Origin of the sequence: Tychonema sp. LEGE 07196, from assembly GCF_963890365.1 — a bacterium.
Classification (GTDB): domain Bacteria; phylum Cyanobacteriota; class Cyanobacteriia; order Cyanobacteriales; family Microcoleaceae; genus Microcoleus.
Window position 1 is genome coordinate 115,344 of sequence record NZ_CAWPRX010000168.1, and the last position, 56,503, is coordinate 171,846.

The following is a 56,503-nucleotide window of genomic DNA, read 5'->3' on the forward strand; positions in this document are numbered from 1 at the left end:
TGTCTCGATCGCTAAAAAAAGGCCCCTTTGTAGCAGATCACCTGCTCACAAAAATTGAAAAACTCAACGCCGAAGGCAAAAAACAAGTAATTAAAACTTGGTCGCGCTCTTCCACAATCCTGCCTCAAATGGTAGGTCACACGATCGCAGTTCATAACGGCAGACAGCACGTCCCAGTCTACCTCACCGACCAAATGGTAGGTCACAAACTCGGAGAATTCTCCCCGACTCGCACCTTTAGAGGTCACAGCGATAAAAAGGCAAAAAGATAGCCAAATTAGGTGACAGGTAATAGGTAACTGGAAAAAGTTTTTCCCAATTACCAATTACCTTTTTCCCAATTACCAATTACCAACTTACCCAAATCGAAATGGTTATAGATACCACATCCGAAATTAAGGCGATCGCCCGTTACATTCGGTCATCCCCCTTCAAAGTACGCCGAGTCCTCGACCAAATTCGCGGCAAAAGCTACCAAGAAGCCCTGATTTTACTCGAATTCATGCCCTACCGCGCCTGCGAACCGATCGTCAAAGTTTTGCGATCGGCAGTAGCCAACGCCGAACACAACGCAGGATTAGACAAAAGTAAGCTAGTAGTCTCTCAAGCTTACGCAGACCAAGGCCCAGTCCTCAAGCGCTTCAGACCCCGCGCTCAAGGTCGCGCCTACCAAATCCGCAAGCCAACTTGTCACATCACCGTAATAGTTGCTCCGATCCTAGAAGACTAAACCTAGGAAAAACGTAATAGGTAATAAACAGCTTAAAGTTGAAAAAAAAGGCGATCGCCAATTACCTTTTCCTCAAAGCACGGAAATCACGGAGTCGCAGACAGTTGTTTTTTACATCTTCCTTCTTCCGACTTCCCTCGAACTTATTCCCAGTTACCAATTACCTTTTTCCCAATTAACTAATCAAATATTATGGGCCAAAAAATACATCCAATTGGTTTTCGTCTCGGCATTACCCAAGAGCACCGCTCTCGCTGGTTTGCTGACCCGAAGAACTATCCAGAACTCTTGCAAGAAGACTACAAAATCCGCAAGTACGTCCGCAAAACCCTCAGCAATGCTGGCATTTCCTCAGTCAGAATTGAACGGAAAGCCGATCAAATCGACCTAGAAGTCTTCACCGCCAGACCGGGCGTTGTCGTAGGCCGCGGCGGAGCAGGTATCGAAACCTTGCGCGTCGGTTTGCAACAGCTAATCGGTAACAACCGCCAAATTCGCATCAACGTCGTCGAAGTTCAGCGCGTAGACGCCGATGCCACACTGATCGCAGAATACATTGCCCAGCAACTAGAACGGCGCGTATCCTTCCGCCGAGTAGTCCGCCAAGCAATCACCCGCGCCCAAAAAGTCGGCATCCAAGGCATCAAAATTCAAGTCAGCGGACGGCTAAACGGCGCAGAAATCGCCCGTACCGAATGGACGCGCGAAGGCCGAGTTCCCTTGCACACGCTGCGGGCCGACATCGACTACTCCTACTGCACCGCTCAAACCATCTACGGTATTCTGGGCATTAAAGTTTGGGTTTTCAAAGGCGAAATTATTCCCGGACAAGAACAAGAATCTGCACCAAACGCAGCCGTGCCCCGGACTAAACAAAAGCGCCGTCGCCAGAACTTTGAAGATCGATCGAACGAAGGCTAGCTAATTGTTAACTGTTAGTTGCAATGGTCAATTGTCATTTAAAACCAATTGCCAATTACCAATTGCCAATTACCAATTACCAAATACCAAAATCCCAACTCCCAAAGCCATGTTAAGCCCTAAAAGAACAAAATTCCGCAAACAACAGCGCGGGCGAATGAGCGGTCAATCCACCCGCGGCAACACAGTTAGCTTTGGCGACTTCGCGCTCCAAGCCGTCGAACCCGCCTGGATAACCTCCCGCCAAATCGAAGCCGGACGGCGCGCCATGACCCGCTATATCCGCCGGGGCGGTAAAATCTGGATTCGCATTTTTCCCGACAAACCAGTCACCCAGCGCGCAGCAGAAACCCGGATGGGTTCTGGTAAAGGCGCGCCGGAGTTTTGGGTAGCCGTCGTCAAACCAGGCCGGATCATGTTTGAAATTGGCGGTGTAGCCGAAGAAACAGCCCGCGAAGCAATGCGTTTGGCATCTTTCAAATTACCGATCAAAACCAAGTTCATCAGCCGCGAAGAAGGCCAGTCCTAGCGAAAATCGAAGGTAGAGTTAGGTCGGCATTGGTCTGAATTTTAAAGGGCGACAGCAATTTAAAATCGGCAATTCATAACTTTTCTTTCCTTCGACCTTCAGCATCTAGACAATTAAGTCTTCACTCTTTCGATCGCTCACGATAAAGCACAGAATTATGTCTTTGACCAAGATTAAAGAAGCTAGAGAATTAAGCGATGCAGCAGTAGCAGAGCAAATTTTAGCCGTCAAGCGCCAACTCATGGATCTGCGGCTCCAGCAAGCTACCGGCCGCCTGGAAAAGCCTCACCTGTTCAAGCACGCCAAACATCGGTTGGCTCAATTAATGACAGTTGAACGCGAGCGCCAAATCGCAGCCGACGCTCAAGCTAAAGCCGAAAAAGCCGCATCGAAAGCAGCCGACGCTCAAGCTAAAGCTGCAACCGCAGTCAGCCCCGAGTAAGCAGCAGCCGAAGCTCGCACAGTAGTTCAAAAAAACTCAATTGCACAATAAAGATAGATAGCTATGGCAGTTAAAGAACGAGTTGGCGTAGTAGTCAGCGACAAGATGGACAAAACCGTCGTAGTAGCGATCGAAAACCGCTCCTCCCACAGTAAGTACGGCAAAATCGTAGTCCGCACCAAGCGGTACAAAGCTCACGACGAAGAAAATCAGTGCAAACCAGGCGATCGCGTCCGCATCACTGAAACTCGCCCCTTGAGCAAAACCAAACGCTGGACGGTTGCTGAGATTTTCGGTGCAAAAAATGGCTAACAGTTAATTCTGGATTGCTCAAAAGCGCGAGCGGCGATCGAGCTCGATCGACCATCCATTAGCAATTCACAGTTAGCAGTTAGCAAGCATCAAACTACCTTTTCCCCAATCACCATGATTCAACCCCAGACATACCTCAATGTCGCCGACAATAGCGGAGCCCGCAAACTAATGTGCATCCGCGTATTGGGAGGCGGCAACCGTCGCTACGGCGGAGTCGGCGATGTCATCATTGCCGTAGTCAAAGACGCCATCCCCAATATGGCAGTCAAAAAATCCGATGTCGTCAGAGCCGTCATTGTCAGAACCCGCAAAGGCTTGCGTCGCGACAGCGGCATGAGCATTCGTTTTGACGACAACGCCGCCGTCATCATCAATCCAGAAGGCAACCCCAAAGGCACTCGCGTTTTCGGCCCCGTCGCCCGCGAATTGCGCGACAAAAACTTTACTAAAATCATTTCCTTAGCCCCGGAGGTACTTTAAAATGTACGGAAAAAAGGGTAAAGCAACTAGCGAACCGCAGCGCTACAGAATGCACGTCAAAGCAGGCGACACCGTGCAAATAATTACTGGCAAAGAAAAAGGAAAAGTCGGAGAAATCCTCAAGACATATCCCAAAGTCAGCAAAGTAATTGTTAAAGGCGTAAATATCCGAACCAAGCACGTCAAGCCCCAGCAAGAGGGAGAATCCGGGAAAATAGTCACCTTTGAGGCTCCCATTCACAGCTCAAATGTCATGCACTATTCCGAAAAAGAGAAAATCGCCAGCCGCGTCTGCTATACATTTAGTGAAGACGGCCGCAAACTGCGACAACTCAAAAAAACCGGAGAAATCCTCGATAATTAGTCATCAGTCCTTAGTCCTTAGTCCTTAGTCCTTAGTCCTTAAAAGACAACTGACAACTGACAACTAACAACTGACAAAGAACAATTCCCTGACCAAGCCCAGGGACAGTTAACGAAACACAAAAACTATGCCGGACAAACTCAAAGTTCTTTATCAAGGAAAAATCGTTCCCAAACTGATGGATCAGTTTAAATATACTAATATCCATCAGGTTCCCAAACTCGTCAAAGTCACCGTGAACCGCGGTTTGGGAGAAGCATCTCAAAATGCTAAGGCACTAGATTCATCCATCAACGAAATTGGCATTATCACCGGACAAAAACCAGTGGTGACGCGGGCGAAAAAAGCGATCGCAGGCTTCAAAATCCGCAAAGGAGTACCAGTCGGCGTGATGGTGACGCTACGCGCCGATCGGATGTATGATTTTCTCGATCGGCTGATCAACCTCGCACTACCCCGCATCCGCGACTTCCGCGGCATCAGCCCCAAAAGCTTCGATGGTCGCGGCAACTACAGCTTGGGTCTGAGAGAACAGCTCATCTTTCCAGAAATAGAATATGACAGCATCGATCAAATTCGAGGCATGGACATTTCAATTATCACCACAGCAAAAACCGACGAAGAAGGACGCGCTTTGCTTAAAGAAATGGGAATGCCGTTCCGGGACAACTAAGCACTAGAGTAAGAAGCAAAAGATGGCAGCTAACGATACCATAGCAGATATGTTGACGCGCATTCGCAATTCTTGCATGGCGCGCCACCAGACAACACAAATTCCAGCTACAAAAATGACCCGTAGCATCGCCCAAGTCCTCAAAAATGAAGGCTTTATCAGCGAATTTGAAGAAGCAGAACCAGAAGGGGTCAAGCGAACTATAGTGCTTTCTCTAAAGTACAAAGGTAAAACTCGCAAGCCCATTATCACCGCACTTAAGCGAGTCAGCAAACCAGGACTTCGCGTTTACTCGAACCGTAAAGAATTGCCCCGAGTATTAGGCGGAATTGGCATCGCCATTATCTCCACCTCCAGCGGCATTATGACCGATAGAGAAGCCCGACGCCAAGGTTTGGGCGGAGAAGTGCTTTGTTATGTTTGGTAGTCATTAGTCAGTCGATTTTAGATTTTAGATTTTAGATTTTAGATTGACGCTCCAGCGCAGTGAATCTGAGAGTTTCAACAAAAATCTAACATTTTGGGAGCATCAACTCAAAAGTATCGGGGCACAGTACCCGTTTCTTGCGGGTCATTAGTCGCCGATTATTGGCAACAAACTCCAGAATCGATCGCTCAAAGACTAATAACTAAAGACTAACAATCAAGCACTAATCACTAAAAACAAAGGACAAAAAATATGTCGCGAATTGGCAAGCGTCCGATTAGCATTCCCACTAAAGTCACCATCACCCTAGACGGCCAAAAAGTAGCCGTCAAAGGCCCAAAAGGTGAACTTTCCAGAGTGATACCAGCAGAAATCCTCATGGGACTCGAAGGCGAGACTTTACTCGTTACCCGCCGAGACGAATCTCGCGTCGCCAGACAACTGCACGGCTTGTGCCGCACCCTAGTCGCCAACATGGTCGAAGGTGTATCAGAAGGTTTTCAGCGCCGTCTGGAAATTGTCGGCACAGGTTATCGGGCACAGGTTCAAGGACGGAACCTGATTTTAAACGTCGGTTACAGCAAGCCAGTTGAAATGCCCCCTCCAGAAGGCATCACAATGGCAGTTGAAGGCAACACCAACGTCATTGTCTCCGGCATTGACAAAGAACTCGTAGGTAACACAGCAGCCCGCATCCGCGCTGTACGTCCGCCTGAAGTCTACAAAGGTAAAGGCATTCGCTACAGCGGCGAAGTCATCCGGCGCAAAGCTGGTAAAACAGGCAAAACAGGTAAGAAGTAAACATGAAGCTTACTCGCAAAGAATCAGTCCACCGCAGACACCGCCGCGTACGGCGCAAGGTGTTCGGCACCGCCGAGCGTCCCAGATTAGCGGTATTTCGATCGGACCAGCACATCTACGCCCAAGTAATCGACGACACCGCCCAGCACACTTTGGTAGCCGCGTCAACCCTAGATCCCGAATTGAAAACCGAACTCACTTCGGGAAACAACTGCAGCGCCAGCAGCAAAGTAGGTCAGTTGATTGCCAAACGCTGTTCCAGCGCCGGTATAGCCAAAGTTGTATTCGATCGCGGGGGCAACCTCTACCACGGTCGCGTTAAAGCCCTCGCAGAAGCAGCTCGCGAAGCCGGGTTAGACTTTTAGGAAGAAGGAAGAAGTCAAGCGTGAAGTCGGAAGAAGGAAGAAAGAAGCAATAAAATTCTTAATTCCTAATGGTTAATTCCTCATTGCAGACTACCAGTTACTAATCCTTAATTCCCCAAACAACAAAACTATGGCAGAACAAAAAGAACAGCGCACCAAGAAAAAAAGCAGCAGCAACAACAAAGGACGCGAAAAAGAATCCGAATGGCAAGAACGGGTTGTTCAGATTCGCCGCGTTACTAAAGTAGTCAAAGGCGGTAAAAAACTCAGCTTCCGCGCCATAGTCATTATCGGCAACGAACGCGGTCAAGTTGGAGTGGGAGTCGGCAAAGCTAGCGACGTAATCGGTGCCGTTAAAAAAGGTGTCGCTGACGGTAAAAAACACCTCATTGAAGTCCCCCTCACCAAAGCCAACTCCATCCCTCACCCCATCAACGGTGACGGCGGCGGAGCCAAAGTCATGATGCGTCCGGCCGCAGCCGGAACAGGCGTAATTGCAGGGGGAGCGGTGCGAACAGTTCTCGAACTAGCAGGAGTCCGCAACATCTTAGCCAAACAGCTAGGTTCCGGAAACCCGTTAAACAACGCCAGAGCAGCAGTCAACGCCCTCTCCACCCTCCGCACCTTGTCCGAAGTTGCTCAAGAACGCGGAATTCCAGTAGAAAACCTCTACGGTTAGGGCATAGGGAATGGCAAACTGTCAGTTTTGAGTGTTAAGTGCTGGCGTTGAGAATCAAAAAAATCTGCAACTCAAAACTCACGCACTCAAAACTACTGCGCGCCGGCTCTCTAAATACCAATTACCAATTACCAATTACTAAAACTATGAGATTGCAAGACGCCCGACCCAAAGCAGGCTCCCAAAAGCGCCCGCGACGCTTAGGCAGAGGTATTTCTGCCGGTCAAGGCGCGAGCTCCGGTAAAGGGATGCGCGGTCAAAAATCTAGAGCCGGTAGCGGCACTAGACCGGGTTTTGAAGGCGGCCAAAATCCTCTCTACCGCCGCCTGCCCAAGCTCAAAAGCTTCCCGATCGTGAACCGCAAAGAGTACACTACCATTAATGTAAGTAAATTAGCATCGCTGCCAGCAAACACAGAAGTTACTCTCACCTCTTTGCTCCAAGCAAAAATTGTCACCGCTGACAATGGCCCGCTGAAAATCTTAGGAGATGGCGAACTAAATGTGCCCCTGCAAGTGCGCGCCAAGGCTTTTACCGCAGGTGCTCGCACCAAAATTGAAGCCGCAGGCGGAAATTGCGAATTAATTGCCTGAAGATTTGAGGTTTGAGAAGAAGTCCAAATCTCAAATCCTCAAGCTTGCTATCAGAAAATGATTTAGTCGAAAATCCCAAATCTAAAATCCCAAATCGTAACTATGGACGTTAGTAGAGAGAAAGCGCCAACTGCACAAGAGACATTCATGCAGATGGCTCAAGCTGCTGGTTTGCGGGGCCGCATCCTCGTAACCCTTGGCTTATTGATTTTAGTGCGTCTGGGTGTCCACTTGCCAGTCCCCGGCATCGATCGAGCTGCCTTTGCCCAAAACGTCCAAAATAGCCCTTTAATTGGCTTTCTGGACTTGTTTTCAGGAGGCGGCCTGTCAGCTTTGGGGATTTTTGCGCTGGGGATTTTGCCCTACATCAATGCTTCAATTATCGTGCAACTTCTAACCGCGGCTCTGCCAAGTTTAGAAGATTTGCAGAAAAATGAAGGAGAAGCGGGGCGGCGCAAGATATCTCAAATTACTCGCTACGTTTCTTTGGGCTGGGCAATTCTGCAAAGCATTGGCATTGCGATTTGGGTCAGCCCTTTTGCTCAAGCTCCAGCGCCCTTATTCATAGCACAAACTGCTTTGGCTCTAACTGCAGGGTCGATGTTTGTCATGTGGATATCGGAATTGGTGACGGAACGAGGCATCGGGAACGGAGCGTCGTTGCTGATATTTATCAACATTGTGTCGGTTTTGCCGCGCTCTTTGGGACAAACTTTTGAGTTGGCCCAAAGTGGCGATAACGCGATTGTGGGTCGCGTAGTGGTTCTGCTGCTGGTATTTTTGGTGACTATTGTCGGGATTGTGTTTGTTCAGGAAGGTACTCGCCGTATTCCGATTATTTCTGCCCGCCGCCAAGTCGGACGCAAGGTTTATCGGGAGAGTCGCAGCTATCTGCCCCTGCGCTTGAATCAAGGCGGAGTGATGCCGATTATTTTTGCATCTTCGGTGTTGATTGTGCCTTCTTTCCTCGCTCAGTCTCTGAATAACCCATTTTTGGTTCAAGTTGCTAATGTTTTGAGTCCTAACGGGCCTGCGCCTTGGGCTTACGCACTGTTTTATCTGACTTTGATTCTGTTCTTCAGCTATTTCTACGCTTCGTTGATTGTCAACCCTGTAGATATGTCTCAGAACTTGAAGAAAATGGGCGCTAGTATTCCTGGCATTCGTCCCGGTCAGAAAACGAGCGATTATGTGGAGAAGGTTTTGAACCGTTTGACTTTCTTGGGCGCGATATTTCTCGGTCTGGTGGCTATTGTACCAACGGCTGTAGAAAGTGCGATCGGCGTGCAAACTTTTAGAGGTTTTGGTGCAACTTCCCTGCTAATTCTAGTGGGTGTCGCGATCGAAACTGCTAAGCAAATTCAAACTTACGTCATCTCCCAACGATATGAAGGAATGGTGAAGTAATCGCAATGCAACTGATTTTTATGGGGCCTCCAGGGGCAGGTAAGGGAACTCAGGCTCAAATATTAGCCGCTCTCTGGAAAATACCGCACATTTCTACTGGTGACATTCTGCGCGCCTGCGTGGTGGCGAAAACAGCCTTGGGCCTACAGGCGAAAGCCTACATGGATGCTGGTGAGTTGGTTCCCGACCAGTTATTGATGGATATCGTCCAAGAACGCATGAATCAACCAGATGCAAGTGCAGGCTGGATTCTCGACGGCTTTCCCCGCACTGTGGCACAGGCAGCGTTTTTTGACAAACTGCTCTGTGATGTAGGTGTAGAGGGAAGTACGTCTGGTAAGGACTGCGATATCAGAGCTGTCAATTTGGACGTACCTGATAATGTTTTGGTGACTCGCCTATTGTCACGCGGTCGCCAGGATGACAATGAGGAGACGATCCGCCGCCGGTTGCAAGTTTATCGCGAACAAACTGAGCCTTTGATTGAGTTTTACAGCGCTCGCGAACAGTTAGTTGCGGTTGATGGCGATCGCGATATGGGATTAGTCACTGCTGAACTGCAACAAGCCCTCTCTGGCGACTCTTGAACCCTCTCAATAGAGCTTGTTACTCACCAAATTTTGCTAAGATATGTTAACTAGGAGCTTTGTGTGCGATCGGGTTTTGTGAGGGTTGTTAGAAACAGGATTGAACTCGATTATACTTGCCACAACTTTACTCAAGTAAAGCTGAAGCAAGAAGTTAATTAGAGTCAAGCATTCGATCGAGTCGCCCGAATTATTGCCCCGTTCGCCTTAGACCCGCCCAAAACGGATACAAGCCACCGACAATCATCGTCGCAAACCCTGATTTTAGACCGCAGTTTCTGCTCATTTGATGCCTCTGTGGAGTCAATCTAAAATCTAAAACTTGTTCGCTTGCGAAGTCGAAGCATCTAAAATCTAAAATCGGCAGATTCTTAGTTGGTAAATAGGTTTTGAAGCCAATACCGGGATACTCCTAGTTAATCAAATGTAAAATTGAGGTAAATACCAAATTGTCTAAGCAAGATTTAATTGAAATGGAAGGGACAGTGACGGAATCTCTTCCCAATGCGATGTTTCGCGTTGACCTAGATAATGGGTTTAACGTGCTAGCTCACATTTCCGGCAAGATTCGTCGCAACTACATCAAGATTTTGCCCGGCGATCGCGTCAAGGTCGAATTAACTCCCTACGACTTGACCAAAGGCAGAATTACATATCGCCTTCGGAAAAAATAGGCTTAGATAAAACTTTCTAAAAACTAATTTTAAGTTTTATTAGAGAGAACTTGGTAAAAAGCTTCAAATTTATGCTATAATGCTACGTTTGTAGTGTTGGCGAGAAGGGCGTCAACAACCCACCAGCGTAGAGGGCTAAGTGACTGCTACGCGGTAAAAGTATCGATCGCCCAAATTTGGGTGCAAGCGAATTTGACCCCAACAAAGGGAGTGGGTGCAAGCGGGCTCCTTCAAGAAACAACCCGTACTTTATACAATTTAATCGAGGAGAGGCCTACACCTTGCCCAGCCTCTCCTCCCACCGCTCTACGGGCCAGCGTGGCTGAGTTCCGGTAGAGCGGGGTTCTCCAGGCAGGAAGAAAGATGAAAGTTCGAGCATCTGTCAAAAAGATTTGTGAAAAATGTCGCGTCATCCGCCGTCGCGGTCGAGTGATGGTGATATGCACTAACCCAAAACACAAACAGCGCCAAGGTTAGAAAACAGCAAGATTGGGCGCTGCACGCAAGTGCCGCCTCATTCAACATTGTAGCCAAACAGGAAAACTAGGGAGACAAAAGTGTGGCACGGATTGCCGGGGTAGACCTTCCACGCGATAAGCGCGTCGAAATAGGTCTGACATACATTTTCGGAATAGGCCTGTCGCGGGCCAAAAAAATAATCGCTGCAACAGGCGTAAATCCTGACACTCGCGTCAAGGATTTAACAGAGGCCGACGTGACACTTCTGCGGGCTCATGTAGAAAGCACCTACCAAATCGAAGGAGACCTCCGGCGCTGGGAGTCAATGAACATCAAGCGCCTGATGGATATCGGGACTTACCGGGGTAGGCGTCACCGTTTGGGTCTGCCTGTGCGGGGCCAACGAACCCGTACCAACGCCAGAACCCGTCGCGGCGTTCGCCGAACAGTGGCGGGCAAGAAAAAGGCACCTTCCAAGAAGTAACTTCTTTTTGGAAAAACTACGCTGGGGGCTGCTGGCTCCTAGCGCTTCGGGACATTAGTTGAGAGAAACGTTAAAGAGACTAATATGGCGCGACAACAAACAGGCAAGAAATCTGGTGCAAAAAAACAGAAACGGAATGTACCCAATGGGGTAGGCTACATCCAGTCTACCTTCAACAATACGATTGTGACTATTACCGACCTCAACGGGGAAGTAATATCCTGGGCATCGGCAGGTTCCAGCGGCTTTAAAGGAGCGAAAAAAGGGACTCCCTTTGCAGCTCAAACAGCAGCAGAAAGTGCAGCCCGCAGGGCCAACGACCAAGGAATGCGCCAAATAGAAGTAATGGTGAGCGGGCCCGGAGCAGGTCGAGAAACTGCTATTCGGGCTCTGCAAGGGGCGGGACTGGAAATTACCCTGATTAGAGATGTTACCCCGATTCCTCACAACGGCTGTCGCCCTCCCAAGCGGCGTAGAGTCTAAAACGATTTGAGATTTTAGATTTTAGATTTTGGATAATGGTTAACTGCTTAAAATCAAAAACTAATAATGGTTTCAACTGTTGCCCCGTCCGTCCAAAATCCGAAATCCGTTCAGGGGTATGCTCTGCAATCTAAAATCCAAAATCAAAAATCCAAAGTGGAAAAGGGAGGTCACTCCGTGGCGCAGTTTCAAATTGAATGTATAGAGTCTAACACTGACAAAGACCGCAGTCAGTACGGAAAATTTGTTCTAGAACCCCTAGATCGCGGTCAGGGAACAACGGTTGGGAATGCGCTTCGGCGAGTGCTGCTGTCAAATTTGGAAGGAACGGCAGTAACTTCAGTCCGCATCGCGGGTGTCAATCACGAGTTTGCCACGATCGAAGGGGTACGGGAGGATGTTCTGGAAATTCTCCTGAACATGAAAGAGGTGGTTCTTAAAACTCATTCCCAGCAGCCGCAAATCGGCAGGTTGCGGATTGAGGGGCCAGTCACAGTTACTGCCGATCGATTCGATTTACCTTCTGAGGTGGAATTGATCGATAAATCGCAGTACATTGCGACTCTCTCCCCCGGTTCAGTTCTGGAAATGGAATTCAGAATTGAAAAAGGCATCGGATATCGAGCAGTAGACCGCAGTCGCGATGATGGGTCGGCTTTGGATTTTCTCCAAATTGATGCCATCTTTATGCCGATTCGCAGAGTCAACTACAGCGTTGAAGATGCTCGGTTGGGTGGCACGGCCGAGAAAGACCGGCTGATTATGGAAATCTGGACTGATGGCAGCGTGACTCCTCAAGAAGCTCTGAGTCAATCTGCCCACATCCTGGTAGATTTGTTTGCCCCTCTCAAAGACATCACCCACGATTCTCTCAAACCAGAGTATCCAGGTGAGGCCGATCCTACGAGCCAAATCCCGATCGAAGAATTGCAGTTGTCAGTCCGGGCTTACAACTGTCTCAAGCGGGCTCAGATCAACTCAGTCGCAGACTTATTGGATTATAGCCAAGAAGACTTGCTAGAGATCAAGAACTTCGGGCAGAAGTCCGCAGAAGAAGTGATTGAAGCTTTACAAAAACGCTTGGGGATTACCCTGCCGCAGGAAAAATCAGCTAAAAGTTAATCAACGGGTAACGGGTAAAAAAGTGCCGAATTTTAAGTGGGTGAGTTCTTAAAAACCCAGAATTCACCCCCGGAGTTCGCAGACTATCTATCCCCGCGCCCAATTACCAATTACCAATTACCAATTACCATGCGCCACCGCTGTCGCGTCCCCCAACTAAACAAACCGGCTGACCAGCGCCGCGCCATGTTGCGCTCGCTGACCACCGAATTAATCCGTCACGGTAAAATCACTACCACTCTCGCCCGCGCCAAAGCGCTGCGCCCAGAAGCGGACAGAATGATTACCCTGGCAAAAGAAGGCTCCTTGGCCGCTCGCCGCCAAGCTATGGGCTATATCTACGACAAACAGTTAGTACACGCCTTGTTTGAGGCCGCCGCAGAACGGTACGGCTCGCGCAACGGGGGTTACACCCGCGTAGTGCGAACTGTCCCCCGTCAAGGAGACAATTCCGAAATGGCGATCGTTGAACTGGTTTAATGAAATTTTGGGTTGGAGATTTTTGATTTATGACTGACAATCCAAAATCCCCAATCGAAGATGCCCGATCGATACAGCGCGTTGCTTTAGTGATCCAATACATCGGCACTAACTTTCACGGCTGGCAGCGACAGCCGAACCAGCGTACAGTACAAGAAGAAATTGAAACAGCAATATCGACTGTCCTGCAACGTCCGGTAACGCTGCACGCTGCCGGGAGAACTGACGCAGGAGTTCATGCGGCTGCTCAAGTAGCCCATTTTGACGCCTGCGGCCCAATTCCGGCTCACCGCTGGGCAAGCGTTCTCAACTCTCGACTGGCAAAAGATATTTTAATTCGAGCTTCGGCAAAGGTGGAACCTACCTGGCACGCTCGGTTCTCAGCCAGTTGGCGGCGCTATCGCTACACCCTTTATACAGACCCGATTCCTAATTTGTTTGTGCGTCCTTATGCTTGGCACTGCTACCACGCGCCTGTGGACGAATCTTTGATTCAGGAAGCTTTGACACCGCTAATCGGGCGGCATCACTTGGCGGCTTTTCACCGCGCGGGGTCTGCCCGCCCCCATTCTTGGGTGGACGTACAAGCAGCAGAGTGTCATCGTTCTGGGCCTCTTATCTATATCGAGGTTCAAGCGAGCGGGTTTCTGTACGGGATGATGCGGCTGCTGGTGGGGTTGCTGGTGCAGGTGGGTCGCGGGGAAAGGGCGATCGACAATTTCACAGATATCTGGGTCAACGAACGCCGAGAAATGGTAAAATACGCCGCTCCCGCTCGAGGTTTATGCCTGCTGCGGGTTGGATATTCAGAATTTCCCTTTCCCCCAGATGTTTGGTACGATACTCAGCCAAAATTAGTTATTGGTTATTAGTTATTGGTTATTAGTTATTGGTTATTAGTTATTGGAAACAACTAACAAATAACAAATAACAACTGACAACTAACAATGAACAACTAACAAATAACAAATAACAACTGACAACTAACAATGAACAAAACTTACGTCCCTACTCAAGACTCCCTAGAGCATAAGTGGTACGTGGTCGATGCTGCCGACCAGCGCCTGGGCCGTCTGGCAACAGAAGTTGCCATATACCTCCGGGGCAAACACAAACCCACTTACACTCCTTCAATGGATACCGGCGACTTTGTAATTGTCATCAATGCTGACAAAATCGCTGTTACTGGTAAAAAACGCACCCAGAAAATCTACCGCCGTCACTCTGGCAGACCGGGCGGCATGAAAACAGAAACTTTTGCCAAATTGCAAGCACGTTTGCCCGAAAGAATCGTCGAAGAAGCTATCCGGGGAATGCTGCCTCACACTTCTCTGGGCCGACAACTGTTTACTAAGCTAAAGGTGTACGCTGGCCCCAACCACCCGCACGAAGCTCAAAAACCAGAAGAATTAATTGTTCACACGATTCCGGGAGGAAATGAGTAATGCAAGCAACAGATACATCCGGCCGCGCCGTTTACTGGGGTACTGGCCGCCGCAAGCGTTCAGTAGCGCGGGTACGTTTGGTTCCCGGCACAGGCATACTGACTGTCAACGGTAAAGAAGGGGATTTGTACCTGCAATTCAACCCTACCTATTTGGCACTCGCTAAGGCTCCTCTGGAAACTTTGGGTCTGGAAAATGAATATGACATTTTGGTAAAAGTCGAAGGTGGTGGTTTGACCGGTCAAGCTGACTCGATTCGCTTGGGTGTCGCTAGAGCGCTTTGTCAGTTAGACCCGGATAACCGCAAGCCTCTGAAGACTGAGGGCTATTTGACTCGCGACCCGCGGGCAAAAGAGCGGAAAAAGTACGGTTTGCGGAAAGCTCGGAAGGCTCCTCAATACTCGAAGCGGTAATCGAGCAAAGAAGGAAGAAGGAAGAAGGAAGAGGGAAGAAGGAACAATTATCCAGATTCCATCCTTCTTTTTTTCAAGGTCTATTTCTGATTCCTGATTCGCGCTTTCGCAGCAAACGATTGCGGAAAATTCCTGCTGTTGTTGGTAGGTAAGTCCGATGACAGCTAAAATGGTTGTAAAGTCAAAAATTAGAGAGTAAAAAAAATGGCGAAAGATGGCATTCACCCTGAGTGGTATCCCGAATCTCAGGTTTTTTGCAACGGGGAACACGTGATGACGGTTGGTTCGACTAGACCAAAGCTTCAAGTTGATGTTTGGTCGGGGAATCATCCTTTTTATACTGGCACTCAGAAGATTATTGATACTGAAGGTCGTGTGGAACGCTTTATGCGGAAATATGGCATGACAGATGTAGAAATGCCGCAGGCAGATGCTTCCTCTGGCCCTCTGAAAATGGAAGACCCGAAAGCAGATGCTGCTAAGGCTGCTGCTAAAGGGAAAAAGAAGAAGTAGCTGGATTGTCATTTGTCCGCAGTCGGTTAAGAGTAGTGTTTTCTACAAATAACTGACTGCTATAGGATTTGAGATTTTAGATAAAAGACTTGCCGTAGCGGGCAGTTTAGTTCGATCGAGATTCTCTCCAAACTGCTCTTGAGTTCTAAAATCAAAAATCTAAATTTAAACATCTCAAATCGAACCGCTCTCGGATTGGAGGTTTTAGATAGAAGACTTGCCGTAGCAGGCGGTTGAGTTAAATCCAATTAAGTTCGATCGCGATTCTACTCCAACTGCTCTTCAAATCTAAAATCTAAAATCTAAAATCTAAAATCTAAAATCGATTGACGGAGGACAACTGACAATGGCTGAATCTTATTTGCTGGATAAATTGAAGTCGGTAGAGCAAACTTTTAATGAGTTGACTCGCCGCATGGCTGACCCGGATGTCGCTAGGGACAATTATGAGTTTCAACGGGTGGCAAAAGCTCGATCGTCCTTGGAGGAAGTGGTCGATACTTTTGCTCTGTGGAAAACGACTCAGGAAGATTTGGTGGGCGCGCGACAGGTGCTCAAGGAAGCTGCGGGCGATCGCGAAATGCAAGAAATGGCTGGACTGGAAGTTGATGAACTTGAGTCGAAGCTGGAAAATTTGGAAAGTCGTTTGAAGGTGTTGCTGCTACCGCGCGATCCGAACGATGACAAGAATATTATGCTGGAAATTCGCGCTGGTACTGGCGGAGATGAGGCTAGTATTTGGGCGGGGGATTTGCTGCGGCTTTACACTCGCTACGCTCAAACTCAAGGCTGGCAGGTGAAATTGGTCAGCGAGTCGCTGGCGGAAATGGGCGGCTTTAAAGAGGTGATTCTGGAAGTTACCGGCGATAGCGTGTACAGCCAACTGAAGTTTGAGGCTGGGGTGCACCGGGTGCAGCGGGTGCCTGTGACTGAGGCTGGCGGGCGGGTTCACACTTCAACGGCGACGGTGGCTGTGATGCCGGAGGTGGATGATGTGGAGATTCACATCGATCCGAAGGATATTGAGATGAGCACGGCTCGATCGGGCGGTGCTGGCGGTCAAAATGTGAACAAGGTGGAAACTGCTGCGGATTTGTTTCACAAGCCGACGGGTATTCGGATTTTCTGTACTGAGGAGCGCAGTCAGTTGCAGAATAAGGAGCGGGCGATGCAGATTTTGCGGGCTAAGCTTTATGAGATGAAGTTGCGGGAACAGCAGGATGAGGTGAAGTCGCGGCGTTTGGCTCAGGTTGGTACTGGTTCGCGATCGGAAAAGATTCGCACCTACAACTATAAGGATAATCGGGCTACCGACCACCGTTTGGGGGAAAATTTTTCGCTCAATAGTGTTTTGGAAGGGGATATTGAGGCGATTATTCAGACTTGTATTTCTCAGGATCAGCAGGAACGTTTGGCTGAGTTGGCTGCTTCTATTAATTGATGGAGTGATGGGGAATTAGGCACATTTTTGGGTGTGCCTTTGTTCTGTGATGGCTCGGCGGATGTGGTGGAGCAGGGCGTCCCAAATTGCATCGGCGCTTTGGACGGGATACTTGAAATGTTCGAGGTCGTATTGTACTATAATTTCTAGAGGTGCTAGGGTTTGCTGGTTTCTACAACTGGCAATTGTGGCGATCGTCTCTTGCTCCCATCTGGCAAATAGTCTGTAGCTGAAAAAGGAACTGCATTTTTGTCCTTTCTTGTTCAGGTAAACGACTATTACCTGATGTTGTTTGGGGTAGACTTTGACTATGCGGTTGACGGGCATTTTCAGGGCTTCGGCTGCTTCTATTTTGGAGATTTGCCAGCACTGGGGTTTGAGCCAACCGGAGGCTGTGAGGCTTTGACGGGTGTTGCGTGTCTTGCGAGTCATTTTTACTACCCCTGATTTGCTACAAATACAATTACGATTTCAAAAGTATTTACACTTTAACTGGTAAACTTTTTGCTGTCAAGCAAGAAAGACAGATTTTTTGGTAGATAAGTAAACTAGGAGTTGTGTTGATCTGGTGACTAATACTGTGGACGCAGAAGCTAGGAAGAAACTGAGCGAAGTTGTTAAGCTAGCCCGTGGCGACCTGAGTTTTAGCGCTTTTGGTAGGCTATTGGGAGTCTCTGGGTCTGCTGTTCAGTATTGGGAAAAGGGCCAGGTACTCCCGGATACGAAAAATTTGACTCAGATTGCGGCAAAAGCGGGCTTTACAATGGAAGAGTTGATGGCTCATCTCGAAGGTAAGCCAATGCCGGAACCTGTTAATACCAACGAACTGCTGAAGAAAATTCAGTGTATGCCGATTAGTGAGTTGGCAGTGATTGGTAGAGCTGTGATGGATAGGCTCGCTGCTGCTGCTGAGTCTTCTGGGTAAGTAGAGTAGATTGCGAGTTTTTTGAAGGCCTCTCTTGGTCATTGTTATTTCTCCCAAGTCTGTCTTCAATAAATTGAATAATTTGAATTTATTTAAAAATATTATCTGTTAAATGTTCTGCTGTCAAGCAAGACAGACAAATTTGTTGGTACACAAGTAAACTAAGAATTGTGGTTATCTGGTGGCTGATACCGTGGACGCAGAAGCTAAGAAAAAACTGAGTGAGGTTGTTAAATTAGCGCGGGGCTCGATGAGTTTGACCGCTTTTGGCAAATTGTTGGGAGTTTCTGCTGCTTCTGTCTTGTATTGGGAAAAGGGGCAGGTACTTCCAGATACGAAAAATTTGACTCAGATTGCTACAAGAGCAGGCTTTACGATGGAAGAGCTCATGGCTCATCTCGAAGGCAAGCCGGTGCCGGAACCTCTGGATACCAACGAGCTGCTTAAGAAAATTCAATGTATGCCACTGAGTGACTTAGCAGTGATTGTTCGAGCTGGTATGGATCGACTGGCTGCTGCTGCTGTAGCTTCTGGGAAGTATGGTTGAGCTGGTACAAATCCCGATCGCACTTGAAAAATTTCCACCACTCGTGATTATCACAAATCGAGTATTTTGTCAAGTCAAAATCTACTTTGTTCTGGAGTTCGATCGCCCTTATGGACTGACGCACTCCGACAAAGAAACCGGGTTTTTACCTAATCTGTCGGTGACAACGAAGTATTTTCCTAAAAAACCCGGTTTCTGGGCCCCTATACGATCGCCCTTATCCGAAAATCACTCGCTAAGATCCCTGACTCAAAATATCTAAAAACTCTCGGACAACGCGATCGGGTTCTTGACTGCACCTGTGGGCCTCGCAATAGTGGATGGTGAAGATGCCGTGGGATGCAAAGATGCGATCGCGCGTTTCATCTTTTTCTGTGTCGGGATGCGATATTTCCAGAATTCCCCATTTGCCTTGGTGGAAAATGAGAAAATCTGGTTCTTGGTTTTGTCGGCCCGAGGGTGTGGTGAGGCGGGCTTTGGAGTTGGGGAAGAAAAGGACGGAAGTGCGATCGAGTGCTTCGGCAATTTTTACTTCTTCTTCGCAGCGAAAGCGCAAATCGTTCCAGTAATAAATCCGTTCTTTTGTGCTTGACAGAAATCCCTGGTTATGGGCGTTTTCAGCCTTGATAATTCTATCTGATACTGTATGATAATCAGATAGAATTGCACCGTGTAAATCTGTTGATGAATCAGATTCACTTAAGGGCGATCGCTATGAGGGTCAGTGGGAGAATGGCAAGCGCAACGGTTTTGGGGTAATGATATACACTAACGGCACTCGTAAAGAGCAATTTTGGAATAATGGTGAATTAGTTCAATTACCGACAAGTCCTTCACCAGAGTTTTTACCCAGTGCTTCACCAAGTCCTTGATAATTAAGAGTATGTGCTTGAATTACGATCGCACTTCTATCCTCACTTCTTCCCCACCTTGTCTCATTGCTTGCAAAAAGGCTGTTTAAGTACGATCGCCCTTTCGTCAATTTTCAACCAACACAAAACCACGCGCACTTCATTCTCGCCCTCAATCTCGTAAAAAACCCGGTTTCTTCCAACTCAACGAAGTGGTCACAAACCGGGTTTTTCCGCAATACTTAGTTATCGTTCTCAATCTTGTAAAAAAAAACGGTTTCTCGATTCGTCAATTACAAATATCGAGTTAACTGCACTCGATAGCGTTCTTTTTTTGTTACCATAACTTCCCCAATTTCCAATCTTCCCTTACCGCTAACGGCGATTAAATCTCCAGATTTAACGTGATAACTAGATTGGGTGATATCTTTCCAATTAACTCGCACATCGCCTCTGTCAATAAATTCAACCATTTTGCTGCGAGACATGGCAAATCCGGCCGAAGCAACAGCATCCAATCTCATCGATGCTTCAACGGTTGTCATTTCTTTCTTTTTCGGTTCTCTAATTTTGAGCTCGCTCAATTCAATGCGCCGAGTTTTCACCGGAACCGATCGCACTTGCTGCAAACTCATCTCCAAATACTCTACCATCTCCGGCATGACAATCGCTTGCGCGCCGCGTTCGCCCAACACAATCACATCGCCAGTTTTCTCGCGGACAATTCCCGTACCCAACATCGCCCCCAAAAAGTCGCGGTGAGAAGCTGTGTCGAACAAGAAATTGCCAGCAATTTCTACCGCAGCAACGTTAACGCTACCAGAGTCGATCGGGATATCCGATCGCGCGATCGCAATTCTCTGCCTTTCAGCTTGCGGGTAGCCGCCCCAAGCCACTAATTCCACATCAGTTAAGCGCTTAAATACCGTCATAGTGTCCGCCAACTCCGGCGGCGACAGAAAATCAGTCAGAGTAACTTCCCAAGTTTTAATTGCTTGTTCCGCTTGGTCGATCGCCCGCGCCACACATTCACGATTTTCGATGCCTTTTAACAGTTCTTCTCTTTGTAACATCAGTCAATTTTAGATTCTAATTTGAAATTGGCAAACCTTGCTGTAACTAAAAAGTCTACTTTTTAAACAGTCGCACTACTTTAATTATAGTCTAAAATCGTCAAATCAGGATATGATTAATTTTGTTGCTGATAAAGCTGATTTGATTAGTACGATCGGTTGTAGCAAATGGTTCGCACGCGCGATCCTTGCTGATTGCGCTACCGGACATGATGTTAATCAGCTATCGCGCACTGTAAAATTTTACAGTTTATTCTTCGTCTTCACCCGCATATATAGTTCTTCCATCGCCTCAATAAACGAACCATCCTTGTGCCAAAACTGGGGAAAATCTCCCTGTTTCTTCACCACGATCGCACTTACGCCACTTTGCACCCCCACCTCAATCGTCTGCGGTAATCGCTTCGCACCGTGCCAAAACTCCTTCAGGCTGATTGTTTGCGCTTCATGCGCGATCGCCCGCGTGTAATAGGAATCCACCGCCACAGGGGCCGCTGCATCCGCCGTCAACTCAGCAGAAAGCGCCATTCCCAAAGGCGTTTTTGCCAATTCGCGGTGCAGCACCTCCTTAGAAAGTCCCCGTAATTCAAACAGTAAAAACGGATCTTTGTCCAATTCGGCCGCCACCAAATAATAAACTCCCGCAATATGTTTGCAGGGATTACTATAGTCTGGACAAGAGCAAGTCGTTGTAAAGTCCTCGCGGCTGCTGGGTAAAAGGTGCAATCCAAAGGGTGAAAAAGCCTTTTCAATATTGTCTGGCATTTCGTTGAGCAGCAGCCGAGAAATGAAGCTGGCTTTTGATGCCATTTGGGCGATCGCCACTTTCCACTTTGCCTGACTAATCGGCTCAAACTCAATTTTAGTTTTGTACAGCGGCTCCTTATAAACCCCATAATAAGGATTAACCGATCCTCTCACCTCTGCCATCACTAACCCATCATTCATTTTAAAGCTTTTTACCTTACCATTCCGTGCATAGGCACGTCCCCTTCCGAGCCGCCCAGAATCGGTAAATCTTTCCAGCCCATCGATAAATTTATTGCCCCACCAAGTCCGAGTAAATTGTGACATAAGCTGTTCTGCATTTAATATTGTATATTTCGATGAATCTCAAAAATCCTCTCCCAATCTCCCAATCTCCCCCTCTCCCACTCTTATAGCAATCCTAAATCATTTGTGAATTTCTTACTCCCTCCCCTTACCAAGGGGAGGGTTGGGGTGGGGTAAAAAGTTTACAACTCCTGCAAGGATTGCTATATGTTGTTTCTCCTAATCTAGAACCGCATTTTTATTGAGCTTAATTAATTTCTTAAATGCCTCATTATCCAACTCAGTCAACCACGACTCATCCGCACCAATAATTGAGCCTGCCAATTTCTTTTTGTCCTCAATCATTTGGTCAATCTTTTCTTCCAAAGTGCCAATTGCCACAAACTTATGCACAAATACATTTTTTTCCTGCCCGATCCGAAACGCCCGATCCGTCGCCTGATCTTCCACCGCCGGATTCCACCAGCGATCGAAATGAAACACGTGATTGGCTTTTGTCAGCGTAATTCCCACACCGCCCGCCTTCAGTGACAAAATAAATACCGAAGGTTCTGATTCTGGATCTTGAAACTCTGAAATCATCCGTTCCCGTTTTTCGCGACTCGTTCCCCCGTGGATGTAATAAGTGTTATAATGTAAAGTGTGTTTGATGTATTTTTCCAACGCACTTCCCAATTCTGTAAACTGCGTAAATACCAATAAACTTTCGCCTTCAGCTTTCACTTCTTCAATCATTTCGATCAGCCGTTCCAATTTGTGCGATCGCTCCGGTGTAAACTCACTTTCATCTTGCAAAAACTGGCGCGGATGGTTGCAAATTTGCTTCAGCTTCAGCAGCGTCGCCAAAATCATCCCCTTGCGCTTCATCCCTTCCGCCGCATCAATATCTTCCTCTACCTCTTTGACGATTGCTTCATAAAGCGAAGCTTGCTCGCGGGTGAGATTGCAGTATAGTTTTTGCTCCACTTTGTCGGGGAGATCCTGAATAATTGACTTATCAGTTTTCAGGCGGCGCAGGATAAAAGGTTCTACTAATTTTTTCAACGCTGCTGATTGCGTGCGACTCGCATTTTTTTGAATCGGGATCTCAAACAACTTCCGAAACTGCGCCTCTTTTCCCAAATATCCGGGATTGAGGAAATTAAAAATTGACCATAAATCCAACAAGCGATTTTCTACAGGTGTTCCAGTCAGCGCCAACCGATGGGTAGCCGGCAACTTTAAAATCGCCTTTGTTTGTGCCGCCTTCGGATTTTTAATATTCTGCGCTTCATCAATTACCAAGCGATGCCACTCTACACTGCTCAACAGCTTCTCATCTTTGCGCGCCAAAGTAAACGAAGTAATCAACATATCGCAATCTTGGACGGCGGCTTTAAATGCTTTGATATCTTGCAAGCGCCCAGGGCCGTGGTGAATCAGCGATCGCAATTGTGGAGCAAACTTTTCCATTTCCTTTTGCCAATTGCCAACTACGGAAGTGGGCGCAATTAGCAGCGTGGGCAAAACCGAATTTTCCGTCTTTTTAGTAGTAGATAAAACTTCCCGTTCTTGCAACAATCGAGCAATTACCTGCGCCGATTTACCCAAACCCATATCGTCTGCAAGACAGCCATTTAATCCCAAACTTTCCAAATAACTCAACCAAGAAACACCGCGCTTTTGATAATCCCGGAGTTTGCCTTGAAACTTTGCCGGATCTGTAATTAACTCTAGCCGACTCTTATCGTGCAGCTTCTCCAACATATCCGATAAAGCCCGATCGCGCTCAACCTCCAACTCTTCACTGGCTTCTCCTTGGGCTGTCAACTTCATAAAGTCAATCAAGCTGACATCGGGATTCTCTTCGCGATGTTTTTTCCAAAACTCCAGCATCTCCTGCATTTTATCTTTGTCCAGTTCCATCCATTGTCCTCGGAACTGCACCAGCGGTGTTTTGCTATTAACTAACGCCTCCCATTCTTGTTCGCTAACCCGATCGCCTCCGATCGCCAATTCATACTGATATTCCACCAAGGAATCCGCCGAAAACAATCCTTTGCCCTTGATTGCGGCGCTTTTCTTACTGCTGCCCTTGACTTGCAGGCGAATCTTCGCCCGCTGTCGTCCCTTCGGCGTCCACCAAGCGGGGACAATCACTTTGTATCCGGCATCTTCTAATACCCAAGCGGACTCGCTGAGGAAGGTGAAAGCATCATCTAAGCTGAGGGTAATGTTAGCAGGTTGGTCGGTTTCTAGCCCTTGCCAAAGTTGGGGATAAATGCGGGCAGCGTAGCCGAGATTTGTCAGCAAATGTTGCTCGAAGTTGTCACCGAATTGTGTTTGCAACTGTTTTTGTTGAGTCGATCGCGATCGCCAATAATCCTGCAACGGCACCCGCAGAGATGGGTCTTTTTTCGCCGCCACCTGAAACTCTAAAATCCAAGGCTGTTCGGGGTTTTCGGGGGATTGCAATTGAAAGCAAAGGGAGAATGAGTCAGCAGATTGATTGCGCGTAATGCGATCGCGCCAGGTTTGCCATTGCCGGTATTGTTCGAGGCTTACTCCCGCGATTTTTCGTGTTTGGTTGAGACAGATTTGGAGTAAAGAGTCCGAAATTTTATTCTCAAACGATGCTGGAATTGGTGTTTGAGTAACAATTTCTGCGATCGCACATTCTGAAAAATGCCGCAGCAACATTTCGCGATCGTAGAACTTTGGCGTCATATCTGCTAATTTGAGCTTGTTAAAACCAGACGCACAAACTAAAGGCATCCATTCAACATAGCGTTGTAAATCAGTTTCGTACTGTGTTGAAACAATTTCCCATCCCGGATAAATCTCAAAGCTTGGTGCAGTCTTGGCAGTTGTTTTAGTAGTTTTTGCAGTTTTTGCGGTTGTTTTTGTTTCACCGGCTTTCTTGCGCCCGCGCGTGGCTTTTGCAGCGGTTTCTGATGCTTCGACGGGTGCGATCGGAGCAGTTTCTCGATAGCGCAACGCCGGAATATAAAGATCCTTGAGAATAATTTGTTTAAAAAATTGCGTGTAGTGATGCCAGAATAGTAAGTCAGAACCGAACTGAACTTCTGTCAAATCGTAGAGGGCCAGAAAATGCAAATCGTTCAATACTTTGGTGAGGCTGTGGGTGGCAATTGGCAGACAATCGACTTCCCAATATTCTAATTCAAATGTTTCGGGTAACTCTGTCTCTAAATATCGCGCTAACTCTAAAGATGGTAACGGCTGGTTGTCGGCGGCGGGTAGTAAAAAGTACCGAGGGGCGATCGCTTCTAGCCCTCTCGAACTTGTATTTCCGAAGGCTGATAGTTGAATCCCGGCTTCTTTCGTTAAAAACTCTGTTAACTTTGCCGTTTCCAATTGTCGGGGATGAACTTTGCCACGCTGCTTTTTATGTTCAGTAGTTTCAACCCAAATATAAAATTTTCCACCTTGAACAAAACTTTCTTCTGTTTGAGGAATCCAAGTGCCGTGGAGGATTTTCATAGGTCATACCAAATGCAACCTTTGGCAGCCTATCATATCATCAATTAGCGGGAAAAGATAAGACGGCGGTTAAAACCGCTGCTATACAAACGATGTCCGCCTCTGCGGACTCAAGAGAATAAGGTAATTTTACCGCGCTATCTTGAACCGGCGTCGGCAGGTTTTGCTTGTGTAGATGCGGTTTCAACCGCCGAGTCTTCTTACAAATTTAGAAAATATCAGTTAAATCCAAAACAAAACCGGGTAATACATCTTCGCCTGACAGAGTTGCAGGTTCATCTAAAATTTCTACTTCTCTACCTTGACGGGAGATTTCTACTTTTCGATTTTGGCGATCGAGTAACCAGCCCAAACGAGCTCCATTTTTCACGTACACTTTCATTTTAGCCCGCAATTTTTCTAAAGAATCGCTAGCCGATCGCAATTCCACTACAAAATAGGGACAAATCGGCGCAAATTTCTCTTTTTGTTCCGCACTTAAAGCATCCCACCTGTCGCGCCGAATCCAAGCAGCATCGGGAGAAATATCTGAACCCTCGGGCAGTTTAAATCCAGTAGAAGAATCAAAAACTACTCCCAAATGCTTATTTTGTCTGCTCCAAGATGGAAGTTGAAAGTTTAGGTCTGAATTCCGTCTGCCTGTCTCGCTACCCGTAGGTGGCATAATAATCAATCCTCCACTAGCAGTGCGCTCAAATCTCAAATCCCGGTTGTCTAAACACAACTGGAAAAACTGCTCGTCTGTTAATTCGAGCGTTAATTCTAGGGGAGAATGTAGGGCAATAGTTGGTAATTCCATAACTGTAACTGTCTCCAAATATTACATGAGTAGAATGCCAACAACCAACTGCCAACAACCAACAACCAACTAAAAGAGCGGGCACTCTTGGCACCGCCCTACCAACAACCAACTGCCAACAACCAACTGCTTTCCTGTCAACAACCAACTGCCAACAACCAACTGCTTTCCTGTCAACAACCAACTGCCAACAACCAACTGCCAACTGCTTTCCTGTCAACTAACTAAGTCTCTGCTGTATAACCTTGCATATTTTCCGGTTCAAACGATCGCAAAATATTAGCTGCTTTGTCGGTTAAAACGTCAGTACCCTTAACAGCAATCAAAAATTTGCCCGCATTCAAACGGTTGCGGTAGGGTAAAGCATCGCCGCTACCAAAGGCCATTCCTCCGGCACCGCCGACAAATACGCTGCCCATCCCGCCCCCGATTGCACCTAGCAGTCCACCGATGAGGTGATCGCCAATTTCGCCCGCCCAAGCAAAAGTTTTCAACTCAGTCATCAAGCTGAAAGTAACGCCGGCAATAAAGCCAAACGGTATCAGCCAAATAGCCATGAGTTTCGCTTGTTTATTTGCTTGCTGGTTGGGATCTATCAAACCAAATTCATCGGCAGTTTTGTAGCCGCGGCCCAAAATGCTTACTTGCTTCATCGGTAAGCCTTCTTTTTCGAGGGCGCAGTAGGCCGCTTCGGCTTGCATTCGATCGGGGAGTACGGCGATAAGATAATTCATTGACAATAATTCCTGATAGTTAGGTTCGGATACCCGGAATTTATTATAGCCTGAAAAGACTTGCTAGCTAAGCAATTGGGCGTTTTATAGAGGTCGGCCCAGGACGATCGCCCCCAAAGCTAAAATATTTCCCGCAAAAATGACCGACCATGACCGAATACAGATACAATTCAAACTGCACAAAGGCAAGCTTGAGCTGATCTGTCAGATACGGCTCTAAGTCATAAGTCTCAACTTTGAGCTCGCCAACGCTCGGCCTATTTTTACTATTGCACTCGATTGCTTGCTATGCCTAAAGTTCTAGTATCCGATCCGATCGACCAAGCCGGAATTGACATCCTCTCCCAAGTCGCGCAAGTTGACGTAAACACAGGACTTTCCGCCGCCGAACTGGTTAAAATTATTCCAGATTACGACGCTTTAATGATCCGTTCTGGCACCCAAGTTACCAAAGAAATCATTGAAGCCGGAAATCTACTCAAAATCATCGGTAGAGCCGGAGTCGGCGTAGATAATGTCGATGTACCCGCCGCTACCCGCAAAGGAATTGTAGTCGTCAACTCCCCCGAAGGCAACACGATCGCCGCTGCCGAACACGCGATCGCCATGATGCTCTCGATGTCCCGCCACATCCCGGAAGCCAACGCCTCCGTCAAAAGCGGTAAATGGGAACGCAACCGCTTTATCGGGGTAGAAGTCTACAAAAAAACCCTCGGTATCGTCGGTTTGGGGAAAATTGGTTCCCACCTAGCCGCCGCAGCTAAAGCAATGGGCATGAAACTGCTCGCTTACGATCCCTTCATTTCCACCGAACGAGCCGATCAGTTGGGCTGCCGTTTGGTAGAACTAGAATTGCTGATGCGCGAATCTGACTACATCACCCTGCACATCCCCAAAACGCCGGAAACCCTGCACTTAATTAACGCTGAAGTGCTGTCGAAAATGAAGCCCACGGCCAGGATAATTAACTGCGCTAGAGGTGGCATCATCGACGAAGCAGCCCTCGCAGAAGCTATAAAATCAGGCCAGATCGCCGGCGCAGCGATCGACGTTTACGAACACGAACCCCTCGAAGCCGATTCCCCGCTGCGGAGTGTCGGCCAAAACATCGTGCTGACACCCCACTTGGGCGCTTCGACGGCGGAAGCTCAGGTGAATGTGGCGATCGATGTTGCCGAACAAATTCGCGATGTGTTGTTGGGACTCCCGGCGCGATCGGCTGTTAACATACCCGGTATTTACCCAGACTCGATCGAAAAACTCAAACCCTACCTGCAACTAGCCGAAACCCTGGGCAACCTCGTCAGCCAGCTAGCCGGAGGTCGAGTCGATTACCTCAACGTCCAACTGCAAGGCGAATTGGCCAACAACCAAAGCCAGCCCGTAGTCGTCGCCGCCCTCAAAGGCCTGCTCTTTCAAGCCCTGCGAGAGCGCGTTAACTATGTCAACGCCAGCATTGAAGCCAAAGAACGCGGAATCCGCGTCGTCGAAACCAGAGACGCCTCGATTCGCGACTACACTGGCTCTCTGCGCCTCTCGGCCAAGGGAACTCTGGGCGAACACACAGTCACGGGTGCAGTCCTCGGCGAAAGCGAAATTCGGATTACCAGCGTTGACGATTTCCCAGTCAACGTTTGCCCGACTAACCATATGCTGTTTACCCTGCACCGCGATATGCCGGGGATTATTGGCAAAATTGGTTCCCAATTGGGCAGTTTTAATGTCAATATTGCCAGTATGCAAGTGGGCCGTAAAATCGTGCGAGGCGATGCGGTGATGGTTTTGAGCCTTGATGACCCTCTACCAGAGGGCATATTGGCGGAGATTCTCAAAGTTCCGGGAATTCGGGATGCTTACACGGTGAATCTTTAAAGAATTTTAGATTAAGGATTTTAGATTGACATCTAAAATCCTTAATCTAAAATCGTTACAGGGTAAATCTTTAAAGGATTAAGGATTTTAAATCTCAAGTCTAAAATCTAAAATCGTTACAGGGTAAATCTTTAAAGGGTTAAGGATTTTAAATCTAAAATCTCAAACTTGTTCGCTTGCGAAGTTTAAAATCTAAAATCCTTAATTTCAAATCGTTAGAGGGTAATTCTTTGAAGGATTAAGGATTTTATTGAATGCCAATCTAAAAGCTAAAACTTGTTCGTTCGCGAAGTCGAAGAATCCTTAATCTAAAATCGTTAAACGGTAAATCTTTGAAGGATTAAGGATTTTAGAAGCTGCCAATCTAAAATATAAAATCGTTGCACGGTAAATCTTTGAAGGATTAAGGATTTTAGATTTTGGATACAAGGACTGATAATTGGTAATGAGTAATTAGTCATTGGCAAGAAAGCCAGAAAGCTGAATTGTTTCTATTAGTCAATCCTGATTCTTCACTACCCAGTTCCCAGTTGCCAATTCCTGACGGGCCAATCTAAAATCTAAAATCTAAAATCTAAAATTGTTATGGCACATAGCTGGTGGGAAATTAGAATTATTTGCGATCCGGCGCTGGAAGATATCATCTTTTGGCGTTTGGAACAATTTAAGTGTCGGGGAACAGCCACTCAGATCAAAAGCAATTCCTGCCTGATGTCGGCTTATTTGCCCGAAGAACAAGCCCGATTGCTGGATTTGGCTGCCCTGTCTCTGTGGCTGCGACAAGATGCTCTGTGTGCAGGTTTGCCCCTACCTGCGATGCAGTGGAATTTGATTGAAGAGGAGGATTGGGGCAGCACTTGGAAGCAGCACTGGAAGCCTCAAGAAGTGGGCGATCGCTTTTTAATTAACCCCGCATGGCTGCCCGCGCCGACTGATACCGATCGCGTCATCTTGCGTTTAGATCCCGGTGTCGCCTTCGGTACGGGTGCTCACGCTACGACTCAGCTTTGTCTGGAATCTTTGGAAATGCGTCTCGGTTTTGATGACAAAGAGTGCATAGTTGCGGATATTGGCTGCGGATCGGGTATTTTGTCGATCGGCGCGGTGTTGTTGGGCGCTACAAAGGTTTATGCTTTGGATACCGATCCTTTGGCGGTGCGATCGACCATTAGCAACCGACTGCTCAACCGCGTTAACCCGCAGCAGTTAATCGCAGAACTCGGAACGATCGATCGCTTGAAAGAAATGATCGATGAGCCGATCGACGGTTTGATGTGCAACATTTTAGCAGAAGTAATCATAGATTTAATACCGCAGTTCACCGCGATTAGCAAACCGAGTACATGGGCCGTGCTCAGCGGCATTTTGCTCGACCAAGCTAAGCCAATTGCCGATACTCTCGAACAGCACGGCTGGATTGTGGCTACTTTGTGGAAGCGCCAAGATTGGTGTTGTTTTAATATTCGGCGCAGTTAGTGTTCTGAGATTTTCGATACATATATTAGTAGTAGGGTGCGTCAGATTCGATGATTTTGGATGCGTATTGAATCGCTACCAACTGACGCACCTTACAAGTTTTAGGACAGCATTCTGTCTGTAGAAGCACTGCTACTATCAAAGCATAAACAACTTGCACAAAAAAGCTATGGACGTTGAAGAACTATATAGACGCTACGCTGCGGGAGAGAGGGATTTCTCTGGAGTTGATTTAAGTAGTGCTAACTTAAACGTTGCTAACGTGGAAGACCTCGAAGAACTCGAACCAGGTCAGAATGACTTGAGCGGTATCAATCTCAGCGGTAGTAACTTGACTAGAGCCAATCTGAGTTGCGTTAATTTCAGCGGTGCTAACTTGAGTAGCGCCCAACTATCCGATGGCGATCTGAATGAAGCGAACTTGTCTGGTACTAACTTAAGCAATGCCAACCTATTCTATACCAGCTTGATAAAAGCAGATTTGAGTCAAGCCGATCTGAGTGAGGCCAACTTAAACTGTACTCAATTAAACGGTGCTGACCTAAGTCGAGCTAATTTGAGTAAAACCAATTTAGCCGAAGCTGATTTAAGTGGAGCCGATCTAAGTCAAGCAAACTTGAGTGGAGCTAACCTAGAAGAAGTATCACTGGCGGAAGTCAACTTGACTGGAGCTTGTTTAAGAGATACTTATCTGGGCGAGCCCCTGCTAACAAGAGCTAATCTAACAGGAGTAAATTTAAGTGAAGCGATCGTTGATTTAGAGTGGGCTAACATTAGTGGAATTGAAGGGGCAATCTTCTGCAATACCATCATGCCGGATGGCACCATTAGAAATGACAATTCATCTTAAAGTGATTGATAGATCGAGTTTGACTTGAAAATGGTACTGGAGATGGTATAACGCTTCTTAGAAAAATGAGGTATGCGAGCGAGCGATTACCAATTACCGATTGCCGAGCATACCTCATTTTTTTGATAACCGCTATTATGATTTATTTTGATTATGTACTTAGCAAAGTCAAAAGTCTTATGATTCGATTGTTTCCTCAATCTCCAGAGGGAATATTTGAGAAAAAGTCAAGCTCAGTCAATTCCTCGATTTGGTTAATCGTCAGTGTCTATCTCAGCATATTCATCAGTCACAACTTGTCCATCTGGCATGATAGTATTTCGCTTGTAGCTGTCGCCTAAATCGCAACCTTCAACAAGTGCTCCTCTCAAATTTGTCTCATACAGACAAATTTCACCCATCATTGCACCTCTAAGGTCTGCTCCTTCCAGATTGGCTCCTTTCAAGCTAACTTCAAATAAACAAGCATTTTGCAGGTTGGCATTTCGGAGATTAGTATATTCCAAATTACCATCTGTCAAGTTGGCATTACTTAGGTTAGCTCTCTCCAATGAAGCTCTTTCTAGATTAGTTTCTAAACTAGCATTAGACAAATCTGCTTCGTCCAGCATACTATGAGTTAAATCAGCAAAATCCAATCTAGCTGACCTAAAAATAGTACGTCTGAGATTGCTTTCTTTCAGCGTGGTATATGTCAAGTCAGCTTCACTGAAATCAGCTTCACTCAAGTTTACGCCTGTTAGTTTAACACTTCTTAGACTAACCCGACGAAAATCTCTTTCACCCGCTGCATACCTTTTAAGAAGTTCTTCTGCGTTCATAACTTGCCTCTTTAATCTATTTACACTTTCAAATGATAAACTAAAAGTGACAGTGCTACGATGAAAGCATAAACAATTTGCATCATAAAGCTATGAACGCTGAAGAAATACTCAAAAGATACGCCAAGGGACAGCGAGATTTTCGGAGTAGCGAGTTAGAGGGTATTAATTTGAGCGGAGCTGATTTGTCTGGAATCGATCTAGCTGGTGCTAACTTGCGTAGAGCTAACTTTAGTAGAGCGAATTTGAGCCGAGTGTTCTTGGGAGATTGCCACCTGTATGAAGTCCAATTAGAAGGGGCTAACTTAATGCTTGCCACTATGTATGGTGTAGTTTCTATTGACGCTAATTGGAGGGGAGTAAATTTGGATGATGCTAGTTTGGAAGAAGCTTATCTGGTCTCTGTTGACTTAGAAGAAGCTACTCTGAAAAATGTCAATCTGAGTGATGCCAGGTTTGAAAATTGTAACTTGAAAAACGTTAATTTTGAGGGAGCTATTTGGAACGAAACTCTAATGGCTTTAGTTGATTTAACAGGAGCGACAGGGTTCGACCCTGCTGATGTAGCCGGACATCAGATCGTATTGCCTAACGGTCAATTTGTTGAATCCACTTGGGAGTTTACTGAGCAAAAGTATGGAGATATTTAGTTGGAGTAGTCCTTGGTAAACTAACGGACATCTAATTTGCTAAGGCGATATAAGCCTATCAAGTTTAAAACTAAGCAAATTAAATGTCCATTAGCTTATCGCTCGAAAGCCGCCTGTTATACGATGAAATTTTGATTTCGACGTTGCTCGATAGCATCCTGAATTTCTTCTGGAAGCTCTGACAAAAAGTCATAACCTGTTAGCGCTTCCACATCATCAACTGTGACTGCATAGTCTTCCCATACATTAGGATTATTTAAGTTCACAATTGTTCCGTTGGGAAGCTGAAATTGATTGTTCTCTAAAGTGCGGGGGTCTACATTTGGCATGATAACAGAAATGATTTGAGTTTCTGTCGTAATATCTGCCAGTCCCTGACCGGGCTGCAAAGGAACGATAATCTTCCAGGTGTAATCAGGAATTCCAATGCGTTTAGGATTGACAATCCACTCCCGGTTAGTTCCAATATTACCACCATTTTGAGTCAAGATTCTACCCAGAGAATCTCTGCTGTAAACCCAATTCCCATTATTGTCTCGCCGTCTCACAACTAAGTTTCTTACTACTCCTGGAAGCGGATCGGGATGATTGGGAAATGGATCGTTTGTTCGAGGTTGGCCTGGATCTTCTCGATTGAGATCGTAACTAGCTCCACCAGCAATGATGTAAAGCTCTGCGTTGTTGCCGTTGACAAACCTATTGCTATCGTCTTCGATATCTTCCCAAGGTACTCGATTTACTTGAGCTTGTTGTGGAAGCAAATTAGTTGTTAAGTAAGTGGATAAGGCATCTTTGAAGGTTCTCGTGCGGTCATTGAATGGTGTCATGTGGCCTCGATCGAACAGTCTCTCTCGAAAAGCACGAGTGTTGTTGTTGTTTTGATAGTCAGCTCCTTGAGTTTTAACCCAATCTGCGGGGAGCGATTGGTCTGCAACCCACGGATAACCTCTAGGATTACCATTTTGAGCGTAAGGACTGAATGTCCCATCAACTGGGTTAACTCCATTAGGATAATTAGGAAAATTATCATCGAAGCCAACGGGAAACCTACTTCCATATTGACGAGGAATTTGCTCTACGTATGGAGTGTTGGGAGGGTCTCCGGTTCTACGTCGGCGTCTTACATCACCCAACCAGGACTTGTTTAACTGCCAACTCACCCAATTAGGCCCCTTGGTGGCATCGTTGTAAGACAACGAATACTGTGGCTTTTCAATCAAGAAATTTTCTTGGTGAGTGTCTTCTGAAGGTCGAGCAAAAGTAGGATTCCCTAACTTGAGATGAACGCTCTTAAAGAAAACGTCATCCAGATAAACTTGACTGTCGCCTTCTACCTTAAACTGCAACAAAGCAGGTTTGTTGCGTAGATTATCTGGTATTTCCAAATGAAATGTCTCAAATCCTTGTTCGGCGTAAGCTAGATTGTTGGTGTAGGGATCTCTGTACCCTAGAACATTATAATCGTAGTAACCAACCGCATTAGGACGGGCAAGAGAATTCGGATCTAATGGGTTAATTAATGTATTAGGATCGGCAGCCCTCGTCAGTTCGATCGGGGTTAAATCCTGCCACTCCTCAGCAGTTGAGTCGGTTCCTTTGATAGAAACTTTGAGTTGACCGCCACTGGGATTAGGTACGTGAAGATTAAATCGCAGAGTTCCAGACTCAGGTACCACAAAACGGTTGTGGGTAATGCTTTGATCTGATTCTAACTTCAGAGCATAATTTGGTTGAGTTCGATCGACTCCTATCCTATCCAGTTCTGCGTGCAAAGCTGGAGCATCTGTTGCAGATAGCTGATTCACATCAACGAGATTGCTTGTAGTTACACTCGGTGACGCTTCACCATTATGCAAAGACCAACCAGGAATCACATCAGAAAAGATAGTTCGATTCAGTCCCTGCGGATTGAAAACCGCATCAAAATTGCCGTTAAATAAAGTAGGAACTGCAAAATCCCCCCGCATCCTGGCATCATAAGTGTTGTCAAAATCAACCGGGATACGCTCTACATTCGTTTGGGGCCGCAACTCCGAACCGCCACCCAAAACCGAATAAAACCACCCCGTACCAATTCCCTCCCAAGGAGCAGCATCAACACCGTGTTCAAAACGCTCTTCCGGCGTATACCAAGGGCTAACGCGAGCCGGGTCTGTCAAAACAGTACCGCCAAATGAAAAGTCTTGATCGAACAAAGGTTCGCGATACCCGTCGCCCCGCCGGCGGAAAATAGGATTAACATCTAAGTCTTCATCGAAGGGGAAGTTAATTGGAAACAAGTCAGATGTTCCTCCATACCAACTCAAAACACGTCCGTGTACGGCTCCCCTGCCGGCAATACCAACAGTAGGATCTGTTTCCTTGGTAAACCCAGCACGGCTGTCATTATAATCTGGGTTATTGCTATTGGTTCCCAGGAAAACCGACAAATCCGGTTCTCCTAACAGCGGAGCATCTGGATCGGGATTTTCTGACCTCCAACCTTCTCGCGGAAACTGAAGTCCGGGAGCTGTTTTTCCATCCTCAGTAGACGGAAGATTCGGAATATCCCGACCCGCAGGCGAAACCGTACCTCCTGATAAATCCGGTACTGTCTGATAGTAATTATCCGCAAAAGTGACATTTTTCCACACCTGAACCTTCGGTTCGCGGAAATCGCCGAAATTATCTGTCACCACATTTAGCCCCGGTTGGTCGAAATCATGGGGGTCTAAAGTTGTCATCTGAAGGTCGCGAACATCAGAGTTTTCTTTTCCACCCGCTTCAGGAAAATGAGTCCCCAAACGCTGAATAATTTCGCTGTTAACAACTGTTCCCCGACTGAAACCAACAAAATGCAGCGGTGAATTGAAAATGGCTCCTTGTTTTGCCGTGCTGTTTTCATCGATAAACAGTTGGTCTAACTGCACGAGGGAAGCAAAGAAAGTATCTGCCACTGCTTCGCTAAAACCTGAATCAGGAGCTGCCGATTCATTATTATTCGACCAGTCATTCAGCAGCACTAACGGTTGATTGTTGTCAAGGTATGGAGCTATGTAACTCTCCAACTTGGTGAGATAGTCGGCGTCATTTTCTGGATTCTCACCTGCTGGGAAATCTGGCGCAACCGCTCCATATTTGTTGACAGGAACCCAATAACCAGTAGCGAGGTCGTACCTCATCATCAAACCGTTGTCCTCAGCACCTGCATTGGCAATACTATTGCCCAGTTGGTAAAACTCTGAAGGAATTCCAGGGTTATCAAAAAAGGGAGCACTAAAGGGAGGCTTGAAGCCATGAGTCAGCACAGTTACGCTGGGGAAGGTATCGTCATCATCATTGGGATCGCTTAATGTCGTCCAGAAATCGCCAAACTCTATGTTCCGGCTGCCATTTTTATTCCAAGCTTCAACAGCCCAATTGTACTCCTGACCCGCTGTCAAAGTGAGGTTGTCAGGTAGCGTGAAGCTGGTATTTGTACCTTCAATAAATGTTTGACCGCCATCCAAAGTCCACTTGCCAATGCCGTCATCACCTCTTTGCCAAGTTGCTGTCAGAATTCGGTTGGGGTTGAAGTCGTTCTCTTGGCTGCGGTAAAAAGAAGTATTCCAAGGTTTTGTCAGTAAATCCAACTGTTCTGGTTTGCTCAATCCTTGATTGAAAAGAAATTCGTTGCCATTCGGCTCTGGTAAATCGACAACTTCATCCCACGGCAGCAGTCCTTCACCTTCATCGAAGACGCTGAGGAACAGGTTAACTTCTTTTACATTTTCACTCGGCAATTCGTCAAATTCCCATTCAAAAGTAGGAGTCAGGTCATTTGAACTATCCCCTGGCCCAGTTAAATCCAACCAATCCAGCGGTGTCGCCGCCAAACCGCGAGAGTTAGTCGCAGCAACGGGAGCTCGCTTGCTACCAGGTGGCACGCCGTAAGTATACTGGTTGTTTGCATCAATCAGAATCTGGAAGTCAGCAGCAAGACTAACCGCTGGGTTAATATTATCAATTGGCACTGTGGAAAGGTCAGCAACCGTAGCATTTCGTGCTGTAGTGCTGTCGAACAAAGGCAGCCCGACACCCCGACCTTTAGCATCAATTTGAAATTGAGCGGGGTTTGTCACTGTTTTGACGAATTCTTCAGTGTCAAAAACATACACCTTGCCATTCGCACCGCTCAAATTGGGATAGGAAGCATAGAGGTACTTGCTGTCACTAGAAAGCACTAAATCAGTAGTCAATCCGTCGGGAATTGGTCGAGTTGCTGCTACTAATTGCGGATTAGTCAGCGGGTCTTTGATAATGCCGATATTGCTCCCGGCCCGCGGGTCTCCATCTACGCTGGGTATTTCCTGACCGAAAAATTTCGGATCGTTATTGCGACCCACAACAAACGCATAACTAGCATCCGGTAAAACCGTTACCGAAACTCCCTCATTCACATCAAAGTAATCAAAGTCGGAACCCAACCCTAAATTTGTATAGCGAGTAGTAGCAGCAAAACTTACCGGGTCATTATTAGTAATATCTAGTACCCCAAATCCTTTGCTATCTTTCCCGCTGTTTGTGAACGTCATCTTCAGCGGATCGACGGTAGAAGCTACGCCTTCTACGCCTTCATCTGCTGTTACAGATCCGATTAATTGATTCCACTTTTGAGGGTTCTGACTGGGGTCGCGGGGTCGGTCTTTGGGGTCAATATTTACAACGTAAATCTGGCTGTTCAAACCGTTCGGTGCGGTAACAAATAGCTTCTTTCCGTCGCTGCTAATTGCCATCTGTCGCAAACCGCTAGGTGCTGCACCAACTGTAATAGTTTGGGTAACTTGGTGATACTTGGAGGAGAACGGGTTGATATCGAGAACGTAGATGGAATTGCCGCCAGCTTTGCCGTCAGCAATGTAAGCGTATTGGTCGCGGGAATCAAGTACAATAGAACGAGGGGATGCACCGCTAGGCAAGTCGATCGGGTTTAAGCCAGCTACATCCGCTTTGGTATCTACCTGCTGGCGGGTTATCGGATCGACCAAAGCGACTCTACCGGAAGCTTCCAGGGGTACGTACACGCGAGAACCGTCGCTAGTTACAGTCAAATCTCTGGCTCTATCTAGCCGATCGTCCGTACCTACAGCAATGTTACCAATTAGCAAGTCGCTGCTGCTAGTTGTCGCCACGACAGATTCTGGATTAGAAGCGTTGAGGACAGCAATTTTATCTGCCGTCCACTGCGCTGCAAACACGTATTCTGTAGTGCTTTCCAGTCGGTAGGAATTGCTGTTGTAGAGAACTTCTGTCGCTAGTTCTGCCGGATTTGAACTGACTTTTTCGTTCTGTTTGCGGCCCAGGACGATCCGGGAATCGCCCAAGGGTACGGTGTCGGGAACTCTGACGGCTACTTCAAATTGATTGTCTGCTAATTCGCTACTGAGGTTAGTTAATATTGTGCCTTCATAAGCTTGGCTGCCCACATAAAATTTTACCACTAAATCGCTGAATTGGCTACCTTTTGGGTCGCCAAAGTTGTCTGCTAAAACGTTGCTCCCCGTCAGAAACAAAACTGGTAGATTGTTCTCAAAAGGTTGATTGTTTGCGTCTTTGAATTTGACTTCGGCACTTTCAATCAGTGGAGGCTTTTTGGGATTGGCGGCAGTTGGAGCGAGTTGAGATGCGCGTCTTTCCGCAAAAATAGGCTCTTTACCGAAGTAGTCGATTTGTCTTTCGTTGGCAGGTTCGCCAGTGAGATTGTCGAACTCAGGCGATTTTTTTACGGGGGGGGGTAAAACTGAAATTCTTTAATTTGGGGCTAAAATTGATGGATTTGGAGAGGATTGCGGTGTCTGCGGGGTTATTGTTAAAACTGTCTGGAAGTTCGGGGAGTGCTGGTTCTGGGGTAGGGCTGCTAAGGGCTTGAGAATTGAGTAAGTTTGCGGTATTTAGGTCGAATTCTGGTATTAAGGTCGTTTCGCCAATAGGGAACGGCTCTTGACTGTTGAAGGGAGATTTATTGGAAAATTTCATAAGATGCGAACAAGCGATACAGTAACTTGTGATTCTTAGTATCTCACCATAATAAAATTGTTTCTGTCAAGCTGTTGAGGCAGAAATGTGGATTTTTGTTATAAAAGTTTACATGGTGTTTGAGATGCCTGGTACGATCGCCCTTAATTAGGCAAATACAATCTCGATCGTCCCGTAATATCGTTATGATTTAACCGCAGAGAGCGCAGAGGGCACAGAGAGAGAATACAGAGATGAATACAGGACGATGTTACCGGATTCGATCTAAGTAAGCAATTGCAGCATAGTTAAGAACTAGAAACTAAAGAACGAATGTAAAAAGACGCGGCTCCAATTAAGTAAAAACCGTTCACCAAAATCAACAATGCTTTCCCAATATAAGAGTGAACAAAACCAAAAACGCGGAAACTAGACAGCAGCACTAACAGCATTTCCACCACAGAAACAATTGACCCGTAGTGCTTTCTATCCCAATACGAAATCGGACTGATAAAACGGTAATTGCTGAACGGAAAAAAGTGTCGGTGAGCGTCGTCGTTGTGGACTGGCAAATCTCCCAGAGAGTGCAGTATCATGCTGAGAAACAGAATTTGCACGCTTTGCCAGCCGAAGTAATAAGCAATTAGCCAACCAATAACCGCTAGGGGAATTGAATGAAACAGCGCCACAATATTCTGGACAAAAGGCTCGTAATATGCTTTTGACCAAATTGTAGCTTCCGGCAAACGAGCAATGTATTTCGCCCAAAAGTAAAATAAAAATATCGGAATGTCGGGTAAAATTCCGCCCGTAACGATGAGTAAATTCAACTCAGAATGCTGGGTTCTACCGAGAATGGCGAGATTGATAATTGCGTGGCTGGGAGTTTTCATGAGTAAGGTGCGTCAACTAGGATTATCTTATTCATAATTAATCAGATATTAGTTGACGCACCCTAGGTGTGAGATAATTGGCTGTGGTTACAAGTGAGGTTGCAGTCGATCGATCAACTGCGCCGCTTGCATCACTCCCTCAATTCGATCGACCTCAGCACCATTTTTGAACAGTACCAAAGTCGGCAAAGCATAAATGTGATGCTGCGATGCCAACTGTTCGTACTTATCCGTATCGATTTTGACCACCATCAACTTGTCTTTCGTCTGACCGCTGACTTGCTCCAAAATCGGTGCCATCATCTGACAAGGCCCGCACCAAGTAGCGTAAAAATCTACCAACACGGGCAAATCGGAGCCCGATAGTAACTCCTCAAAACTGCTGAACTGTTTTTGAACTGCCATAGGACAAAATAATTTTTTTGGTTCTGGCTCGATTTTAGTGCAAAATTCTCTGGTAGATTGCGAGGATACAATTATGGAATTATTGCCAGAGACATATCAGAGATTGCGGGGTCAAGTTGCACTCGTCACCGGTGCATCGCGGGGAATCGGCCGCGCCGTTGCTTTAGCCCTAGCCGCAGAGGGCGCTAAAGTCGCCGTCAACTATGCCAGTTCCAGCGCTGCTGCTGATGAGGTTGTCGCAGAAATTGACGTTGCTGGCGGAGAAGCGATCGCCCTTGCAGCAGATGTCTCCAAAACTGACCAAGTGGATTCACTCATCAGTAAAGTCATGGAAAAATGGGGGCGGATTGACATTTTGGTGAACAATGCAGGCATCACCCGCGATACTTTGCTGTTGCGGATGAAGCTGGAAGATTGGCAATCTGTGATTGATTTGAATTTAACCGGCGTGTTTTTGTGCGCGAAAGCTGCGAGTAAAATCATGCTGAAACAGCGCAGCGGCCGAATTATTAATATTGCTTCGGTGGCCGGACAAATGGGCAATCCCGGACAAGCTAATTACAGTGCGGCGAAGGCTGGGGTAATTGGTTTTACTAAAACTGTGGCGAAGGAGTTGGCGAGTCGCGGGATTACTGTGAATGCGGTTGCACCGGGTTTTATCACTACAGATATGACAAAGGATGTCAAATCTGACGAGATTTTGAAGTACATTCCGCTGGGAAGATACGGGGAAGTTGAGGAAGTTGCGGGGATGGTGAAGTTTTTGGCGGCGGATGCGGCGGCGGCTTATATTACGGGGCAGGTTTTTAATGTGGATGGGGGAATGGTGATGGCTTAGATTTGGGGATTTTTTTTAACCGCAGATGCACGCGGATGAAAGCGGATATCTGCGGTTGAATTGTGAAGTTAAACTCAGAGTTTCACTTGCAATTGTTTGAGCAGTTTAATTAGCGATATTGATTGCCTGGGAACCAGTTAAAGAGTTAGTTGCAGTTGTAGAGCGTGCATTGTGCACCTTACTTTGACAAAATTCTTCAAATAGCTGAAAAAAAATATCGAGCGCATCTCTCTCATCTTGAGAAAAGAATAGAATTATATTCGCCCATGATTGAGATGAGTCGATATTAAATTTTTTCTGTATCCAATCTTGAAATCCATCTAGAATATTTTCTTCTTGTAGAGGTAAGCCAAGCTGGTACTGTGCCACATTATATCCAGACAAAAAAGCCTGAAGACAACTAATTGACGGTTTGCCCAAATACACTGAAGGTTTATTCTTGATTTTTTTGATAATATCGGAGAGATTATCCATATAGACTACCCGTTGCATAATTGATCAAAAAATGTCTCGGTCTCTTAAAAATTGGTAGAGCACGACACGGATTTTAACACGGATACACGGATGAATTGAATCATCGGCTCTTTCGGATATTTGGGAAAAAATATATATTTGGCTACGGGGTAATGGGGAAAAACGTAATTGGCGATCGATTCGTGACCTATTAAGCTGTCGCGCAAATAAACATTGTATATTCAGGACGGGTTAAAATCCCACCCCACTCATTGGGGGAATTGTTTTTTAACATACAGTTTAAATGCCGCAACAGCTTACGCATTACCCATTACCTATTATCAACTATTAGATTAACCGATCACCACAAAGTCAAGAGAGCGAATCATCTTACTATTTGCCACTGATTAGCACAATCTGGCTCTAAAAAGGAGTCTCTTCTTGACTTCGTTTTTGAGCTTGCAGCCAGTCAGGAACAAATATCCACTGATGGTTGTCGCGAAACTCAGTAGCTTGAGGTGAGGGAAATACACGTCGCGATAGCAGTCTTCTGTCACCAAAATTCATTAATAAACCAATTGGTAAAGCTGTGTGATTCAGGTAAGTAATGACTTGTCCCAAATACTTGTTATGAAGTGTAGCGAAGGCTTTTATTTCCAGAATAACTTTGTTTTCAATAATAAAATCTGGGATGTACAAACCAAGTAATTGCTCGTTGTGGTAAACGGGAAGGTTTTTTTGTGGCTCAAAACTGATTCCTTCTTTTGTCAGTTGTTCTTCAAGTTTTTTCTGATAAATTGCTTCTTTGTAACCAGGTCCAAGCTGTCTGTGAACGGCCATACCTGCACCTATGATCTGATAAGTTAGGTCTTCATGTGGAGCCTTAATCTTTTCGCTCATTTTTTTATGTCCATCCAATTGTTCAGATGCTTTTTTCCTTATTTTGGCATAGTACCTAAAAAATTAACCCATAAATAAAAAATTTTCCTTGGAAAGCACTGCACAACCAGTGATAATGTAGATCGCAACGCTGATTTTGACACGGATACGCGGATAAGTTGAGCGATCGGACTGTTTAGCTAATTGGCTAGGTTGACTACCATCCGTGTATCCGTGTTCATCCGTGTCGTGCTGGTTGCTGATTGTCCCCTCGCAGGGAAAAAGTAGTGCGTGACTTTTAACTCCAAATTTTCCTAATCCAATTGTACACCGCAGCAGATAAAGCCCGTAACTTATTTACAAAAATTTGCCAAATTGAAACTTTTCTTACCTCAGAAATCTCTTCTATTTCTACGGGCAGCGGCGGCATTCCGACTACTTCATAGAGCGGATATTCGCCGCTTTTTCCCGGAATTTCAACTAATAGGCATTGATTGACGATAGCCAATTTCTTGACTTCCTGATAAGTCTCCTGGGAAATCAACAAACTCGTTCCCACTTGCTTGTTCGCAGCCTCGATCCTGCTGGCCAAATTCACCGCATCTCCGATCGCCGTAACTGTCTGACTGTTCGATGCCCCCAAATTCCCCACAACCGCCAAACCGCAGTGAATCCCAATCCCAATCCGCAATCGGTGACGGTATAAAGTCTCAAAATAGGGATTGAGTTTCTCTAGTTCCTCCAGCATCTCGACTCCCGCCCTCACTGCTTGTTCCGCCGCCTTTTCGGGATTTTCTAACCCAAACAGCGCCATGAAACCGTCTCCCATATAATTATTAATCATCCCACCATTCTTATTGATTACAAAACCCATTTTCTGGAAATAGCGATTTAAAATATAAATTACGTCGTAGGGGAGCAGCGATTCTGCAAACGCAGTAAACCCTCGAATATCAGCAAACAAAATTGCAATTTTTTTCTCGTGCCCCACAGGTGCAGAAATCAACTTTCCGACCATTTCGTCGTTAAATGCTTCCAAGTCTTCAGAATCGATCGCCAATCGGCGCAAAATCACCTTCCCGCCCGCCACCTGTGTCTGACAAGCTAGCCTAATTTCGGGCTCTAAACGCAATTTTTTTGCAAGTTCCTCTTCCGACGAGGTGCGCGGAGAGCAAAATTCCAAACCTTCGACAATCAAGACGCGGCAAGTCGAACACCGGGCGCTACCGCCGCAGATGTGGGTGTGGGGAATGCCGGCACTGAGGGAAGCTTCGAGAATTATATCGTCGTCGTCTATCTCGATCGTGCGATCGTCCGGCAGATAGTGAATGTGCGGCATCTGTAGCATCTCCAACCTGAATAGCGCGAGAAATCTCGCTCAAATCTGCGATCGCAATCAACCGGTGCGATGCCAACCCAATTTTTCAAACTCTGTTCTATATGCCCTGATTTCTTAACTGTATCAGGATTTTCTCTCGTTTTCCGAACTCAACCGCCAAACTGAGGCCCGATACGCGACATTCAGAAAACGATCGCCTCACTCGATCGCTATTAGATCGCCAACTTATTCAAGAAGTCGCAGAGTTGGGAGTTCTGTTTTCTAGCGTTACTTTTATTGACAAAATTAAATTATTCTTAATAGTTTGATGCGGGCTGAAAGGCTGATAAATTCGTTGCCTAATCCGACCTTTCAGCCACATATTTTTATATTTTAGCAGGCTTTAGTTATTAAAACCTTAATTAGTAATAGTTTCAGGTTTTTGACCCTATAACGACCAGCAAATTTTTGTGAGATAGAATAGCAGCATCTTTAAAAACAGTATAAACATGAGTTCATCAACAGTTCTACAAAGCATCGAAAAACACATCCCTATCGTGGGAGATGTACACACCAAAAGCCCGATCGCCTACCGAGCAACTCGCTTCGCAGTCAGTGCAGTTAACGCGGTGCAAATGGCACTAGCAGAGTCTTATATCAACGGTTTAGAAGTACCTGATTCTGTATTGCGAGGTCTTTTTGATACCTGTATGCCCGTCTTTTTTAAGTATTTTCCCTCCCTCCTCGCACCCTACGAATGGGTACTCAAAGAAACAGAGCATACAGCCGAAGGCCCGCGAGATTTAATGAAAATTCAGTACGACTTGCCTCAAGCCATGCTGAATCCGATGTTAGGTGACGGCCAACTCATTTATCCTAAATACAGCATGGGGTTGTGGGAAAAAGGAGCCGCCAATCTCGAACAAGCACAAATGCAGATGATTGATGATGTCATTGAAAAGCTACAGATACAAGATGGCGACAATATTTTAGACTTTGGCTGCGGTTGGGGCTGCGTTCCCAATTACATTCTTTCCAAATTCCCCAATGTCCAGTTTACCGGCATTAACTTGAGCCACCACCAATGCGAGTATATGCGGCACAAGATGCAAGACCCCGAAAGCTACCTTAGTTCCGGTCGATTTACCCTATATGAAGGCGATTTGAACGACGCCAACTTCGAGACCAAATTTGACACAATTCTCTCCATCGGAGTTTTTGAGCATATAGGCAATTTAAGGAAAGCTTTCCAAAAGCTGGAATCTTTCCTGAAGGATAACGGCAAAGTTTTCATTCACATCATCACAGTTCGCACTCCCAACAATATATCCAGCGTTTTCACCCACAAATACATTTTCCCCCACGGCCGTTACTGGAAATACGATGCCGTGCCCAGCCACAACCAAGACCTCAAAACCATAAAAAGCTGGTATCTCAACGGATACAATTACTCCAAAACCTTTGCTAACTGGCTGAAAAACTTTGACGATTCTCAGGCAACAGTCAAAGATTTAGACTACGGCATCGACTATGCCAAATTCCGCCGCATCTGGCGGTTTTACTTGATGTGGTTTGTGGCTAATTTCGCGAGTTGCGACGGCGAATATAACGGCAACGGCCAATATTTAATGGTTCGCGCCTAATCGCTCATCTGCAGACAAAGCTCAAATAAACTGAACATCCAGAACCTAGACTTTTTTAAGAAGTCTGGGTTCTGGATTGCCAGCTACTTATCAGGAGACTGAAACCGCCCTGTGTGGATTTAGGGCGATCGAGAAGTGTTGCTCTTTTTTGAGGAATTTGTGATAGTTGAAAAAAGTCCGGAATAGAATTTTTGATCGGCGAACAATCAATATATCAAGTTTTATTCTAAGGACGCAAGAGTTCTTCAACTCCATCCTTTATCTGTAGCGGTTGCATCTGATATTTGACTACTAAAAAAGGGTTATTTTTAGACAGCAGGCAAACAATATGAAACCTTCCCTTCCTCAAGACGATCCGAACCAAGAACAGCGCCAAGATTACTTGAATCGCCAGCAACAAGCTTATCAGTTTGACTATGAGAGTTTATCGCCTTTGGCATTATTGAAAGATGTGCCACCAGTCGAGAACTTTTCGAGCAAGTATCTTGCAGAGCGGATCTTAGCAACATCGGAACTTCCAGCAAATATGCTGGTAGCCGATTCGAGAACTTTTCTCGATCCTCTCGACGAACTCCAAGACTATGAAGACTTTTTTACTCGGCTGCCGCTACCAGCAGTTGCCAAAATTTACCAAACCGATCGCTCTTTTGCAGAACAGCGCCTGTCTGGAGCAAATCCGATGGTACTTCGCCTCTTAGATGCGAGCGATCCTCGGGCACAAACACTGACGGATCTTTCTACTTTGCACCCATTATTCGATCGGCGCCAAGAGTTGCAGGACAATAACATTTACATTGCCGATTATACGGGTACTGACCAGCACTATCGCGCGCCTGCTCTCGTTGGAGGCGGAACCTATGAAAAAGGCAGAAAATACTTGCCGAAACCGCGGGCTTTTTTCGCTTGGCGGTGGACGGGAGTCGGCGATCGCGGTGAAATGACACCTATTGCTATCCAACTAGATCCGAACCCCGGCAGCCATGTCTACACTCCATTAGATCCTCCTGTCGATTGGCTGTTTGCGAAACTCTGCGTGCAAGTGGCAGATGCCAATCACCACGAAATGAGCTCGCATTTAGGTCGAACTCATTTGGTTATGGAGCCAATTGCGATCGTCACCGCCCGACAGTTAGCTCAAAATCACCCGCTCAGCCTGCTGCTGAAACCGCACTTTCGCTTTATGTTGACCAACAACGATCTGGCACGTTCTCGATTGATCAATCCCGGCGGGCCCGTCGATGAATTGCTAGGCGGCACCTTGGCAGAGACAATGGAATTGGCTAGAGAGGCGTGCAGTACGTGGAGTCTCGATGAATTTGCCTTGCCCGCCGAACTGAAAAATCGGGGAATGGATGACGCAAATCAACTGCCTCACTATCCTTACCGAGATGATGGGTTGCTGCTTTGGGATGCGATCGAAACCTTTGTATCGGGCTATCTCAAATTCTTTTACCCGACAGAGGGGGCGATCGCCCAAGATGTGGAACTGCAAACCTGGGCCCAAGAATTAACCTCTCAGACAGGCGGTAAAGTCAAAGGAATGCCAGCCAACATCAACACAGTTGAACAATTAATTGCAATTGTCACAACTATAATTTTTACCTGTGGCCCGCAGCATTCAGCAGTCAATTTTCCCCAGTATGAATACATGAGTTTTGCTGCGAATATGCCCTTGGCAGCCTACCGGGACATTCCTAAAATTACTGCTGCCGGTAATCTAGAAGTGATTACGGAAAAGGATATTTTAGGGTTGCTTCCTCCGTACAAACGAGCGGCTGACCAACTGCAAATTATGTTTATTTTGTCAGCTTATCGATATGACCGTTTGGGTTATTACGATAAATCTTTCCGCGAACTTTACCGGATGAGCTTCGACGAAGTTTTTGCGGGAACCCCGATCCAATTTTTAGCCAGCCAGTTCCAACAAAATTTGAATATGGCCGAACAAAGGATTGATGCCAACAATCAAAAACGGGTAATCCCTTACTTTGCTCTCAAGCCTTCGTTGGTACTCAATAGCATCAGTATGTAAAAGTGTATTTTTTGGGTTGGGCGAGACGCCCAACCCCTACTCCCCAAAATACAATTCATTGTTTGTGGAACAGGCTAGAAAGCCTGTTCTTAAACAGGGTGCAAGATGTGGCTCCAATGCGAATTCTCAGCTTTTATAGTCTTCCACAATCGAGCAATTCACGGCCATTGTACCCGCAGAATCAGTGAAGGTGACTTCATCTTTGTAATGGCGCGGTGTTCGCATCAACAAGCGCCAAGCTTCTCCAGCATCGATTAAATTCATCCGACCGGGGTAGTGAATTTGTAACAATTCTTGCACCATCGGATAATAGTTTGAGTTGATGCTGGGGAAAATGTGATGTTCTGTGTGGTAAGAAAAATTTAAGTGCAGCAAATCAAATATTTTAGGAACCCGCAGCGAAGCACTATTTATCAGCGGGTCGTTAATCTCGGTCATCCGACAGCCCATGTGATTGGTGAAGATGTAGAACATGGCGCCTGCATGACCGATCGCGATCGGCAAAATGTAGGCAAGAGCTACTTTAATCGGGTTAAACTCTAGATAGAACAAGATACTCAGGTGAATTCCGACAATTCCCAGACATTCAAAGGCGATGGTTCTTCTATCTTTCGGACTAACTGTAAAGGCAGCCGGTACGTAATCGACAGATTTATCGTTGAATAACAGTATCGAGGTGAGATTGCGGAAATTGTGTACAAACCAGGAACCGGCCATCCCGACAATTAACCACAGCGGATTGACTTCCACCGACGGTACAAATAGATTTTGAATCCATTTTCCCCAGGTGTCGGGCTGCTGGGACAGGTAATTGCGATCGGGATCTGCAGCAGAATTGGTGTTGTTGTGGTGTACGAGGTTGTGCAGATTTTTCCACTGAGTAGGCGGCATGAACAGCATACTTAGGCCAAAAAAGGCGATCGGATAAGTCAGGCGAGACTTTTTCTGAACGCTGCCGTGCATCAAGTCGTGGGAGCTAAACAGCAAAACTGTGATACTATTGCCCATGACGACGGCTAAAGGTAAGTAAAGCCATAAAAAATAGACAGACCAGCGATCGAGATTAGCAGCAATTCCCCATCCTAACAATAAAATCGCGATATTTATCAGCAGTATCCCTAACTTGCTTGAATTTGGTTCAAAGGCATCTGATGGCAGCAGCGGGCGCAACTTTTTAACATATATTGAGTGGTGAATTAGCGTTTCTTCGCTTAAAGTCAGTGTTTCAGTCTTGTCTAGAGTATTGAGTTTTTTTTCTGATTTCATGTTTTGGATAAGAGTATTTCGATGTCACTCAATAACTTTCTACACTTAATTGTATCTGAGATATTGCAGAATTGTTAGCAACAGGCAAGTTTGTTATGCAAAAAATTCATGTTATTGTGAAATAAGCCGGAGATCGCTTTGCCAAAGAGCTTATTGAAAATAAGGGTATATATAAGTTATCGGATTTTGAACCAATAACCAATAATATCGTTTCCGGTTGCATCGGAATAATAATAAAATCGAGTCAACAATCAACAATTCCCCAGTCAACAGTCAACAGTCAACAGTCAACTATCAACAATTCCCCAGTCAACAGTCAACGCCTCAACAGTCAACTATCATGTTTGAGTGCAACCGGAATTGATATAACTCACAAGCAACTTACTTTAAAATTGTCCGTTACCTTGAACGATTTCTTTAATTGTCGTCAGCGTATCTAGCCCGATCAATCCCCGGCGATAACCTTTTTGGTTGGACATTCCCAAAAATATCGCATCTCCCCGATTTTGATAGCGCCAAAACCGAGGGGAGGCATTAATAAAAGTTGAGGCGCTGTTAACATCTAGAGCAAATTGGCGGCTTTCTAGGTAAGATTCAGTGGCGATGGAGTCAGCGTGGCCGCTGCTGTAGCGGTTGATCCAGCCGATCGCAATTTCCAGACTGTCAACAACTTTAAACGCTATGGTTTTGTTTAAGTAAGGTTGAGTCCACTCGTAGGGTTCAGCCAGCTTCAACTCTGGGAAATCTGCGACGAGATCTGCGTCTCCGCTAATTTGAAAGCCTTTTTCTTTTAAACTGTTCCACAGCCTGACTAAGGAAGAAGGCTTTTGGTTGCGATCGATCAGCACTTTCTCGATCGCATTTACCGGATCGGGTACGCTTTGATGGCTGTCCAAAATCATCCACCTTGCCATTTCCAAACTACCAGTCGGCGACCAATAGAGGTAGCAATTGCCCATTGCCGATCGCAACACCGGTGCAGTGCACAGCCTTACCACCTGCTGCACCAAACTCGGTCTGCCGTAGGGAATAATTAAATTGAGATATTGGTCTTGAGTCACCAAATCGCGGATTGCAGCGCCCCGATCCGGCGGCAATACCTGCAAACATCCTGACGGCAAACCGACATCATCGATCGCCGACATCAAAGCCTCTCCAATTACAGCATTAGTTCGCCAGCTTTCGCTGCCGCCTTTGAGAATCAAACTGTTAGCGGTTTTGAGACACAAACCCGCCGCGATCGCCCCCAACTCGGGAAACGCCTCGTAAATTAGGGCGATCGCCCCCAGCGGCAGCGATTGACAGTACACTTGACAGCGATCGACCTGATAGGAAGCGTTGATCACTCTGCCGATCGGATCTGGCATTTCCCCCAACCGTTCCAGAATTTGGACAGTTGTCTTGATCCGTTCCGGTGTCAGCTTCAGCCACTCCACAATCAAGTCGGGAATCGCCATATCGCGACTCGCTTCTAGATCCAGAGTATTTGCTTCTAAAATGTCATTTTGTCTGTCTTTTAGCGATCGCGCCATCGCCTGCAAACCAGCCGCGCGATCAGTGCTTTTTGTCGCCGCCAAGTCCAAAGAAGCTTGATAAGCGCGGCGGGCAACATTTGCCCCATCTGATGAATGACTAAATTCTTCTATTATCATTTAACTAACGCCTGTAAGCCAGCCATACCATCAGCGCCGGCAGCATTGCTAGCAGCACGGCGACCATTGCCCACAGAATCACATTCGGCCCGGGCGAGTTCAGCGCCAGGGGCAACCAAATCACTAGCGGGACCAAAATCATCCCTAGCGCCAGTGGCAAGTAGTGGGTTTTCAAACCCGGATTCGCTCTGTTCCATTGCTTCCCCGTCCAGCGCCAAGCCTGCTTGTAAGGATAGTTTGTTGATAGTTGTTCGATAACCTGTCCGCTTTCGTCCAATACAAATATTTGCTGACAGCGGTTGCAGCCAAAGGCTTCTGTCAGCGTTATCGGTACGAGACGACCCTTGCGCCGGCAAGGGCACGGGTACTCATCGTTTAAGTCAATTTTTTGAGCTTTTTGGGATGGCACGAGCGATCGGATAAAAAAAGCGTTTTTGCAAAAATAATCGTTAACATATCCACTTTATCAAGCTTGTCAATTCGGCCCGAGGCTTTCAACTGCTTGTTTCTAGCCGAAGCTCGACCAGCAATTTTGACTTGCAAGTTCTGGACTCAATTGTACCACTAACTTAGGTATTTTCAACCATTTCTGGGAGTATACCAAATAGTTTCTTTTGATACTTTTGGATCTTGTTGATTTTTTCCATCTTCTAAAGCGGGTGACGCGATTCGAACGCGCGACATTCACCTTGGCAAGGTGACGCTCTACCACTGAGCCACACCCGCATTTCCTGCGGTCTTAACTATAATGTCTCAATTCTCCGAGTTTGTCAAGTCTTTTTTATAAGTTTTTTTTTCAGACACTTCAGACAGCGCGCCGGGCCGCGCCCCGCCTGAATTTGCAGCAGCTTGATTGTTAAAAAAATCAGTAATTGCAGTGCTTTTAACCGTCATTCGCCCAAGGCAAGGCTACAATCAAGCTGCAATCGTGGGAGAACACTGCTCATGTCAGACTTAAATCGCGGAATCATGAAGTTCAAAGGAGCTGACAGCCCGATCGCGATCGGCCTTTCGGCGATCGTCATTGGCAGCGGCATCGGCTTCCTGATCTGGTGGGCGATGCAATCAGCCTACGCCTTCAGCTAACAGGCGCATAGAACTAGGACTTATGCAAAAACCCGGTTTCTCAGAAAAATCGTCGATAGATTCGGGAGATACTTGAGGCAGGAACCGGGTTTTTGAGTTCGCGCGCCTCCAGCACTGAGAACCTAAGAATTAGAAAGCATTGCTCAGAAGGCAGAATTTTCAGCAAATTCTGTCTTCTATATTTTTTTGCCCTCAGACAGCACTTGCCAAACTCTTATGTGGTGCTTATCCTGAGCTTGATGAGGCTTTTATACTTGTAACTTAATATGCGATCGATTTTCTTGACGTTTGCTCTCATGTGTTTAGCTAGCCCCGCTGTGGCCGCAACCTGCGAGGAAAGCTTTCAAAAAAAAGGCGACTTTCTCAGTGGTGCTGCCTTTTCGGCGCGGGTTCAGGTTGAGGGATTATCAGTAGAAAAAGCATTTTCCCAATTGCGACCCATTTTAGCCCGCGAGGGGATCAAGACTGTTAGCACTGATGTGAGTATGGGTGTGATGAAAGCAGAAAATCCCGCAACAGCTTTTCAGCGCGCTTTGCCGATCGATGTATTTGCCTCAGAGGATGGCAATCTGTTAACTGTCGAGATGATTTTTACCATTCCCAGTGGCGTGGGTGCAAGCAGGGACACCGTGAAAAAATACTTGTGCGATGCGCTAAATCAATTGTTGCCCAAAACTACAAGTACAAGCACTTCTGCGACACCACAACTGAGTTCGGCATTGCATTAATTCGATCGCTCTTGGGGAAACTATCTGCGTCAAGGAACGTTAATCTGTGGTTTCCTGTTGCTGCATCAACGCTTGAAATATCATCGCGGGCGATCTATCGAGTGCAGCAGATCGATCGCCCTTCCCCATCATATTTATGCCAAATCAGCGATCGCACTCCTGAGTTAGCTGAGCCTATCTGCTGTTATCCCATAGATTTCCCCCGTCGACTACTTTTGTAGTATAATTGTAGTCCGGTCGCCATCGCGCGCAATTATCAAACTCAAGTGTTTGGAAGGGGTTGTATCTCACAAGAAATTTATGGCAAGCTTTCAGGACATCATCAAATACTACAACCATTACTGGAAAACCTCGGTTCTGAGCATCGGTGCATCCAGCCTGTTTGCGATCGCAGATTTAGCCGTACCCTACGCGATCGGGCAAATCTTAAACGTATTGTCCGATCGACCTACAGACACAATAACGCAAAAATCGATCGCAGCGATCGCCTCATTTACCCAGCAGTCACCAAGCAAAATATTATCCTTATCCGTCTTGCTGGGCTTGATTTTTATCGTAACAGTCGCCAAAGCACCCATACAGCCTTGGGTGGGAAATTGGTTCCACTGGGCGCTACCATTAACAGCACGGCGCGATCGAATGAAAGGAGCGATCGGCAAAATCCTCACCTTACCCCTAGAATTCTACGACGAAAACAACGCCGGACGGATTGCCAGCCGCATCGCCAAAGGCATCGCCAACCACACTTGGACTTACCCAGAAATTGCCGGTGAATTCATCCCCGAAGTCGTGCGCTTAATCGGCATCTTTGCAGTTATCTGGTTAATTGAATGGCGCATCGGCTTATTAATTTTGGTTTCCTTCCTCTTTATCCTCAGTTTCACCCTCCAAAGCCTCCGACAAGTCACTCAGCGCGAAGCAATTTTGGATGAATACATCGAAAATACCGAAAGCCGCAACTCAGAAATTATTACCAACATCAAAACAGTCAAAGCATTTGGGACAGAAACAGACGAACTAAAAAGACAAACAACCAGACTCGATCGCGAATTGAAAGTAGTAGTTAACCGCATTCACAAAGGATACGTCATCCTGGGGACATACCAGCAGACCACCGTCCAGTTTTGCCTGTTTTCAGTTCTCGGTTTTAGTTTGGCAGCAACAGTCGCCGGTCAGATATCTCTGGGATATTTTGTTACGGTTTACACCTTAGCAAGCATGGCCTATTCCCAACTGCGTCCGATTAGCATTATCGCCGAATTATTTGCCCGCCGCTATTCTTCAATGATCCGGTTTCACGAGTTTATGCAATTGCCAGACGGTGTAGATGCGGTTAATTTAGCAACGGAAAATGCTGTATCGGCATCGCCTTATAAATTTACTGGCAAAATCGAATTTTGCGGGCTGACATTCGGGTACGATCGCCAAAAGCCGGTTTTGCAAGATGTAAATTTGTTGATCCATCCGTATCAAACAGTAGCATTAGTCGGGCGATCGGGTTCGGGGAAATCAACATTAGTTAAACTGCTATTTCGGTATTTCGAGCCAAATTCCGGGCGCATTCTGATCGACGGCGAGGACATTTGTAGCTTAGACGTGACTCGCTACCGCAAGCGTTTAGCCATCGTTCATCAAGAAGTAGACGTATTTAACGGTACTCTCTTGGAAAATTTGATTTACGGCAACCGGAAAGCAACTTTTGAGCAAGTTAAGGAAGCTTGTCGCATCGCCAGAGTAGACGAGTTTGTCGGCTTGTTGCCCCAAGGTTACTATACCGTTGTTGGTGAGCGGGGAATGCGTTTGTCCGGCGGTCAGCGGCAGCGGTTGGGGATTGCTAGGGCTTTGTTGGTGGAGCCGGACGTGTTAATCTTTGACGAAGCTACTTCTAGTTTGGATTATGAATCGGAGCGATCGATCCAACTAGCCATGCAAAACATCTTGGGTACGCGCACCACCATAATTATCGCCCACCGACTGAGTACAATTCGCGAAGCCGATGCGATCGTTGTATTAGACGGCGGTAAAATCGTCGAAATTGGCAGCCACGACGAACTCTTGAAGCAACAAGGCATTTACCGCCGCCTGCACTCCCTGCAAGAAACCGGCGAATTATTGAATTAGGGATTTGGGCTTAGCCGAGGCTTGGTGCACTTCGGTTTACCAAGTAAGCAGGCATTTCATCTACCAAGTGCATTTATAGCGGTTATCAAGCGTGGTGAGGTATACCCATAGCCCACCCTTCGACTTCGCTCTTCGGGCAAGATGCCCTGTTTGCCCTGTTTGCCCTGTTTGCCCTTTGTTCGGCCTATTAGTATCCGAAGTATGTCCACATTTAGGACAACTTTTCGATGTGTAATGAGCCGGAACTTTCGTTGCTAACGAACCATTTAGATGGGTTTTGTAGTCAATATACCCATGCAATTCGGCCTAAGACCATTTAGCTTTATTTCGATTGGCTCTACGCCTCTTCTTGCTTGCCTTCTTACCCGATTTAGTCCTAGTCCTGTCCGGTATTTCGGTTAGGTTTTATCGTCCAATCAGGGTGTTAGGTTTTGCAATCTCCTTACTGACTTGGTGGTTTACATCAGCGATCAACCGTTTAATTCAGCAGCTCGTATTCTCCGCCACGTTCTAATGCACGGCGGTATGCGGGACGCGCGTGAATGCGATCGAGAAAGCCCATCAGTTTCGGTCGGCTGCTGTCCAACCCTGCCCGTACAGCGGCCGCCTCCAATGGAAAGCTCATCTGAATATCGGCTGCGGTGAACTCACTACCAACAAACCATAAGTTTTTCTCAAGTTCTGCTTCTAGATAACCCAGATGCAGTGCGATTTGAGGCTCAATGAACGATTTATTGACGCGAGCCACAATTGCCCGCGCGATCGGTCGAGCGAAAAAAGGCATCGGACTTGTTTCGATTTGGTCAAAGACTAGCTTCAACAGTAGCGGCGGCATCGCAGAGCCTTCAGCATAATGCAGCCAGTAGATGTATCGCAAACGTTCCGGCGTGCCAAGCTCTGGAGCGAGTCGTCCGCCACCGTAACGGTCAACTAAGTATTCGACGATCGCACCGGATTCAGCCAGAGTCAGCGCACCATCAGTAATCACCGGAGACTTGCCGAGTGGATGCACTGCACGCAGCGACGCGGGAGCGAGCATTGTTTTCGGATCGCGCTCGTAGCGCTTGACTTCATACTCTAGGTCGAGTTCCTCTAGCAGCCAGAGCACTCGCTGGGAGCGAGAGTTGTTCAAATGGTGGACAGTAATCATGTTTTTATTCTCAGTTTACAAGGGATTGATGCGGTGAATTGTGAATGGTCAAGAGTGGATGTGTTGATAGAAAATTCGTTTAACAGTTTCTGCACAGAGGATGTAAAGTCCGACAATTGCTGCCAGCACCAACAGGAATTCGATCGGCAAGGATTGGAATCCCAGTAAACTTGCAAGCGGAGTATAGGGAAGGAAGAGTGCGATCAGGACGATCGCGATCGTTGACATCAACAAATACTTTCCCGGTTTGCTCGCGAGAATCGATTGCCGCGTCCGAATCACCAACACAATTATGGATGCAGAAATCACCGATTCCATAAACCAACCAGTTCGGAATTGCGCTTCGTTGGCGTGCAGCAGAAATATCAATGCTCCAAACGTCAGATAATCAAAGACAGAACTGAGTAAACCAAACACCAACATAAATTTGCGGATGAACTTGATATCCATGCGGCGGGGTTGGTTTACCAATTCCTTGTCTACGCGATCCGTGGCGATCGTCATTTCAGGAAAATCAGTCAACAGGTTTGTGAGCAAAATCTGACTGGGCAGTAGCGGCAAAAAGGGTAAAAACAGAGAAATGCCTGCCATGCTGAACATATTGCCGAAATTAGCGCTCGTTGCCATAAACACGTATTTAAGCGTATTAGCAAACGTCACCCGTCCTTCCTTCACACCCTCAACCAAAACATTTAGGTCTTTTTCCATCAGCACAATGTCGGCTGCTTCCTTCGCCACATCAACCGCACTCTCAACGGAAATGCCCACATCCGCAGCACGAAGCGCCGAGGCATCGTTAATACCGTCTCCGAGATAGCCCACCACATTCCCCGCTTTTTTGAGCGCGATGATGATCCGCTCTTTTTGATTCGGCTCAACTTCAGCAAAAACATTGGTTTCTCCAACACGATGAAGTAGCGCTTCATCACTGAGTTTTTGGAGCTCGGCACCAGTCAAAACCTTTGGTTTGGGTAGTCCTATCTGTTGAATGATACTGATCGCCACAGCCCGACTATCCCCCGTAATCATCTTCGGGGTGATTCCCAGGGCTATCAATTCTTGGAGGGTGTCAGCAATACCTGCTTTTGGTGGATCGAACAGGGCAAGATAGCCCATAAATGTCATGTTCGTTTCATCGTCTTTGCTGAAGGAATCGCGATCGCAATTGCGGTAAGCAACTCCCAATACTCGAAATCCTTTGCTGCCCAATTCTTCAGCGCGTTGTTGAATCTTGTCCTGCTGCGGCGCAATGTCGATCGTTTTCCCCTCAACCGTCTCTACCGTTGAGCAGACATCCAGAATATTTTTGAGTGCTCCTTTGGTGACAATTAGATGCGTATTCTCTTGTTTAAACAGGATGCTTAAGCGTTTGCGGTTGAAATCGTAGGGCACTTCATCGAGCTTTTGATAGGCAGAGATGTCAAATGTCTTGTGTTGACGAATCGCTTGGTCGATCGGATTTACATAGCCAGATTCAGATGCAGCATTCAAATAAGCGTAGAGCAAAACCCGATCGCTCTCCTTGCCATCCACATCAACCGCCGAGTGAATTTTCACCTCCCCTTCCGTCAGCGTGCCCGTCTTATCCGTACAAAACACGTTCATACTGCCAAAATTCTCGATCGCAGCCAACCGCTTCACAATCACCTGCTTGTTAGCCATTTGCTTAGCGCCGCGAGACAAATTGAGGCTGACAATGGCGGGCAGAAGTTGAGGAGTCAGGCCAACCGCCAGCGCTAGGGAAAATAGGAATGATTCCAAAACCGGGCGTTTCAGGTAAACATTGGCGGCAAAAATCAGGACAACCAGAATCAGCGTCACCTCCATCAGAAAGTAGCCAAATTTGGTGAGTCCCGCTTCAAATTCGGTTTCCGGCGGCCTAAGTTTCAATCGTTCCGATACCTTACCAAACTCAGTCTCCTTTCCGGTATTCACCACCACTGCTTTGCCAGTACCGCTGATGACATTGGTGCCCATATAAAGGATGTTAGTGCGCTTGCCCAGATCGGTTTCAGCAGGCAAAACGCCGCTGAGTTTGTCCGCCGGATAGGTTTCCCCAGTCAGCGCCGCTTCATTCACCGACAAATCTTTCGACTCCAGAATCA

General features: G+C 46.6%; 61 protein-coding genes and 1 tRNA gene (2 of these 62 only partly in view). 41 read left to right on the plus strand and 21 right to left on the minus strand.

The genetic code is table 11. The features are described from left to right. The 27 genes from rpsS to prfA form a co-directional block, all read left to right on the plus strand. On the plus strand, nucleotides 1–272 hold the 3' portion of the coding sequence (gene rpsS, locus AACV78_RS19860) for a 30S ribosomal protein S19 (RefSeq protein ID WP_194010346.1). It extends 1 nt beyond the left edge of the window; 272 of the gene's 273 nt are visible here — the last part of the coding sequence; only part of the start codon is in view: it crosses the left edge, with 2 bases visible at nucleotides 1–2; it ends in the stop codon at nucleotides 270–272. A 98-nt stretch (nucleotides 273–370) separates the two neighbouring features. Beyond that, complete coding sequence (rplV, locus tag AACV78_RS19865) at nucleotides 371–730, plus strand: 50S ribosomal protein L22 (RefSeq protein ID WP_194010347.1); 360 nt, start codon at nucleotides 371–373, stop codon at nucleotides 728–730. 192 nt (nucleotides 731–922) lie between these two features. After that, nucleotides 923–1,651, plus strand: coding sequence for a 30S ribosomal protein S3 (gene rpsC / locus AACV78_RS19870; RefSeq protein WP_194010348.1), 729 nt, complete (start codon nucleotides 923–925; stop codon nucleotides 1,649–1,651). A gap of 109 nt (nucleotides 1,652–1,760) precedes the next feature. Continuing rightward, a complete protein-coding gene (gene rplP, locus AACV78_RS19875) occupies nucleotides 1,761–2,180 on the plus strand; it encodes a 50S ribosomal protein L16 (RefSeq protein ID WP_194010369.1) in 420 nt (139 codons plus the stop codon). A 157-nt stretch (nucleotides 2,181–2,337) separates the two neighbouring features. Further along, nucleotides 2,338–2,622 (plus strand): 50S ribosomal protein L29, encoded by a 285-nt coding sequence (gene rpmC / locus AACV78_RS19880; protein WP_194010349.1) that lies wholly within the window; start codon nucleotides 2,338–2,340, stop codon nucleotides 2,620–2,622. A gap of 63 nt (nucleotides 2,623–2,685) precedes the next feature. Next, nucleotides 2,686–2,934 (plus strand): 30S ribosomal protein S17, encoded by a 249-nt coding sequence (rpsQ, locus tag AACV78_RS19885; protein WP_194010350.1) that lies wholly within the window; start codon nucleotides 2,686–2,688, stop codon nucleotides 2,932–2,934. Between the two features lie 114 nt (nucleotides 2,935–3,048). Then, on the plus strand, nucleotides 3,049–3,417 hold the full coding sequence (gene rplN, locus AACV78_RS19890) for a 50S ribosomal protein L14 (RefSeq protein ID WP_194010351.1): 369 nt from the start codon (nucleotides 3,049–3,051) through the stop codon (nucleotides 3,415–3,417). A 1-nt stretch (nucleotide 3,418) separates the two neighbouring features. Beyond that, nucleotides 3,419–3,781 (plus strand): 50S ribosomal protein L24, encoded by a 363-nt coding sequence (gene rplX / locus AACV78_RS19895; RefSeq protein WP_228041975.1) that lies wholly within the window; start codon nucleotides 3,419–3,421, stop codon nucleotides 3,779–3,781. A 127-nt stretch (nucleotides 3,782–3,908) separates the two neighbouring features. Further along, complete coding sequence (rplE, locus tag AACV78_RS19900; protein ID WP_194010352.1) at nucleotides 3,909–4,454, plus strand: 50S ribosomal protein L5; 546 nt, start codon at nucleotides 3,909–3,911, stop codon at nucleotides 4,452–4,454. 22 nt (nucleotides 4,455–4,476) lie between these two features. After that, on the plus strand, nucleotides 4,477–4,881 hold the full coding sequence (gene rpsH / locus AACV78_RS19905; protein WP_194010353.1) for a 30S ribosomal protein S8: 405 nt from the start codon (nucleotides 4,477–4,479) through the stop codon (nucleotides 4,879–4,881). 252 nt (nucleotides 4,882–5,133) lie between these two features. Further along, nucleotides 5,134–5,682 carry a 50S ribosomal protein L6 gene (rplF, locus tag AACV78_RS19910; protein WP_194010354.1) on the plus strand — a complete coding sequence of 183 codons (549 nt, stop codon included), beginning with the start codon at nucleotides 5,134–5,136 and terminating at the stop codon, nucleotides 5,680–5,682. A gap of 2 nt (nucleotides 5,683–5,684) precedes the next feature. Then, complete coding sequence (gene rplR, locus AACV78_RS19915; RefSeq protein ID WP_194010355.1) at nucleotides 5,685–6,047, plus strand: 50S ribosomal protein L18; 363 nt, start codon at nucleotides 5,685–5,687, stop codon at nucleotides 6,045–6,047. 130 nt (nucleotides 6,048–6,177) lie between these two features. Further along, complete coding sequence (gene rpsE, locus AACV78_RS19920; RefSeq protein ID WP_194010356.1) at nucleotides 6,178–6,726, plus strand: 30S ribosomal protein S5; 549 nt, start codon at nucleotides 6,178–6,180, stop codon at nucleotides 6,724–6,726. Nucleotides 6,727–6,872: 146 nt separating this feature from the next. Next, nucleotides 6,873–7,319, plus strand: a complete 447-nt coding sequence (gene rplO / locus AACV78_RS19925; protein ID WP_194010357.1) for a 50S ribosomal protein L15 — start codon at nucleotides 6,873–6,875, stop codon at nucleotides 7,317–7,319. Nucleotides 7,320–7,421: 102 nt separating this feature from the next. Further along, on the plus strand, nucleotides 7,422–8,726 hold the full coding sequence (gene secY, locus AACV78_RS19930; RefSeq protein ID WP_194010358.1) for a preprotein translocase subunit SecY: 1,305 nt from the start codon (nucleotides 7,422–7,424) through the stop codon (nucleotides 8,724–8,726). Between the two features lie 5 nt (nucleotides 8,727–8,731). Continuing rightward, on the plus strand, nucleotides 8,732–9,313 hold the full coding sequence (locus tag AACV78_RS19935; RefSeq protein ID WP_194010359.1) for an adenylate kinase: 582 nt from the start codon (nucleotides 8,732–8,734) through the stop codon (nucleotides 9,311–9,313). Between the two features lie 449 nt (nucleotides 9,314–9,762). Beyond that, on the plus strand, nucleotides 9,763–9,987 hold the full coding sequence (gene infA / locus AACV78_RS19940) for a translation initiation factor IF-1 (protein ID WP_006276978.1): 225 nt from the start codon (nucleotides 9,763–9,765) through the stop codon (nucleotides 9,985–9,987). 363 nt (nucleotides 9,988–10,350) lie between these two features. After that, entirely contained in the window at nucleotides 10,351–10,464 is a 114-nt protein-coding gene (gene rpmJ / locus AACV78_RS19945; protein ID WP_015178722.1) for a 50S ribosomal protein L36, read from the plus strand. Between the two features lie 82 nt (nucleotides 10,465–10,546). After that, nucleotides 10,547–10,930: a 30S ribosomal protein S13 gene (gene rpsM / locus AACV78_RS19950; RefSeq protein WP_194010360.1), complete on the plus strand. Its 384-nt coding sequence runs from the start codon at nucleotides 10,547–10,549 to the stop codon at nucleotides 10,928–10,930. Nucleotides 10,931–11,014: 84 nt separating this feature from the next. Continuing rightward, complete coding sequence (gene rpsK / locus AACV78_RS19955; protein WP_006634980.1) at nucleotides 11,015–11,413, plus strand: 30S ribosomal protein S11; 399 nt, start codon at nucleotides 11,015–11,017, stop codon at nucleotides 11,411–11,413. Nucleotides 11,414–11,590: 177 nt separating this feature from the next. After that, complete coding sequence (locus tag AACV78_RS19960) at nucleotides 11,591–12,535, plus strand: DNA-directed RNA polymerase subunit alpha (RefSeq protein ID WP_339383740.1); 945 nt, start codon at nucleotides 11,591–11,593, stop codon at nucleotides 12,533–12,535. A 129-nt stretch (nucleotides 12,536–12,664) separates the two neighbouring features. Next, nucleotides 12,665–13,015, plus strand: coding sequence for a 50S ribosomal protein L17 (gene rplQ, locus AACV78_RS19965; RefSeq protein WP_194010371.1), 351 nt, complete (start codon nucleotides 12,665–12,667; stop codon nucleotides 13,013–13,015). 29 nt (nucleotides 13,016–13,044) lie between these two features. Continuing rightward, complete coding sequence (gene truA, locus AACV78_RS19970) at nucleotides 13,045–13,887, plus strand: tRNA pseudouridine(38-40) synthase TruA (protein WP_194010361.1); 843 nt, start codon at nucleotides 13,045–13,047, stop codon at nucleotides 13,885–13,887. A 117-nt stretch (nucleotides 13,888–14,004) separates the two neighbouring features. Then, on the plus strand, nucleotides 14,005–14,460 hold the full coding sequence (gene rplM / locus AACV78_RS19975; RefSeq protein ID WP_194010362.1) for a 50S ribosomal protein L13: 456 nt from the start codon (nucleotides 14,005–14,007) through the stop codon (nucleotides 14,458–14,460). Then, the gene (gene rpsI / locus AACV78_RS19980) at nucleotides 14,460–14,873 is read left to right on the plus strand and encodes a 30S ribosomal protein S9 (RefSeq protein ID WP_006634975.1); all 414 of its coding nucleotides are present in this window, start codon (nucleotides 14,460–14,462) and stop codon (nucleotides 14,871–14,873) included. The genes rplM and rpsI overlap by 1 nt, the downstream gene beginning before the upstream one ends. 204 nt (nucleotides 14,874–15,077) lie before the next feature. Then, nucleotides 15,078–15,386, plus strand: a complete 309-nt coding sequence (gene rpmE, locus AACV78_RS19985; protein WP_194010363.1) for a 50S ribosomal protein L31 — start codon at nucleotides 15,078–15,080, stop codon at nucleotides 15,384–15,386. A 346-nt stretch (nucleotides 15,387–15,732) separates the two neighbouring features. Continuing rightward, nucleotides 15,733–16,827: a peptide chain release factor 1 gene (gene prfA, locus AACV78_RS19990; protein WP_194010364.1), complete on the plus strand. Its 1,095-nt coding sequence runs from the start codon at nucleotides 15,733–15,735 to the stop codon at nucleotides 16,825–16,827. 15 nt (nucleotides 16,828–16,842) lie between these two features. Here prfA and AACV78_RS19995 read toward each other — a convergent pair whose 3' ends face one another. Continuing rightward, entirely contained in the window at nucleotides 16,843–17,259 is a 417-nt protein-coding gene (locus AACV78_RS19995; RefSeq protein ID WP_194010365.1) for a hypothetical protein, read from the minus strand. 136 nt (nucleotides 17,260–17,395) lie between these two features. On the opposite strand from AACV78_RS19995, the gene AACV78_RS20000 reads away from it, so the two are divergent. Then, nucleotides 17,396–17,752 (plus strand): helix-turn-helix domain-containing protein, encoded by a 357-nt coding sequence (locus AACV78_RS20000; RefSeq protein ID WP_333092052.1) that lies wholly within the window; start codon nucleotides 17,396–17,398, stop codon nucleotides 17,750–17,752. A 181-nt stretch (nucleotides 17,753–17,933) separates the two neighbouring features. After that, nucleotides 17,934–18,299, plus strand: a complete 366-nt coding sequence (locus AACV78_RS20005) for a helix-turn-helix domain-containing protein (RefSeq protein WP_339383734.1) — start codon at nucleotides 17,934–17,936, stop codon at nucleotides 18,297–18,299. A gap of 235 nt (nucleotides 18,300–18,534) precedes the next feature. On the opposite strand, the gene AACV78_RS20010 is transcribed toward AACV78_RS20005, so the two are convergent. Further along, nucleotides 18,535–18,855 (minus strand): hypothetical protein, encoded by a 321-nt coding sequence (locus tag AACV78_RS20010; protein WP_194010366.1) that lies wholly within the window; start codon nucleotides 18,853–18,855, stop codon nucleotides 18,535–18,537. 106 nt (nucleotides 18,856–18,961) lie between these two features. Here AACV78_RS20010 and AACV78_RS28765 point away from each other — a divergent pair, with 106 nt between their 5' ends. Further along, nucleotides 18,962–19,171, plus strand: coding sequence for a hypothetical protein (locus tag AACV78_RS28765; RefSeq protein ID WP_194010373.1), 210 nt, complete (start codon nucleotides 18,962–18,964; stop codon nucleotides 19,169–19,171). Nucleotides 19,172–19,443: 272 nt separating this feature from the next. On the opposite strand, the gene AACV78_RS20015 is transcribed toward AACV78_RS28765, so the two are convergent. The 4 genes from AACV78_RS20015 to AACV78_RS20030 form a co-directional block, all read right to left on the minus strand. Then, a complete protein-coding gene (locus tag AACV78_RS20015; RefSeq protein WP_194010367.1) occupies nucleotides 19,444–20,223 on the minus strand; it encodes a photosystem II electron transport protein, Sll1252 family in 780 nt (259 codons plus the stop codon). 243 nt (nucleotides 20,224–20,466) lie between these two features. Further along, nucleotides 20,467–21,297 (minus strand): SWIM zinc finger family protein, encoded by an 831-nt coding sequence (locus tag AACV78_RS20020; protein WP_194010368.1) that lies wholly within the window; start codon nucleotides 21,295–21,297, stop codon nucleotides 20,467–20,469. 198 nt (nucleotides 21,298–21,495) lie between these two features. Further along, complete coding sequence (locus AACV78_RS20025; RefSeq protein WP_194010026.1) at nucleotides 21,496–24,759, minus strand: DEAD/DEAH box helicase; 3,264 nt, start codon at nucleotides 24,757–24,759, stop codon at nucleotides 21,496–21,498. 208 nt (nucleotides 24,760–24,967) lie between these two features. Beyond that, complete coding sequence (locus tag AACV78_RS20030; protein WP_194010027.1) at nucleotides 24,968–25,558, minus strand: Uma2 family endonuclease; 591 nt, start codon at nucleotides 25,556–25,558, stop codon at nucleotides 24,968–24,970. A gap of 87 nt (nucleotides 25,559–25,645) precedes the next feature. Between AACV78_RS20030 and AACV78_RS20035 the strand changes: the two genes are divergently transcribed. Further along, entirely contained in the window at nucleotides 25,646–25,786 is a 141-nt protein-coding gene (locus AACV78_RS20035) for a hypothetical protein (RefSeq protein ID WP_194010029.1), read from the plus strand. On the opposite strand, the gene AACV78_RS20040 is transcribed toward AACV78_RS20035, so the two are convergent. Beyond that, nucleotides 25,783–26,292: a hypothetical protein gene (locus AACV78_RS20040; RefSeq protein WP_194010030.1), complete on the minus strand. Its 510-nt coding sequence runs from the start codon at nucleotides 26,290–26,292 to the stop codon at nucleotides 25,783–25,785. The two genes, AACV78_RS20035 and AACV78_RS20040, sit on opposite strands and share 4 nt — an antisense overlap. Before the next feature lie 288 nt (nucleotides 26,293–26,580). On the opposite strand from AACV78_RS20040, the gene serA reads away from it, so the two are divergent. From serA to AACV78_RS20055, 3 genes are all read left to right on the plus strand, one after another. Then, nucleotides 26,581–28,164 (plus strand): phosphoglycerate dehydrogenase, encoded by a 1,584-nt coding sequence (serA, locus tag AACV78_RS20045; protein ID WP_194010031.1) that lies wholly within the window; start codon nucleotides 26,581–26,583, stop codon nucleotides 28,162–28,164. Between the two features lie 585 nt (nucleotides 28,165–28,749). After that, nucleotides 28,750–29,640 (plus strand): 50S ribosomal protein L11 methyltransferase, encoded by an 891-nt coding sequence (gene prmA, locus AACV78_RS20050; RefSeq protein ID WP_194010032.1) that lies wholly within the window; start codon nucleotides 28,750–28,752, stop codon nucleotides 29,638–29,640. A gap of 169 nt (nucleotides 29,641–29,809) precedes the next feature. After that, on the plus strand, nucleotides 29,810–30,490 hold the full coding sequence (locus tag AACV78_RS20055; RefSeq protein WP_194010033.1) for a pentapeptide repeat-containing protein: 681 nt from the start codon (nucleotides 29,810–29,812) through the stop codon (nucleotides 30,488–30,490). A gap of 254 nt (nucleotides 30,491–30,744) precedes the next feature. Here the strand turns inward: AACV78_RS20055 and AACV78_RS20060 are convergent, their stop codons facing one another. Beyond that, nucleotides 30,745–31,311, minus strand: a complete 567-nt coding sequence (locus AACV78_RS20060) for a pentapeptide repeat-containing protein (protein WP_194010034.1) — start codon at nucleotides 31,309–31,311, stop codon at nucleotides 30,745–30,747. Nucleotides 31,312–31,403: 92 nt separating this feature from the next. Here AACV78_RS20060 and AACV78_RS20065 point away from each other — a divergent pair, with 92 nt between their 5' ends. Then, nucleotides 31,404–31,961 carry a pentapeptide repeat-containing protein gene (locus AACV78_RS20065; protein ID WP_194010035.1) on the plus strand — a complete coding sequence of 186 codons (558 nt, stop codon included), beginning with the start codon at nucleotides 31,404–31,406 and terminating at the stop codon, nucleotides 31,959–31,961. Nucleotides 31,962–32,077: 116 nt separating this feature from the next. Here the strand turns inward: AACV78_RS20065 and AACV78_RS20070 are convergent, their stop codons facing one another. The 3 genes from AACV78_RS20070 to trxA all read right to left on the minus strand — a co-directional run bounded on the left by AACV78_RS20070 (nucleotide 32,078) and on the right by trxA (nucleotide 39,232). Further along, nucleotides 32,078–37,420: a DNA/RNA non-specific endonuclease gene (locus AACV78_RS20070; RefSeq protein WP_339383735.1), complete on the minus strand. Its 5,343-nt coding sequence runs from the start codon at nucleotides 37,418–37,420 to the stop codon at nucleotides 32,078–32,080. An 822-nt stretch (nucleotides 37,421–38,242) separates the two neighbouring features. Continuing rightward, nucleotides 38,243–38,827 carry a hypothetical protein gene (locus AACV78_RS20075; protein WP_194010037.1) on the minus strand — a complete coding sequence of 195 codons (585 nt, stop codon included), beginning with the start codon at nucleotides 38,825–38,827 and terminating at the stop codon, nucleotides 38,243–38,245. Nucleotides 38,828–38,914: 87 nt separating this feature from the next. Next, nucleotides 38,915–39,232, minus strand: a complete 318-nt coding sequence (gene trxA, locus AACV78_RS20080; protein WP_194010038.1) for a thioredoxin — start codon at nucleotides 39,230–39,232, stop codon at nucleotides 38,915–38,917. Nucleotides 39,233–39,305: 73 nt separating this feature from the next. Here trxA and fabG point away from each other — a divergent pair, with 73 nt between their 5' ends. Continuing rightward, a complete protein-coding gene (gene fabG, locus AACV78_RS20085) occupies nucleotides 39,306–40,070 on the plus strand; it encodes a 3-oxoacyl-[acyl-carrier-protein] reductase (RefSeq protein WP_194010039.1) in 765 nt (254 codons plus the stop codon). 105 nt (nucleotides 40,071–40,175) lie between these two features. Here fabG and AACV78_RS20090 read toward each other — a convergent pair whose 3' ends face one another. The 3 genes from AACV78_RS20090 to AACV78_RS20100 form a co-directional block, all read right to left on the minus strand. Next, nucleotides 40,176–40,544 carry a hypothetical protein gene (locus AACV78_RS20090; protein WP_194010040.1) on the minus strand — a complete coding sequence of 123 codons (369 nt, stop codon included), beginning with the start codon at nucleotides 40,542–40,544 and terminating at the stop codon, nucleotides 40,176–40,178. Nucleotides 40,545–40,946: 402 nt separating this feature from the next. Then, complete coding sequence (locus AACV78_RS20095) at nucleotides 40,947–41,423, minus strand: GxxExxY protein (protein ID WP_194010041.1); 477 nt, start codon at nucleotides 41,421–41,423, stop codon at nucleotides 40,947–40,949. A gap of 277 nt (nucleotides 41,424–41,700) precedes the next feature. Then, complete coding sequence (locus AACV78_RS20100; protein WP_194010042.1) at nucleotides 41,701–42,741, minus strand: adenylate/guanylate cyclase domain-containing protein; 1,041 nt, start codon at nucleotides 42,739–42,741, stop codon at nucleotides 41,701–41,703. A gap of 488 nt (nucleotides 42,742–43,229) precedes the next feature. On the opposite strand from AACV78_RS20100, the gene AACV78_RS20105 reads away from it, so the two are divergent. Continuing rightward, nucleotides 43,230–44,363, plus strand: a complete 1,134-nt coding sequence (locus tag AACV78_RS20105) for an SAM-dependent methyltransferase (protein ID WP_194010043.1) — start codon at nucleotides 43,230–43,232, stop codon at nucleotides 44,361–44,363. A 328-nt stretch (nucleotides 44,364–44,691) separates the two neighbouring features. Continuing rightward, nucleotides 44,692–46,395, plus strand: coding sequence for a lipoxygenase family protein (locus AACV78_RS20110; RefSeq protein WP_194010044.1), 1,704 nt, complete (start codon nucleotides 44,692–44,694; stop codon nucleotides 46,393–46,395). A gap of 126 nt (nucleotides 46,396–46,521) precedes the next feature. Here AACV78_RS20110 and AACV78_RS20115 read toward each other — a convergent pair whose 3' ends face one another. The 4 genes from AACV78_RS20115 to AACV78_RS20130 form a co-directional block, all read right to left on the minus strand. Beyond that, entirely contained in the window at nucleotides 46,522–47,661 is a 1,140-nt protein-coding gene (locus AACV78_RS20115; protein WP_194010045.1) for a fatty acid desaturase family protein, read from the minus strand. Nucleotides 47,662–48,047: 386 nt separating this feature from the next. Further along, nucleotides 48,048–49,313 (minus strand): glutamate-5-semialdehyde dehydrogenase, encoded by a 1,266-nt coding sequence (locus AACV78_RS20120; RefSeq protein WP_194010046.1) that lies wholly within the window; start codon nucleotides 49,311–49,313, stop codon nucleotides 48,048–48,050. A 4-nt stretch (nucleotides 49,314–49,317) separates the two neighbouring features. Then, entirely contained in the window at nucleotides 49,318–49,722 is a 405-nt protein-coding gene (locus AACV78_RS20125) for a hypothetical protein (RefSeq protein ID WP_194010047.1), read from the minus strand. Nucleotides 49,723–49,967: 245 nt separating this feature from the next. Further along, nucleotides 49,968–50,039 (minus strand) — tRNA-Gly (locus tag AACV78_RS20130). Nucleotides 50,040–50,258: 219 nt separating this feature from the next. On the opposite strand from AACV78_RS20130, the gene AACV78_RS20135 reads away from it, so the two are divergent. From AACV78_RS20135 to AACV78_RS20145, 3 genes are all read left to right on the plus strand, one after another. Continuing rightward, nucleotides 50,259–50,399 (plus strand): hypothetical protein, encoded by a 141-nt coding sequence (locus AACV78_RS20135; RefSeq protein WP_194010048.1) that lies wholly within the window; start codon nucleotides 50,259–50,261, stop codon nucleotides 50,397–50,399. A gap of 296 nt (nucleotides 50,400–50,695) precedes the next feature. Then, a complete protein-coding gene (locus tag AACV78_RS20140; protein WP_194010049.1) occupies nucleotides 50,696–51,127 on the plus strand; it encodes a hypothetical protein in 432 nt (143 codons plus the stop codon). Between the two features lie 300 nt (nucleotides 51,128–51,427). After that, complete coding sequence (locus AACV78_RS20145; RefSeq protein ID WP_194010050.1) at nucleotides 51,428–53,248, plus strand: ABC transporter ATP-binding protein; 1,821 nt, start codon at nucleotides 51,428–51,430, stop codon at nucleotides 53,246–53,248. Nucleotides 53,249–53,308: 60 nt separating this feature from the next. Here AACV78_RS20145 and AACV78_RS20150 read toward each other — a convergent pair whose 3' ends face one another. The 3 genes from AACV78_RS20150 to mgtA form a co-directional block, all read right to left on the minus strand. Further along, nucleotides 53,309–53,548 carry a zinc ribbon domain-containing protein gene (locus tag AACV78_RS20150; RefSeq protein ID WP_228041978.1) on the minus strand — a complete coding sequence of 80 codons (240 nt, stop codon included), beginning with the start codon at nucleotides 53,546–53,548 and terminating at the stop codon, nucleotides 53,309–53,311. A 178-nt stretch (nucleotides 53,549–53,726) separates the two neighbouring features. Further along, nucleotides 53,727–54,398: a glutathione S-transferase gene (locus tag AACV78_RS20155; protein ID WP_194010051.1), complete on the minus strand. Its 672-nt coding sequence runs from the start codon at nucleotides 54,396–54,398 to the stop codon at nucleotides 53,727–53,729. A gap of 48 nt (nucleotides 54,399–54,446) precedes the next feature. Further along, a protein-coding gene (gene mgtA, locus AACV78_RS20160) for a magnesium-translocating P-type ATPase (RefSeq protein ID WP_194010052.1) crosses the window boundary here: on the minus strand, nucleotides 54,447–56,503 show its 3' portion. 463 nt of this gene lie beyond the right edge of the window; the window shows 2,057 of its 2,520 coding nt (coding positions 464–2,520); its start codon lies beyond the right edge, outside the window — the gene reads right to left on this strand; its stop codon occupies nucleotides 54,447–54,449.

Excerpts from the sequence above, each read along its gene's own strand:
- rplF (WP_194010354.1), top strand. The coding sequence starts at position 5,134 with ATGTCGCGAATTGGCAAGCGTCCGATTAGCATTCCCACTAAAGTCACC.
- AACV78_RS20075 (WP_194010037.1), bottom strand. The coding sequence starts at position 38,827 with ATGAAAACTCCCAGCCACGCAATTATCAATCTCGCCATTCTCGGTAGA.
- AACV78_RS20015 (WP_194010367.1), bottom strand. The coding sequence starts at position 20,223 with ATGTTACAAAGAGAAGAACTGTTAAAAGGCATCGAAAATCGTGAATGT.
- rpsC (WP_194010348.1), top strand. The coding sequence starts at position 923 with ATGGGCCAAAAAATACATCCAATTGGTTTTCGTCTCGGCATTACCCAA.
- rplN (WP_194010351.1), top strand. The coding sequence starts at position 3,049 with ATGATTCAACCCCAGACATACCTCAATGTCGCCGACAATAGCGGAGCC.
- AACV78_RS20020 (WP_194010368.1), bottom strand. The coding sequence starts at position 21,297 with ATGTCACAATTTACTCGGACTTGGTGGGGCAATAAATTTATCGATGGG.
- rpsE (WP_194010356.1), top strand. The coding sequence starts at position 6,178 with ATGGCAGAACAAAAAGAACAGCGCACCAAGAAAAAAAGCAGCAGCAAC.
- AACV78_RS20105 (WP_194010043.1), top strand. The coding sequence starts at position 43,230 with ATGAGTTCATCAACAGTTCTACAAAGCATCGAAAAACACATCCCTATC.
- AACV78_RS20110 (WP_194010044.1), top strand. The coding sequence starts at position 44,692 with ATGAAACCTTCCCTTCCTCAAGACGATCCGAACCAAGAACAGCGCCAA.
- AACV78_RS19995 (WP_194010365.1), bottom strand. The coding sequence starts at position 17,259 with ATGACTCGCAAGACACGCAACACCCGTCAAAGCCTCACAGCCTCCGGT.
- serA (WP_194010031.1), top strand. The coding sequence starts at position 26,581 with ATGCCTAAAGTTCTAGTATCCGATCCGATCGACCAAGCCGGAATTGAC.
- trxA (WP_194010038.1), bottom strand. The coding sequence starts at position 39,232 with ATGGCAGTTCAAAAACAGTTCAGCAGTTTTGAGGAGTTACTATCGGGC.
- AACV78_RS20145 (WP_194010050.1), top strand. The coding sequence starts at position 51,428 with ATGGCAAGCTTTCAGGACATCATCAAATACTACAACCATTACTGGAAA.
- prfA (WP_194010364.1), top strand. The coding sequence starts at position 15,733 with ATGGCTGAATCTTATTTGCTGGATAAATTGAAGTCGGTAGAGCAAACT.
- AACV78_RS20030 (WP_194010027.1), bottom strand. The coding sequence starts at position 25,558 with ATGGAATTACCAACTATTGCCCTACATTCTCCCCTAGAATTAACGCTC.
- AACV78_RS20120 (WP_194010046.1), bottom strand. The coding sequence starts at position 49,313 with ATGATAATAGAAGAATTTAGTCATTCATCAGATGGGGCAAATGTTGCC.
- rpmJ (WP_015178722.1), top strand. The coding sequence starts at position 10,351 with ATGAAAGTTCGAGCATCTGTCAAAAAGATTTGTGAAAAATGTCGCGTC.
- AACV78_RS20025 (WP_194010026.1), bottom strand. The coding sequence starts at position 24,759 with ATGAAAATCCTCCACGGCACTTGGATTCCTCAAACAGAAGAAAGTTTT.
- AACV78_RS20100 (WP_194010042.1), bottom strand. The coding sequence starts at position 42,741 with ATGCCGCACATTCACTATCTGCCGGACGATCGCACGATCGAGATAGAC.
- rplE (WP_194010352.1), top strand. The coding sequence starts at position 3,909 with ATGCCGGACAAACTCAAAGTTCTTTATCAAGGAAAAATCGTTCCCAAA.
- rpmC (WP_194010349.1), top strand. The coding sequence starts at position 2,338 with ATGTCTTTGACCAAGATTAAAGAAGCTAGAGAATTAAGCGATGCAGCA.
- rplP (WP_194010369.1), top strand. The coding sequence starts at position 1,761 with ATGTTAAGCCCTAAAAGAACAAAATTCCGCAAACAACAGCGCGGGCGA.
- rpsH (WP_194010353.1), top strand. The coding sequence starts at position 4,477 with ATGGCAGCTAACGATACCATAGCAGATATGTTGACGCGCATTCGCAAT.
- rpmE (WP_194010363.1), top strand. The coding sequence starts at position 15,078 with ATGGCGAAAGATGGCATTCACCCTGAGTGGTATCCCGAATCTCAGGTT.
- AACV78_RS20055 (WP_194010033.1), top strand. The coding sequence starts at position 29,810 with ATGGACGTTGAAGAACTATATAGACGCTACGCTGCGGGAGAGAGGGAT.
- rpsQ (WP_194010350.1), top strand. The coding sequence starts at position 2,686 with ATGGCAGTTAAAGAACGAGTTGGCGTAGTAGTCAGCGACAAGATGGAC.
- rplR (WP_194010355.1), top strand. The coding sequence starts at position 5,685 with ATGAAGCTTACTCGCAAAGAATCAGTCCACCGCAGACACCGCCGCGTA.
- AACV78_RS20060 (WP_194010034.1), bottom strand. The coding sequence starts at position 31,311 with ATGAACGCAGAAGAACTTCTTAAAAGGTATGCAGCGGGTGAAAGAGAT.
- AACV78_RS20095 (WP_194010041.1), bottom strand. The coding sequence starts at position 41,423 with ATGAGCGAAAAGATTAAGGCTCCACATGAAGACCTAACTTATCAGATC.
- AACV78_RS20065 (WP_194010035.1), top strand. The coding sequence starts at position 31,404 with ATGAACGCTGAAGAAATACTCAAAAGATACGCCAAGGGACAGCGAGAT.
- AACV78_RS20115 (WP_194010045.1), bottom strand. The coding sequence starts at position 47,661 with ATGAAATCAGAAAAAAAACTCAATACTCTAGACAAGACTGAAACACTG.
- AACV78_RS20155 (WP_194010051.1), bottom strand. The coding sequence starts at position 54,398 with ATGATTACTGTCCACCATTTGAACAACTCTCGCTCCCAGCGAGTGCTC.
- AACV78_RS19935 (WP_194010359.1), top strand. The coding sequence starts at position 8,732 with ATGCAACTGATTTTTATGGGGCCTCCAGGGGCAGGTAAGGGAACTCAG.
- rplO (WP_194010357.1), top strand. The coding sequence starts at position 6,873 with ATGAGATTGCAAGACGCCCGACCCAAAGCAGGCTCCCAAAAGCGCCCG.
- rplM (WP_194010362.1), top strand. The coding sequence starts at position 14,005 with ATGAACAAAACTTACGTCCCTACTCAAGACTCCCTAGAGCATAAGTGG.
- rplV (WP_194010347.1), top strand. The coding sequence starts at position 371 with ATGGTTATAGATACCACATCCGAAATTAAGGCGATCGCCCGTTACATT.
- fabG (WP_194010039.1), top strand. The coding sequence starts at position 39,306 with ATGGAATTATTGCCAGAGACATATCAGAGATTGCGGGGTCAAGTTGCA.
- AACV78_RS20140 (WP_194010049.1), top strand. The coding sequence starts at position 50,696 with ATGTGTTTAGCTAGCCCCGCTGTGGCCGCAACCTGCGAGGAAAGCTTT.
- rpsK (WP_006634980.1), top strand. The coding sequence starts at position 11,015 with ATGGCGCGACAACAAACAGGCAAGAAATCTGGTGCAAAAAAACAGAAA.
- truA (WP_194010361.1), top strand. The coding sequence starts at position 13,045 with ATGACTGACAATCCAAAATCCCCAATCGAAGATGCCCGATCGATACAG.
- AACV78_RS20090 (WP_194010040.1), bottom strand. The coding sequence starts at position 40,544 with ATGGATAATCTCTCCGATATTATCAAAAAAATCAAGAATAAACCTTCA.
- AACV78_RS20135 (WP_194010048.1), top strand. The coding sequence starts at position 50,259 with ATGTCAGACTTAAATCGCGGAATCATGAAGTTCAAAGGAGCTGACAGC.
- secY (WP_194010358.1), top strand. The coding sequence starts at position 7,422 with ATGGACGTTAGTAGAGAGAAAGCGCCAACTGCACAAGAGACATTCATG.
- AACV78_RS20040 (WP_194010030.1), bottom strand. The coding sequence starts at position 26,292 with ATGAATTATCTTATCGCCGTACTCCCCGATCGAATGCAAGCCGAAGCG.
- prmA (WP_194010032.1), top strand. The coding sequence starts at position 28,750 with ATGGCACATAGCTGGTGGGAAATTAGAATTATTTGCGATCCGGCGCTG.
- rplX (WP_228041975.1), top strand. The coding sequence starts at position 3,419 with ATGTACGGAAAAAAGGGTAAAGCAACTAGCGAACCGCAGCGCTACAGA.
- rpsI (WP_006634975.1), top strand. The coding sequence starts at position 14,460 with ATGCAAGCAACAGATACATCCGGCCGCGCCGTTTACTGGGGTACTGGC.
- rplQ (WP_194010371.1), top strand. The coding sequence starts at position 12,665 with ATGCGCCACCGCTGTCGCGTCCCCCAACTAAACAAACCGGCTGACCAG.